40 protein-coding genes and 16 pseudogenes (2 of these 56 only partly in view) are annotated in these 57,671 nt (G+C 33.5%); 31 read left to right on the top strand and 25 right to left on the bottom strand.

Features of this window, described 5'->3' with window-relative positions; all coding sequences use genetic code 11:
• From AAHF52_RS01560 to AAHF52_RS01490, 15 genes are all read left to right on the top strand, one after another.
• Positions 1-489: the 3' end of a S49 family peptidase gene (locus AAHF52_RS01560; protein ID WP_342068448.1), read on the top strand. Its footprint begins 567 nt before the window's first position; only the last 489 of its 1,056 coding nucleotides appear in the window; its start codon lies off the left edge, out of view; the stop codon is at positions 487-489.
• A 45-nt stretch (positions 490-534) separates the two neighbouring features.
• On the top strand, positions 535-906 hold the full coding sequence (locus AAHF52_RS01555; protein ID WP_230609220.1) for a head decoration protein: 372 nt from the start codon (positions 535-537) through the stop codon (positions 904-906).
• A 31-nt stretch (positions 907-937) separates the two neighbouring features.
• Positions 938-1,942: a major capsid protein gene (locus AAHF52_RS01550; RefSeq protein WP_264376214.1), complete on the top strand. Its 1,005-nt coding sequence runs from the start codon at positions 938-940 to the stop codon at positions 1,940-1,942.
• Positions 1,943-2,066: 124 nt separating this feature from the next.
• The gene (locus tag AAHF52_RS01545; RefSeq protein WP_230609224.1) at positions 2,067-2,372 is read left to right on the top strand and encodes a hypothetical protein; all 306 of its coding nucleotides are present in this window, start codon (positions 2,067-2,069) and stop codon (positions 2,370-2,372) included.
• Positions 2,373-2,864: a phage tail protein gene (locus tag AAHF52_RS01540; RefSeq protein ID WP_262986235.1), complete on the top strand. Its 492-nt coding sequence runs from the start codon at positions 2,373-2,375 to the stop codon at positions 2,862-2,864.
• Positions 2,861-3,334 (top strand): hypothetical protein, encoded by a 474-nt coding sequence (locus AAHF52_RS01535; RefSeq protein WP_226079797.1) that lies wholly within the window; start codon positions 2,861-2,863, stop codon positions 3,332-3,334. Before AAHF52_RS01540 ends, AAHF52_RS01535 begins: the two co-directional genes overlap by 4 nt.
• Complete coding sequence (locus tag AAHF52_RS01530; protein WP_047759504.1) at positions 3,321-3,785, top strand: phage baseplate assembly protein V; 465 nt, start codon at positions 3,321-3,323, stop codon at positions 3,783-3,785. The genes AAHF52_RS01535 and AAHF52_RS01530 overlap by 14 nt, the downstream gene beginning before the upstream one ends.
• A complete protein-coding gene (locus AAHF52_RS01525; protein ID WP_226079796.1) occupies positions 3,782-4,036 on the top strand; it encodes a PAAR domain-containing protein in 255 nt (84 codons plus the stop codon). The genes AAHF52_RS01530 and AAHF52_RS01525 overlap by 4 nt, the downstream gene beginning before the upstream one ends.
• 2 nt (positions 4,037-4,038) lie before the next feature.
• A complete protein-coding gene (locus AAHF52_RS01520) occupies positions 4,039-4,374 on the top strand; it encodes a GPW/gp25 family protein (RefSeq protein ID WP_226079795.1) in 336 nt (111 codons plus the stop codon).
• Between the two features lie 2 nt (positions 4,375-4,376).
• On the top strand, positions 4,377-5,171 hold the full coding sequence (locus AAHF52_RS01515) for a baseplate J/gp47 family protein (RefSeq protein ID WP_226079793.1): 795 nt from the start codon (positions 4,377-4,379) through the stop codon (positions 5,169-5,171).
• Positions 5,171-6,325, top strand: a complete 1,155-nt coding sequence (locus AAHF52_RS01510) for a phage tail protein (protein WP_342068447.1) — start codon at positions 5,171-5,173, stop codon at positions 6,323-6,325. Before AAHF52_RS01515 ends, AAHF52_RS01510 begins: the two co-directional genes overlap by 1 nt.
• 167 nt (positions 6,326-6,492) lie before the next feature.
• Positions 6,493-7,206 (top strand): ankyrin repeat domain-containing protein, encoded by a 714-nt coding sequence (locus AAHF52_RS01505; protein ID WP_342068446.1) that lies wholly within the window; start codon positions 6,493-6,495, stop codon positions 7,204-7,206.
• 27 nt (positions 7,207-7,233) lie between these two features.
• The gene (locus tag AAHF52_RS01500) at positions 7,234-7,719 is read left to right on the top strand and encodes an ankyrin repeat domain-containing protein (protein WP_342068445.1); all 486 of its coding nucleotides are present in this window, start codon (positions 7,234-7,236) and stop codon (positions 7,717-7,719) included.
• 4 nt (positions 7,720-7,723) lie between these two features.
• Entirely contained in the window at positions 7,724-8,158 is a 435-nt protein-coding gene (locus tag AAHF52_RS01495; protein ID WP_342068444.1) for a DUF2924 domain-containing protein, read from the top strand.
• Positions 8,152-9,639, top strand: a complete 1,488-nt coding sequence (locus AAHF52_RS01490) for a recombinase family protein (protein ID WP_342068443.1) — start codon at positions 8,152-8,154, stop codon at positions 9,637-9,639. The genes AAHF52_RS01495 and AAHF52_RS01490 overlap by 7 nt, the downstream gene beginning before the upstream one ends.
• Before the next feature lie 270 nt (positions 9,640-9,909).
• Here AAHF52_RS01490 and AAHF52_RS01485 read toward each other — a convergent pair whose 3' ends face one another.
• Positions 9,910-11,802 (bottom strand): ankyrin repeat domain-containing protein, encoded by a 1,893-nt coding sequence (locus tag AAHF52_RS01485; protein WP_342068442.1) that lies wholly within the window; start codon positions 11,800-11,802, stop codon positions 9,910-9,912.
• A 191-nt stretch (positions 11,803-11,993) separates the two neighbouring features.
• Positions 11,994-13,040, bottom strand: coding sequence for an RDD family protein (locus AAHF52_RS01480; RefSeq protein WP_342068441.1), 1,047 nt, complete (start codon positions 13,038-13,040; stop codon positions 11,994-11,996).
• 542 nt (positions 13,041-13,582) lie between these two features.
• Between AAHF52_RS01480 and tnpA (AAHF52_RS01475) the strand changes: the two are divergent.
• Positions 13,583-14,001 (top strand): annotated as a pseudogene (gene tnpA / locus AAHF52_RS01475) (IS200/IS605 family transposase).
• Here the strand turns inward: tnpA (AAHF52_RS01475) and AAHF52_RS01470 are convergent.
• The gene (locus AAHF52_RS01470) at positions 13,998-14,282 is read right to left on the bottom strand and encodes a hypothetical protein (RefSeq protein ID WP_096097260.1); all 285 of its coding nucleotides are present in this window, start codon (positions 14,280-14,282) and stop codon (positions 13,998-14,000) included. The pseudogene tnpA (AAHF52_RS01475) and the gene AAHF52_RS01470 overlap by 4 nt on opposite strands.
• A 154-nt stretch (positions 14,283-14,436) precedes the next feature.
• Between AAHF52_RS01470 and ligA the strand changes: the two genes are divergently transcribed.
• Positions 14,437-16,392 carry an NAD-dependent DNA ligase LigA gene (ligA, locus tag AAHF52_RS01465; protein ID WP_007301909.1) on the top strand — a complete coding sequence of 652 codons (1,956 nt, stop codon included), beginning with the start codon at positions 14,437-14,439 and terminating at the stop codon, positions 16,390-16,392.
• A 104-nt stretch (positions 16,393-16,496) separates the two neighbouring features.
• Here ligA and AAHF52_RS01460 read toward each other — a convergent pair whose 3' ends face one another.
• Positions 16,497-17,090, bottom strand: coding sequence for a hypothetical protein (locus AAHF52_RS01460; RefSeq protein ID WP_230609086.1), 594 nt, complete (start codon positions 17,088-17,090; stop codon positions 16,497-16,499).
• A gap of 127 nt (positions 17,091-17,217) precedes the next feature.
• Here AAHF52_RS01460 and tnpA (AAHF52_RS01455) point away from each other — a divergent pair.
• Together tnpA (AAHF52_RS01455) and AAHF52_RS01450 are read left to right on the top strand one after the other, a co-directional pair.
• Positions 17,218-17,636, top strand: a pseudogene (tnpA, locus tag AAHF52_RS01455) (IS200/IS605 family transposase).
• Between the two features lie 744 nt (positions 17,637-18,380).
• On the top strand, positions 18,381-21,809 hold the full coding sequence (locus AAHF52_RS01450; RefSeq protein WP_264376880.1) for an ankyrin repeat domain-containing protein: 3,429 nt from the start codon (positions 18,381-18,383) through the stop codon (positions 21,807-21,809).
• 133 nt (positions 21,810-21,942) lie between these two features.
• On the opposite strand, the gene AAHF52_RS01445 is transcribed toward AAHF52_RS01450, so the two are convergent.
• Positions 21,943-22,701, bottom strand: coding sequence for a cell division protein FtsQ/DivIB (locus AAHF52_RS01445; RefSeq protein WP_007302888.1), 759 nt, complete (start codon positions 22,699-22,701; stop codon positions 21,943-21,945).
• On the bottom strand, positions 22,682-23,635 hold the full coding sequence (locus AAHF52_RS01440; protein WP_012481821.1) for a D-alanine--D-alanine ligase: 954 nt from the start codon (positions 23,633-23,635) through the stop codon (positions 22,682-22,684). Before AAHF52_RS01440 ends, AAHF52_RS01445 begins: the two co-directional genes overlap by 20 nt.
• 564 nt (positions 23,636-24,199) lie before the next feature.
• Between AAHF52_RS01440 and AAHF52_RS01435 the strand changes: the two genes are divergently transcribed.
• Positions 24,200-24,466: a hypothetical protein gene (locus AAHF52_RS01435; RefSeq protein WP_007302779.1), complete on the top strand. Its 267-nt coding sequence runs from the start codon at positions 24,200-24,202 to the stop codon at positions 24,464-24,466.
• A 29-nt stretch (positions 24,467-24,495) separates the two neighbouring features.
• Here the strand turns inward: AAHF52_RS01435 and AAHF52_RS01430 are convergent, their stop codons facing one another.
• Entirely contained in the window at positions 24,496-24,873 is a 378-nt protein-coding gene (locus AAHF52_RS01430) for a ferredoxin family protein (RefSeq protein ID WP_254229739.1), read from the bottom strand.
• 61 nt (positions 24,874-24,934) lie between these two features.
• Here AAHF52_RS01430 and dprA point away from each other — a divergent pair, with 61 nt between their 5' ends.
• The 3 genes from dprA to AAHF52_RS07195 all read left to right on the top strand — a co-directional run bounded on the left by dprA (position 24,935) and on the right by AAHF52_RS07195 (position 26,982).
• On the top strand, positions 24,935-26,020 hold the full coding sequence (gene dprA, locus AAHF52_RS01425; protein ID WP_007302781.1) for a DNA-processing protein DprA: 1,086 nt from the start codon (positions 24,935-24,937) through the stop codon (positions 26,018-26,020).
• A 265-nt stretch (positions 26,021-26,285) separates the two neighbouring features.
• Entirely contained in the window at positions 26,286-26,426 is a 141-nt protein-coding gene (locus AAHF52_RS01420) for a hypothetical protein (RefSeq protein ID WP_019078789.1), read from the top strand.
• Positions 26,427-26,718: 292 nt separating this feature from the next.
• Positions 26,719-26,982: a hypothetical protein gene (locus AAHF52_RS07195; protein WP_052264846.1), complete on the top strand. Its 264-nt coding sequence runs from the start codon at positions 26,719-26,721 to the stop codon at positions 26,980-26,982.
• Between the two features lie 228 nt (positions 26,983-27,210).
• On the opposite strand, the pseudogene AAHF52_RS01410 reads toward AAHF52_RS07195, so the two are convergent.
• Both AAHF52_RS01410 and AAHF52_RS01405 read right to left on the bottom strand, forming a co-directional pair.
• A pseudogene (locus AAHF52_RS01410) lies at positions 27,211-28,223 on the bottom strand (IS110 family transposase).
• 454 nt (positions 28,224-28,677) lie between these two features.
• Positions 28,678-29,122 (bottom strand): annotated as a pseudogene (locus tag AAHF52_RS01405) (transposase); the annotation flags it as partial.
• Between the two features lie 70 nt (positions 29,123-29,192).
• Between AAHF52_RS01405 and AAHF52_RS01400 the strand changes: the two are divergent.
• Positions 29,193-29,573, top strand: a pseudogene (locus AAHF52_RS01400) (transposase); the annotation flags it as partial.
• A gap of 8 nt (positions 29,574-29,581) precedes the next feature.
• Here AAHF52_RS01400 and AAHF52_RS01395 read toward each other — a convergent pair.
• From AAHF52_RS01395 to AAHF52_RS01385, 3 pseudogenes are all read right to left on the bottom strand, one after another.
• A pseudogene (locus tag AAHF52_RS01395) lies at positions 29,582-30,202 on the bottom strand (IS4 family transposase); the annotation flags it as partial.
• A 29-nt stretch (positions 30,203-30,231) separates the two neighbouring features.
• A pseudogene (locus AAHF52_RS01390) lies at positions 30,232-31,060 on the bottom strand (IS630 family transposase).
• 62 nt (positions 31,061-31,122) lie between these two features.
• Positions 31,123-31,926: pseudogene (locus AAHF52_RS01385) on the bottom strand (IS4 family transposase); the annotation flags it as partial.
• A gap of 80 nt (positions 31,927-32,006) precedes the next feature.
• Between AAHF52_RS01385 and AAHF52_RS01380 the strand changes: the two are divergent.
• A pseudogene (locus AAHF52_RS01380) lies at positions 32,007-32,865 on the top strand (IS256 family transposase); the annotation flags it as partial.
• Positions 32,866-32,968: 103 nt separating this feature from the next.
• Here AAHF52_RS01380 and AAHF52_RS01375 read toward each other — a convergent pair.
• Positions 32,969-33,062 (bottom strand): annotated as a pseudogene (locus tag AAHF52_RS01375) (IS200/IS605 family transposase); the annotation flags it as partial.
• 49 nt (positions 33,063-33,111) lie between these two features.
• Complete coding sequence (locus AAHF52_RS01370; RefSeq protein WP_052265027.1) at positions 33,112-33,660, bottom strand: hypothetical protein; 549 nt, start codon at positions 33,658-33,660, stop codon at positions 33,112-33,114.
• A 196-nt stretch (positions 33,661-33,856) separates the two neighbouring features.
• Between AAHF52_RS01370 and recO the strand changes: the two genes are divergently transcribed.
• Entirely contained in the window at positions 33,857-34,585 is a 729-nt protein-coding gene (gene recO / locus AAHF52_RS01365) for a DNA repair protein RecO (RefSeq protein WP_007302913.1), read from the top strand.
• Between the two features lie 22 nt (positions 34,586-34,607).
• Here the strand turns inward: recO and AAHF52_RS01360 are convergent, their stop codons facing one another.
• From AAHF52_RS01360 to AAHF52_RS01340, 5 genes and pseudogenes are all read right to left on the bottom strand, one after another.
• Positions 34,608-35,984 (bottom strand): PleD family two-component system response regulator, encoded by a 1,377-nt coding sequence (locus AAHF52_RS01360; RefSeq protein ID WP_007302914.1) that lies wholly within the window; start codon positions 35,982-35,984, stop codon positions 34,608-34,610.
• Positions 35,956-36,246: a twin-arginine translocase TatA/TatE family subunit gene (locus AAHF52_RS01355; RefSeq protein WP_007302915.1), complete on the bottom strand. Its 291-nt coding sequence runs from the start codon at positions 36,244-36,246 to the stop codon at positions 35,956-35,958. Before AAHF52_RS01355 ends, AAHF52_RS01360 begins: the two co-directional genes overlap by 29 nt.
• A gap of 5 nt (positions 36,247-36,251) precedes the next feature.
• A complete protein-coding gene (locus AAHF52_RS01350) occupies positions 36,252-40,922 on the bottom strand; it encodes an NAD-glutamate dehydrogenase (protein ID WP_342068440.1) in 4,671 nt (1,556 codons plus the stop codon).
• 27 nt (positions 40,923-40,949) lie between these two features.
• Positions 40,950-43,511 (bottom strand): ATP-dependent chaperone ClpB, encoded by a 2,562-nt coding sequence (gene clpB / locus AAHF52_RS01345; RefSeq protein ID WP_052264804.1) that lies wholly within the window; start codon positions 43,509-43,511, stop codon positions 40,950-40,952.
• A 90-nt stretch (positions 43,512-43,601) separates the two neighbouring features.
• Positions 43,602-44,097: pseudogene (locus AAHF52_RS01340) on the bottom strand (ankyrin repeat domain-containing protein).
• Positions 44,098-44,569: 472 nt separating this feature from the next.
• Between AAHF52_RS01340 and AAHF52_RS01335 the strand changes: the two are divergent.
• The 3 genes from AAHF52_RS01335 to AAHF52_RS01325 all read left to right on the top strand — a co-directional run bounded on the left by AAHF52_RS01335 (position 44,570) and on the right by AAHF52_RS01325 (position 45,709).
• Positions 44,570-44,806, top strand: coding sequence for a hypothetical protein (locus tag AAHF52_RS01335; RefSeq protein ID WP_213863745.1), 237 nt, complete (start codon positions 44,570-44,572; stop codon positions 44,804-44,806).
• Positions 44,793-45,032, top strand: coding sequence for a transposase (locus tag AAHF52_RS01330; protein ID WP_019236516.1), 240 nt, complete (start codon positions 44,793-44,795; stop codon positions 45,030-45,032). Before AAHF52_RS01335 ends, AAHF52_RS01330 begins: the two co-directional genes overlap by 14 nt.
• A 407-nt stretch (positions 45,033-45,439) precedes the next feature.
• Positions 45,440-45,709: a hypothetical protein gene (locus tag AAHF52_RS01325; protein WP_019236515.1), complete on the top strand. Its 270-nt coding sequence runs from the start codon at positions 45,440-45,442 to the stop codon at positions 45,707-45,709.
• Between the two features lie 510 nt (positions 45,710-46,219).
• Here AAHF52_RS01325 and AAHF52_RS01320 read toward each other — a convergent pair.
• Positions 46,220-46,393 (bottom strand): annotated as a pseudogene (locus AAHF52_RS01320) (transposase); the annotation flags it as partial.
• Positions 46,394-46,490: 97 nt separating this feature from the next.
• On the opposite strand from AAHF52_RS01320, the pseudogene AAHF52_RS01315 reads away from it, so the two are divergent.
• A pseudogene (locus AAHF52_RS01315) lies at positions 46,491-47,300 on the top strand (IS982 family transposase).
• Here the strand turns inward: AAHF52_RS01315 and AAHF52_RS01310 are convergent.
• From AAHF52_RS01310 to AAHF52_RS01290, 5 genes and pseudogenes are all read right to left on the bottom strand, one after another.
• Entirely contained in the window at positions 47,294-47,860 is a 567-nt protein-coding gene (locus AAHF52_RS01310) for a latrotoxin-related protein (protein WP_342068439.1), read from the bottom strand. The pseudogene AAHF52_RS01315 and the gene AAHF52_RS01310 overlap by 7 nt on opposite strands.
• A gap of 36 nt (positions 47,861-47,896) precedes the next feature.
• Entirely contained in the window at positions 47,897-55,078 is a 7,182-nt protein-coding gene (locus tag AAHF52_RS01305) for a tetratricopeptide repeat protein (RefSeq protein ID WP_342068438.1), read from the bottom strand.
• A 263-nt stretch (positions 55,079-55,341) separates the two neighbouring features.
• The gene (locus tag AAHF52_RS01300; protein ID WP_264336142.1) at positions 55,342-56,424 is read right to left on the bottom strand and encodes an ankyrin repeat domain-containing protein; all 1,083 of its coding nucleotides are present in this window, start codon (positions 56,422-56,424) and stop codon (positions 55,342-55,344) included.
• A gap of 120 nt (positions 56,425-56,544) precedes the next feature.
• A pseudogene (gene tnpA, locus AAHF52_RS01295) lies at positions 56,545-56,963 on the bottom strand (IS200/IS605 family transposase).
• Between the two features lie 81 nt (positions 56,964-57,044).
• Positions 57,045-57,500 (bottom strand): annotated as a pseudogene (locus AAHF52_RS01290) (ankyrin repeat domain-containing protein); the annotation flags it as partial.
• A gap of 62 nt (positions 57,501-57,562) precedes the next feature.
• On the opposite strand from AAHF52_RS01290, the pseudogene AAHF52_RS01285 reads away from it, so the two are divergent.
• Positions 57,563-57,671, top strand: a pseudogene (locus tag AAHF52_RS01285) (IS630 family transposase); it runs 720 nt beyond the window's last position.

Below are 57,671 nucleotides of genomic sequence, written 5' to 3'. Positions count from 1 at the left end.
GAGCCAATGACGTCTGAAAGTCTGGAAAGCTTACAAAAAGAAGTAGACCGACTATATGAAATGTTTGTGCAGCTAATAGCACGAAATCGAAACCTTTCTATAGAAGCAATCAAATCAACGGAAGCAGGGCTATATTTTGGGGAGAAAGCAGTAGAAATAGGTCTTGCAGATGGAGTTACAACATTTTTTGAATTTATCAATAATCATAGGAGTGTTAGTATGACAACTAATGAGTTAACTGAGGAAGGCTACGAGAACTGTCGTAGAGAAATTTTAGAGATAATAAGATTATGTAATGTATCAAAGATGCCAGAAAAGATAGGAGAATTTATTGAGCAAGGCGTAAGTGTTGAGCAAGCCAGGGAAGTTTTAATGGAATTACTTGCAGAGAGAACGAAAAAGACAGAGATACTGAGTGCAATACCACAGAATTCGCAGGAAGATTTGATGATGCAAGTAGCAAGAAGTCGTGCGCAATCAGGTATTTAAAATATTCGCAGTATAATAAAAGTAGAAAGTAAAGGAGAAAATTTTATGAATTGTATAACTGAAACAAATAATTTAGGAGATCTTCTAAAATATGAAGCATCAAATTTATATTCACGAGATCAAATAATTGTTGCCAAAGGACAGAATCTCAAGCTTGGTGCAGTAGTTGCTAAAAAGACTGAAGATGGTTTTATTAGGGTCTTGAATCCAACAGCAACCGATGGCACACAAACCGCAATAGGTGTTATTGCAAGTGATGTAAACGCAAAGGAAAATGCTAAAGGAGTAATTATTGCTCGCGGTGCAATGCTAGCAGATCATGCAGTTGTATGGCCAGCAAATATAACTGAAGAGCAGAAAACTGCAGCAATAAAGCAACTTGAAGGACGAGGGATCATTATCCGCAAGGGAGCTTAAAAAAACTATTAAAAACACAAAAGGGGGAAAAATGCAAAATCCATTTACAAATACAGCATTTAGCATGACGGCACTAACAAATGCGATAAATATATTGCCGATAAATTATGGACGAGTTGAAAATTTAAATTTATTTCCAAGTAGGTCAGTAAGATTTAGACATATTACCATAGAAGAGCGAAACGGAGTATTAAGTTTACTACCAACACAAGTTCCAGGAGCACCAGCAACAGTAGGAAAACGCGGCAAAAGAAAGGTAAGAACATTTACGGTTCCGCATATTCCACATGATGATGTAGTGTTACCAGAGGAAGTACAGGGAATAAGGGCATTTGGATCAGAAAGTGAACTGAAAGCGCTGGCAGACGTAATAACTGACCATTTACAGCTAATGAGAAACAAACACGCAATAACATTAGAGCATTTGCGAATGGGAGCGCTAAAAGGAATAATTTTAGATGCTGACGGGTCAGAATTACTAAATCTGTACAACGAATTTGAAATAACACCAAAAATAGTAAATTTTGCCCTTGGAACAGCAACAACAGATGTCAAGCGTAAGTGTCTGGAAGTACTCCGGCATATAGAAGATAATCTAAGTGGTGAATATATGACCGGAATTCATGCCTTGGTAAGTCCTGAGTTTTTTGATGCACTAACTTCTCATGCTAAAGTAAAAGAAGCATATGAGAGATGGCAAGAAGGAGCAGCGCTAAGGAACGATATGAGGTCAGGATTTACGTTTTGTGGAATTACATTTGAGGAATATAGAGGGCAAGCAACTGATCCTGAAGGAACCGTAAGAAGATTTATAGAAAGAGATACGGGACACTGTTTTCCACTAGGAACAGCAAGCACATTTACAACATATTTTGCACCAGCAGATTTTAATGAGACAGTAAATACTCTTGGACAGCCACTATATGCAAAACAAGAACCAAGGAGATTTGATAGAGGAACTGATTTACATACGCAGTCGAATCCATTGCCAATGTGCCACCGTCCGTCCGTTTTGGTAAAAATAGTAACAACATAGTAGAGCCCTCACGTAGAAAACTCTACTTATGGTTTTAATATGTGTTGAGTATGCTAAAAAAATATAAGGATGCAATATATTTTTAGAAGCCTTTAGAAGTGAATTTGAATGAATAGAAAATGGTATGCAGGAAAATGTAAAGAGGTTATTGAAAGATTGTCTTATCCATTTAGGGGAGCTAGCTTTATATGAGTCAAAGGATAAGTCCTATATGGTACAAGTATTAAAGCAACAGCCAGATAAATTATACGAGATTGGTGAAGGACAATTTGTGGAAGAAACTTTAGCGTTAGAAGTAAGTGCGTTTGATGTGTTAAGGCCAATAGTAGGAGATGTTTTTGTTATAGGTGACCGTAAATATAAAGTATATTCTCCACCGCTGCAAGATAATTCAGGAATGATATGGAAAATTCGAGCGTCAGGAGTATAAATGCGTACCGGTAGTATTATACAAAGTATAGATGCTAAAAGAAAAAAAATAGAATTAGCAATAGTGAGAGCGTTAAACAGAACAGCACTATGGCTAAAATCAAAAGCAGCTAAGGAAATTAGTGAGGAAAAGAAGATAAAATTGACGTTAATGAGAAGAAGGCTAAGAATTTTTAAGGCGAAAACTAGCAGATTAGAAGTGTTAATTAGAGCAAATCTCTATGACATTAGAGCATCGACAATTGGTAAAATACAAAAAACAAGAAGAGGATCGAAAGTAGGAAAGCATGAGTTTATAGGAGGATTTGCAGCAGTTATGCCAAAAGGAAATAGCGGTATTTTTAAGCGTGAAGGAAGAACAGCATTACCAATAAAGGAAATTAAGTTGCTACTAGAACCAGAGGCTTCAAGGATAATAGGTAATCTTGTTAATTATGAAGTTGAAGAAGTCTTTACAAAGTTTTTTGAACGTCAATTGAGCTATAAAGGATGAATTTGAAAGATTTACATGATAAAATTTGTACCACGCTGAAGAGAGAAATACCAGCAATACAGACGTGCGAAATTTATCCAACAATAAGGAAAGAATTAATAGCACCGGCAGTATTTGTGGAACTTAGTGGCTTTGAAAAAGGACATGATCCAGGAACAGAAGAATTAGCGTTGAGAGCAAAATTTGAAGCACGAATTGTAGTTGATGGAACAGTCGAGGATTCCTCGGTAGTTGTAAGGTCATTAGCAGCAGAAGTAGCAAGAGTAGTAAACAAAAATACATGGAATATAAAAAATGTTTCACCAGGAGAATTTATCTCTGCAGAAATTGACGGATTTAGACCCGAATTAGATGCATATTTGGTGTGGATGGTTGATTGGAGTCATCAGCTTCATTTAGGTAAATCGATATGGACAGAAAATAAGATTAAGCCACATACGATTATAATAGAAGAAAATGTTAGAGAGTAATTTTGCTATTTCAGAGCTGCAAAGAAAGTTAGCAAACATTGTACGAATAGGAGTTGTAAAAGAAGTAGATTATGAGAAAGCAAAAGTAAGAGTGAAGATAGGAGAACTTTTAACAGATTTTCTTCCATGGATAACTTCTAGAGCAGGAGAGGAAAGAAGCTGGCTACCACCAAGCATAAATGAACAGGTAGTAATATTGTCACCATTGGGAGAGTTATCATTAGGAGTAGTACTAGCTGGAATATATCAGCAAAATTATTCTGCTCCAGAGAATAGTGAAATGATTAACAGTTTAGTATTTCAAGATGGAACAAAGTTATTGTATGACAAAGAGAGCAAGAATCTTGAAATTTCTGTAGTGGATAAATTAAATTTTAAAGTAGGAAAATCAGAGATAGAAATGACAAAAAGTGGAATAAAACTGAAAGCAGAAAGGATCGACTTAAATTGAACAAAGGAATAGTGAGGTTAGGAGACTACTGTGGAGAAGCTATACCACATTTCTGCATTAGCGGCAGTAATAATGTTTTTGTAAATGGTAAGCCAGTTTGCCGGCAAGGAGATAGTTTTAGTGAAGGAAAAATATTAATAGAAGGATCAAAAACAGTGTTTGCAAATGGTCTTGGTATAGGAAGAGTAGGAGATATAGTTTCATGTGGGTTTAAAGTAATAAAAGGCAGTGAAACCGTGTTTGCAGGCTAAAAATGAAAGGAACGGATTCTAAAACAGGCAAAGCGTTAGAAGGAATAGAGCACTTAAAGCAATCGATAATTGATATACTGACCACTCCTATTAACAGTAGAATTATGAGGAGAAGTTATGGTTCAAGGCTATTTGAATTAGTAGATAAGCCAATAAATAAAGATTTAACACTTGAGATATATGCGGCAACTGCAGAAGCTTTGGAAAAATGGGAAAAGAGGTTTAAGTTAGAAAAAGTAAAAATGACAGAGGTGAAAGAAGGAAAAGTAACGCTTGACCTAGAAGGATTATACGTACCAAGTGGGAAAAACATTCGCTTTGATGGAATGGTTATATAAGTATGCAGTTGCCAAATATTGTAGAAAAGCTAAGTTTCGAGGAAATATTTTCCAGAATGAAGGAGGAGTTAGTGTGTAGAGATGAAACCTTTTCAGCGTTAGTAGAATCCGATCCAGCAATAAAGATTCTGGAGGTAGCAGCATGGCGAGAACTTTTACTCAGACAAAGGATGAACGAAGCAGTAAAGAGCAATTTACTAAAATTTGCAACGGGAGAAGATCTTGATAATTTAGCTGAGTTTTATGGAGTGGAGAGGCAGAAAGAAGAAGAGGACGAACGATTTAGAAAAAGAATTAAAGCAAAGATAGCAGGTTGGTCAACAGGAGGAAGTAAGGAATATTATAAATATCATGCACTGTCAGCAGATAGTAGAGTAAAAGATGCACTAGTGGAATCAACTATACCAGGGAAAGTACAAATTTCAATCTTATCAACACAATTATCCACAACTGGCATAGTGTCAGAAGAGCTACTAGAAATTGTAAAAAAGCAGGTTACTAGAGATGATATAAGGGTTTTAACCGATACAGTAACAGTGATAGGTTGCAATATTACGGAAATAGATATTCACAGCAGAATGAGCATAAGTCCTATAATATCAGAGGAAGAAATCAAGAAGCAGTTCATCAAGAAGTTTGAAGCAAGTAGAAGGTTGGGATGGAATGTTACAAAATCATGGATAATAGCGAATCTATTTGTAGATGGTGTAGAAAATGTGGAATTAATAGAGCCAAAAGAGGACGTTGTAGTACTAGGAAATGAGTGCGCTGCATTAAGAAAGTTAAAGGTTGAGTAATGTTATTGCCACCAAATGCAACAAAGCAGGAAAGAGCGCTAGTAGATGCGATAGATTATAAAGTAGATATCCAAAGAGGGTTTAAATTTAGATTAGAAGAAAGAATATTACCTTGGCTAATTGAGGAATATGAATTGGGGGAAATATTACGCTGGGTAAAAGATAGAAGAAAAGCCATAGTAGAAGGAGTAAAATTTCAGCGTTTAAGAGGAACCCCAGCATCACTCAAAATAGCACTAAAATGGGCAAATATAGAAGATATTACAATTATCGAAGAACCACCTGGTAAACATTTTTTTGAACTGCAGATAGGGATAAGGGATGTTCCAAATGATTTCTTTGTTGATGCAGTAGTAGAGCTGGCAAAACTATCATTGCCTGCAAGATCCAGATTGATGAGAATTTTTAACGATTATTATAATGCGCAGAGATTTATATTAGATGAGAGTTTATTTGGAGATCTTCTTTCTGACTATTCAGGGGTAAAAATAGAAAAAGATGGACCAGTATTATCGTTTGGAAGAGTAAATTTTTTCAGGTCTAGTGGTCCAGTTATTAGGATTATAGAAAATTATCTACGCGATCATTATGAACGAGCTTTAAGCAATGATATATATCGCCTAGATGTAGCAATCCTTGGAGAAACCGAGCCTCACACAAGGGATTATAAAGGCATCTATGAAAGAGATCATTTGTGGTACAACTTAAAAGCACTATATCCATTACCACAGAGTTTATTACCATCAATTAAATTTGCAAAAGCGCAGATAGTATTATCAGGCAGTTGGGATTTAGGAGACATAAATACGTGCTTTCCAGTTAGTAGCGTAGAAGAAAGAGGAAATAAATTTGTATTGGGAAGCGATAAACTTTCAGGGCAATATTGGAATTTAAAACACAAGCCAATTTTAGAAAGGTTTAACGTTACTCACCACTACAAAGTAGAAAATTATACAGATCAGAAGGTCAGAAAATATGTTTTAGCAGAACACAATGTTTACTATAAAAATGATTTGGATTCAGAGCAAAAAGACTCAATACACGAATTAGAAAAGCACATTTTAGTATTTTATCCAGGAGTACTGAAGTGGCATGAACATCGACATTTGCACAGAAGTTGGAAAGATAGTCGAATAATATCTCTAATAAGTTAAGTACTTATATTTAGATTCTCATATATTATATTAATAATAGGTAAAAATGTATGAAATAAAAAGAAAAAGACTTGCTTTCTCATGCTAAAAAGGACATGACTTGAATAGCAGCAGGTAAATATAAGAAATTTGTCTGGCGCTGGAAAAGCTAATTTTGTGAGGTAAGTATGAAGTTTAGCAAAGAAAAGAGAGAATCTTTTAGTAAGTTTTTTAAAGAAGTATCAAGTAACGATATTAATAAAAGAAATGAAGAAGGAGAGACGATCTTGCATCAAGCAGTAGAAATCTCCGATTACAAAACAGTGAGGTTCTTAATAAAGAAAGGAGCAGAGGTAAATGCAAGAGATAAAAATGGTTATACGCCACTACACTGTGCAGTATTTGCAAAAAGCTTAGAAAATGTAAAAGTGCTGCTAAGGTCTGGAGCAGAAGTAAATGCCACTCAATATGTCACTGGATGTACGCCACTCCACTCTGCGTGCAAAGGAGCAGGAGTTGAAATAATAAAAGAGCTAGTAAAAGCAGGAGCTGAGGTTAATCAACTGAATAAATATGGTGCAACACCAATGTATTACATCTGGGAAAGTGAAAAGTATCGTCTATGTGATAGCAAAGGGAGTGAAAAGGCAAGTAAATTTTTGAGAGAAAAAGGAGGAGTAACAAAAAGTAGAGAACTGACATGCTATGAAATAGAGAGGCTAGTGGGAGAAATAGCAGACATGTTGAATGGGAGTTATTTACCGGAGCTAAAAATAATAGAGATAGGAGAAATAAGGAAGAGAGACAAATCACTAATAAAGGAAGAATGTGAAAATTTAGCAAGCAAAATAATAAGCCAAGTAAGTGAAATGATAGATGAGGTGGTGAAAAGGAGGGCTTAAAATTCAAAAAAAAAGGTGAGGTAGGTTATGAGTAAAAAAGGAAAAGAGGAGTCACTATTAGAGAACTCGTTTAAAAATATTTATGCAAGAGATGAGAATGGAAGAACAGCTCTGCATTATGCAATAAACGCAAAAACAGTGAGGGTATTAGTTGAAAAAGGAGTGAATGTAAATGCAGCAGATGTAGGAGGATATACAGCACTGCACCTAGCGGTAACGGAGAAACGTCTAGAAATCGTGAGAGAATTGATAAAATCAGGAGCAGAAGTAAATGCTGAGGAATATGGAAATAAATGCATACCTCTACACCTTGCGTGCATGGTAGGTGAAAAAGAAATAGTGGAGGAGCTGGTAAAAGCTGGAGGAGAAATAGAACAAGAGGATACGTTTGGAATGACAGCAATGGATTATGCGAAAAATAGCAAAGAGATAACCGAGGTATTAAAGAAAGAAACAGACAGAATTGAAAAGTTATTTGAACAGCAAAGTGGGAAATCTTCTATGAGAGGCTGAAAATATGGAAAGAGAAACAGAAAAGAAGGTAATGAATTTAGAGAAAAAAGCGTTGGTAGAGTTGAGAAGAATATGGAAGAAGGTATTTGGGGAAGAAGCGCCTAGATACTCAAAGAAATATCTGATACCGAGATTAGCTTATAGAATGCAGGAAAAAGCGTATGGAGAAATGTCAAGAAAGGGAACAAAAAGACTAGAGTATCTGGCAGATCGGCTAGAAAAGGGAAAAAGAATAAGTAGCGATAAACTACCAGTAGAAGGGACAGAATTAATACTAGAGAGAGGAGAAGAGACGCATGCGGTAATGGTAACAGATAAGGGTTTAATCTACAGAGAAGAATTTTTCACGTCATTGTCAGCAGTAGCAGGAAAAATAATGGGAATGAGCTACAATGGGCCGCTTCTATTTGGAATGAGAGATAAGGAGAAAGAATGCTGAAAGAGGTAAGATGTGCGATATATACTAGGAAGTCAAATGAAGATGGTCTAGAACAAAAGTTTAATAGTCTTGATGCGCAACGAGTAGCATGTGAAAAATACATAAAGAGCAGAGAAGGCTGGGTAGCATTGGCCAAAAAGTACGATGATGGTGGCTATTCAGGGAAAAATTTAGAAAGACCAGCAATAAAGGAATTATTTGAAGATGTTAAAGGAGGAGAAGTAGATTGTGTAATAGTATATACATTAGACAGACTATCAAGGGAAACAAAAGACAGCATCGAAGTAACGTCATTTTTTAGAAGGCATCGAGTAAATTTTATAGCAGTAACACAAATATTTGATAATAATACGCCAATGGGAAAGTTTGTGCAAACAGTGTTATCAGGAGCAGCACAACTAGAAAGAGAAATGATAGTGGAGAGAGTAAAAAATAAAATAGCAACATCAAAAGAACAAGGATTATGGATGGGTGGAACTTTGCCACTTGGGTATGATGTAAAAGATAAAGAATTAATAATAAATGAGAAAGAAGCAAAAACAGTAAAGCATATATTTGAAAGGTATGTAGAGCTGAAGTCAATGGCAGAGTTGGCAAGGGAGTTAAATAGCCAAGGTTACAGAACAAAATCAGATATCTTTAAAAAGGCAACGGTGAGAAGAATAATAATAAATCCAATATATATGGGAAAGATAAGACATTATGAGAAAGAGTATGAGGGAAAGCACAATGCAATAATAGAAAAAGAAAAATGGCAAAAAGCACAGGAATTGATAAGAAATCAACCATATAGAAAAGCAAAATATGAGGAAGCGCTACTTAGGGGAATAATTAAGTGCAAGAGCTGTAATGTAAATATGACACTAACGTACTCAAAAAAAGAAAATAAAAGGTATAGATATTACGTATGCAACAATCACTTAAGGGGAAAGAATTGTGAATCAATAAATCGAACAATAGTAGCAGGAGAAGTAGAAAAAGAAGTAATGAAGGGAGTAGAGCAGCTATATAAAAATGGGAAAGAAAAGACCGAAGAAAAATGGAAAAATTTAAGTTTTGGAAAGCAAAAAGAAGTAGTGAAAAAGTTAATAAAGGGAGTAACGGTGAGAGAGGATGGAATACGGGTGAGTTCTGAATCAGAGGAAAAATTTATACCAATGAAGAAGAAAGGAAACAAATGTACAGTAGTAGAGCCAGAAGGAAAAACAAATAATGCGCTACTGAAAGCAGTGGTAAGAGCCCATTCCTGGAAACGTCAACTAGAAGAAGGAAAATATAGAAGTGTGAAAGAGCTGAGTGCCAAAATTAATATAGGTACAAGACGTATACAACAAATTTTAAGGTTGAATTATTTAGCTCCGAAGATTAAAGAAGACATAGTAAATGGGAAACAGCCAAGAGATTTGAAATTAGTTGATTTGAGAGAAATACCGATGTTGTGGAGTGAGCAATTGAAGAAATTCTACGGTCTTAATTTATAAAAGCGACAGTATGCGCCAGAAAACTGATACTTTAAAATTTGGATAAATTAGTTGAAAACTTAACTATATACTGAAAATAGTGATAATCGTCACTTACATGTGAAACAACTCCAGAACTTCAAAATTATTCCTTTAATATGGTAAGTGATTAGTTGTATTAGCACACTGAGCTATATAATACGCTAAGACCAAGTACAAAGATCGAAAAAATAGACTAGCCTGTAGTTTTCTTTTAGCTCAACACAATCTTGAAAAAGAATAAATATTAAGCTAGAAAAATCCCCTCCATATTCCAGTTTTATTACCACTAATTTTCACTTCATCCATTTCAGTTTTAGGATCCCCAAACTTTTCTTCACCCTTTTGTATGGCCCTTATGATCATTTTCTCATCCACATTATTTAACCTCATCGATTGCTCTCTTGGTGATAAAAGACTTTCATGCATTGGTTGCCTATACTGCGTTTTGTTAAACAGACCAGCAGCTAGAATACCTAATAATAGTGTGTTATTTACTACAGTAGTGTTTATTTCCGGTATAGCTGTAGCAGTGGTACTACTATGCTCTCTAGAAGTAAGTAAATCTGGGGATTTTGTAGATGGTAAGAAACCCTTGACCCAATTGACAATACTATCGTTCATCCATGAGTTGCTTGATACTATATCACGACGATTACGACTCTCATGCTGATAAGATGACAGAAATTCAACAATTTGTGAATAGCCTCTGCTTCTTGCAATATCTAATGGTATTTGACCGTTATTATTTTTAACATTAACATCAGCACCTTTCTCTATGAGCTTTTTTACTACAGCCAAGTGACCATTTAGAGCAGCAGAGTGCAGAGGAGTATAACCATACTTATCCTTAGCATTAATATTAGCATTTTTTTCTATGAGCTCTTCTGCTACAGTTAAGTGGCCATATTGAGCAGCTTCGTGCAAAGGAGTAGAAGAATCATAATTATTCTTAGCATTAACATCAGCACCTTTCTCTATAAGGCACTTAACTATGTCTAAGTAACCTTTGTGAGCAGCAAAGTGTAGAGGAACCCAGCCCTTTGCATTCCAGCTGCTATCCTTTAAATCTACACTAGCTCCCTTTTCTACAAGGTACCTTACTACATCTAAGTGACCATTCGAAACTGCGAGCTTCAAAGGTGTTCCACCATACCAATTATTAGCATTAATATCAGCACCTTTTTCTACAAAATATTTCACTGCGTTTAAATTACCTTGCTCAGCAGCAAAGTGTAAAGATATATTGCTATAATCTTCTGTAATTTGCGGCACTTCTGTTACAACTTGTTGTCTCTCTGTGATTTGTGGCACTTTTCCCTTGAGGTATTCAACTATATCTGAATGACTTTTCTGAGTAGCCCTTTGCAGAGGAGTTTTGCCACCACCATCAGTAGCTTCTGGGTTAGCACCCTTCTCTATAAGGTATTTTACTATATCTAAATGACCTTTCTGAGCAGCCAAGTGAAGCGCAGTGCTATAACTCCATCCACCTTGATAAACATCAACATCAGCACCTTTTTCTATAAGATATTTTACTATATCTAAGTGACCTTTTGCAGCAGCTAAATGCAAAGGTGCTCGACCAAATTTATTTTCTTGAGCATCAATATCAGCTCCTTTATCCAATAAAAACTTTGCTATATCTAAAAGACCTCTCTTAGCAGCTATATGCAAAGGTGTCTTACCATGATTATCTTTAGTACTTATATCTGCTCCTTTATTAATGTACTCTTTAACCTTGTTAAGATTAGATTGTTTTACAGAGTTAATTAGCTCTAAATTAAGCTGTTCTAGAGACATCGCTGTTTTGCTACCTAGAGTAATAGCCCCTTGTGACGTTCTGTTGTAAATAAGTTGGTCTTCATAACCATTAAAATAGTCTACAGCCTCACCTACTATTTCCCGAGCTTTCTCTCTATTCTTCTTATTCCACTTATTTCGCACATGCTGTGTACTTGAACCTTTCTTACCTTTCTTGCTTCGCTTTGAACGACTAAGTTTTACTGTATCATCTATTAGCCTACTTACCTCTACATCACTAACTTTATCGCTAAGATTTTTTTGCTTTAAAACACTAGACTGTAGTGGCTGAATAACTCTATTAATTGTACTATTACTTGATTGTTGTTGACCAATCCGCATTTCACCCCCTTAAATATAACTAAAAATTATCCTCACCAAATCAAATGATCGTAAACACTTTATGTAAATACCAAACACAGCTTACTTGTAACACAGACATTTTTAGTGTCAATAGTTTCTTTAATAAATTTTATAGAGATTAGAAATTGAGTAGAGAAAAAGTAAGCGTAAACCCATAACTGAAAAAGAAATCAGCTTGAAGATTTACAATAATTTACAGCTACTGTCTTTGCAATTTTATCATGAAAAAACTGTTTACGTTGATCAGATATTGCACACATAAAAATTAGCATTATGATCATAAGGATTAAATCTGGTAAAGGATCAAACCACCATTCATAAGCAAACATAACAGAAAATCTCCTCATAATGAATATGGATGAGCAAATCACTTCAAACGAAACGCACCGGATTATTGCTTGTGTTAGAGTGACATTTTCAATTGTATCTGCATCTTTTATACGAATACGGCACAGCAATTGTCCTGGAGTGCCACCAAATCTTTTCACCATTAATACTTCTAAAAGAATTGATAGCAAAATACGTAAACACATGATCAATACTTTAAATTTAAAGGGTAAAAAAGTCATTTCTGCAAGAAAAAAAACAAAGACTAAAAGAGTCCCCTTAATAATGAAATGATCAATAATATATGCTATAGCGCGTCTAGTTATTCCCACATATACATAGTTCAATCTTGGATAGTATTCTTCAGATCTATAATCCATTACTACTGTTTTTGCAATTTTATCGTAGAAAAACTGCTTACGTTGATCAAATATTACAGGCACAAGTATTAGGATCAATATTGGTAAAATTAAAAACCACTCATAAGTATCAAAAAATACAAACAAAAACGTCTTGAAAGTGCTTCTTATTACTACTTGCATAAAAGCAATATTTTTCAGTGTGGTTGCATCTTTTATGTATATACCAAATAGCAATTTTCCTGGAGTCCAACCAAGTCTTATTATCATTAATACTTCTAATGCTATATATACTAAACTTGCTAGTAATGTACCTGAGTCTTCTAATATTTCATATCGTTTTGATATGAGTTCTGTATCAATGTCAGTATCAGGAAAGATATAATTAAAAAAGTTAGTAAAAGATTCTTCTGGTAATATAAATGAAATTAATAAAAAAAAGAAAGAACAGCAGACTAGGAATATTGCTTGGTCAACTAAATACGCTGCAATACGTTTAGTAACTTTTGCATAGTTCATTCTAACACCCATTTGTGTACCCAACACCATTATCTAATGTTATTATGTTAGTGCTTAAATAATAGTAAAATTGTTGCTGGTTGAGAGCATGAGAGATATTTACGTTTATATAGAAAACATGGGTTCCTTTAGCATCATAAAAATCTTGAATGTTTACTTTTTTAAAAAACATAAAAACATCGTATATTTGTGAGAACAAGCCGCGTAAAAATAAGGTTATAAAAATAGAAGATTTAAATTATTTCTACAAGCTTGAGCAAATTAGTTCGTATGTAGATATGGATGAAATGGGCTAATATGGCTAGTTTTAGTGTATAGCAAAGTCAGAATATAAAAAAGTTCGTATGTGTTGTATGGTAGTCCAACGCATCCCAAAACAAACTCTTCTCTCACTAGCTAGTTTTGGGTTCTGGAAATGACTATACTATTTAATTTATTAATAGTATATAATATTAAGTTAATGTAATTTATTGTCCCAAATTTGGGAGAAAAACCCTGGACTTGAAGTCCATCCTTTTAAGAATATAATTTTAAGGTGAAAAATCTGAAAGAATGTGGAATATTATAGAAAAAGCAGTCACTCTGTATATATATCACATAGTGTGGATAACAAAATATCGATATCCAGTACTAGTTGGAGATATTGGAAAGAAAGCTAAAGAAGTTGTACAAGAAGTATGTGCAAATAATCAAGTAGAAATTATCAGAGGTAGAGTTGCATCAAGTCATGTACACGTATACGTTTCTGTACCCCCATACTTAAGTATTAGTAAGTTAGTGCAGTTAATAAAAGGAAAAAGTTCCAGAAAAATCCAGCAAAACTTTCCAGAGCTAAAAAAGAGATACTGGGTTGTGGGCAGTAGGCTACTTTGTCAGGACTAGCGGAAATGTAACTGACGAAATGATAAAAAATTATATTGAAAATCACTCTAAAAAAGAAGATAAATTTGGTGACTTTCAAGTCGAAAGTTAGCATTCTATGCTCTCTCTCAATCTTTGGATTTTAATCCATAGTGGTTGAATAGCTTTCTCTTCAGCTAAAGTTAGCATTTTTCCTTCTATTTTTTTTACTTCATCTTGAGCTGCTTTTCTAGCTTCTAGTTTTAAATCGTTACCCATTTTAGATATTACTTGATTCGCAGCTTCTTTTGCTGTTTTGCTTATACCAAGAATTTTATCAAACATTCCTGCACGATACACTTGAGAGCCGAAGTTTGATTCGTCAGCCAAATTTTTGTAATTGTATTCTTTCATAATGTACTCCTTAATTTAAAAACTATACTAACATTAATATACAAGTACAAAAATTATATTAATATTAGTATTGCTTTTCAGGGCAGTAGTATAAATTTATAGTACCTTTTGAAAAAATTCATGACTTGACGGCAAAGAGCATTATATTGGTATCATGACTGACTTGGAAAAGATGAGAGAAAAACTGCAAAATCAAATTAATTATCATAATATCTTATATTATCAAAAAAGTAAGCCAGAGATAAGTGATGCTGAATATGATGAACTGAAAAAAAAGTTAGCTGCAATAGAGCCAGAAGCTTATGCAACACAAGATAGTGTTGGTGCTCCGCCTGATGAGAGATTTTCTAAGGTGGAACATCAAGAACCTATGCTTTCTCTTGAGAATGCTTATGATGAACAAGGTGTAGAAAAATTTTTGTCTAAAATAAAGAGATTTTTAATTGCAGATGAAATAGAGATATTATGTGAGCCAAAAATTGATGGATTGTCATTTTCTGCAATTTATGAAGATGGGAAATTTGTTAAAGCTGCAACTCGAGGTGACGGTTTTGTAGGAGAGGATGTAACTCACAATGTTGCAACAATAAAAGGCTTTCCTAAGTTTTTACAAGATGTGCAAGGAAGACTAGAAGTAAGGGGTGAAATATATATCAGTAACAGCGACTTTTTAAAGTTAAATGAAAATAATGAATTCGCTAATCCTCGAAATGCAGCTGCTGGTTCTTTAAAGCAATTGAATGCGAACATTACAGCAAAAAGGCCTCTTAGATATTTTGCTTATTCTTTAATTGGTGGAATAGAGAAAAGTCAAAGTGAAGTACTAGAAAAACTTGAGAAACTTGGTTTTTGCGTAAATGAGCATCGTTCCTTAACAAGTAGTTTGAATGGAATGCTAAAGTTCTATAACGAGATCTATGATTGTCGTTATAACTTGGATTATGATATCGATGGGATAGTCTATAAAGTGAATGATTTGGTGCTACAAAGTCGTCTGGGAAGTACACACAAAGCGCCACGCTCAGCGCTTGCATATAAGTTTTCTGCGATTTATGCGAAGACAAAGTTAAATAAAATATTTATACAGGTGGGTAGAACGGGGGTTTTAACTCCAGTTGCAGATTTGGTACCAGTTAATATTGGCGGAGTGCTAGTTAGCAGAGCAAGTCTACATAACCAAGATGAGATAAAACGTAAAGATATAAGAGAAGGAGATGTTGTAACAATTAAAAGAGCTGGAGATGTAATTCCTCAAATTGTCAAAGTAGATGAAGGTTCTCGTCATACAAATATGCCTGAATTTGTTTTTCCTGACATATGTCCTGAATGTGGTAGTAAAGTGCAGATTGAAGGAGTGGCAGTAAGATGTCCTGAAGAATTTAATTGCAAGGCTCAAATAGTAGAAAAACTAAAACATTTTGTGTCAAAAGATGCATTTGACATTGTTGGCCTTGGTGAAAAACAAATAAAGTTTTTTTATGATCTGGAACTAATAAGACAAATTCCAGACATTTTTATTTTAGAGGAAAGATTAAAAGAGTTTTCCTTAAAAGAGCATCATGGTTGGGGCGAGAAGTCAATAGCTAATCTATTAAGTGCTATACAAAGCAGAAGAGTAATCTCTCTAGATAGGTTCATATTTTCTTTGGGTATCAGATTTATCGGCCAAGTTGTAGCAGAATTGCTCGCAAATTATTATGTATCTTATGATAACTGGTATAATTCGATGTCATCAAATGATGTTGAGTTGGTAGGTATAGATGGTATAGGAGAAAAAGTAGCTGAATCTTTAAAATCGTTTTTTTCTCAGGAACGTAACATTAAAATGTTAAATGATCTTACTGCATATCTGCAAATTCTTCCCGTGAGCTCCAACTCTAGCGATTCTTTTTTGAATAACAAAATTATAGTGTTTACTGGTAAGCTACGTGCTATGAGTAGAGGGGAGGCAAAAGTAAGAGCTAAAGTTTTAGGGGCAAAGATCAGTTCAAGCCTTTCTACTAAAACTGACTATTTAATTGCAGGAGAAGATCCAGGTTCAAAATATAAAAAAGCAATGGAATTGGGTGTGGAAATTTTAGATGAAGAACAGTGGAACAGATTGTGCTAAACACAACTTAATCTGACGGGAATGAATTAACTGATAGAAGAATTGAAAACTAATATCAGACTCTTATTTAATACAATTGAACACTCCTTGCTCTTTATAAACAGTTATGCAACAAAGCAAGTTAAATAGCTAAGCACCCCTCTAATATATGATTTCTCTTTAACTTTTTCTAAATATGGACTAGGTAATTCTTCCTTATCTACAGATTCGAAATCATCTTTCTCAAGAAACAACTCATGTATTATTTGTGCTAGTATCATAAAGTCTTTCTTTTTAGGGGACCGAACAAAGCCTGGATATTGCTCATCATGTGCAGTTTTTTCATAAACAGATTGAATGAAAGTAGATATTCTTTTTTCTAATTTTCTCAAATTTTCTACCAATTGCTTTTCCCCTGGTAAAGGTATTTGAAGCTTTTTTTGCTTTAACACCTCCTTTTCTGATATGTGACCAGAATCGTTAATAAACTTACGTGTTATTTGCTCTAACCTTTCCAAGTCTATTTCTGTATTATAATAAGAAAGAGCTGGATAATTTTCATCTTGGCACAGCTTATTCTGATAATCAGAAGCTTCAATAAACTTATTTACTATTTCTTTTAATTTTTGTAAATCATTTAGCTCTTGATTGGAATATTGAATAATTCTTTCTTCTGGATAATGCTTGTTCAGCTTTGCAAGATATTTTTTCAGCTCCACCCACCACTTATATTTAGCAGATTTTTCTTGTTTTTCTATTTTATTGTCCCAAATTTGGGAGAAAAACCCTGGACTTGAAGTCCATCCTTTTAAGAATATAATTTTAAGGTGAAAAATCTGAAAGAATGTGGAATATTATAGAAAAAGCAGTCACTCTGTATATATATCACATAGTGTGGATAACAAAATATCGATATCCAGTACTAGTTGGAGATATTGGAAAGAAAGCTAAAGAAGTTGTACAAGAAGTATGTGCAAATAATCAAGTAGAAATTATCAGAGGTAGAGTTGCGTCAAGTCATGTACACGTATACGTTTCTGTACCCCCATACTTAAGTATTAGTAAGTTAGTGCAGTTAATAAAAGGAAAAAGTTCCAGAAAAATCCAGCAAAACTTTCCAGAGCTAAAAAAGAGATACTGGGTTGTGGGCAGTAGGCTACTTTGTCAGGACTAGCGGAAATGTAACTGACGAAATGATAAAAAATTATATTGAAAATCACTCTAAAAAAGAAGATAAATTTGGTGACTTTCAAGTCGAAAGTTAGCATTCTATGCTCTCTCTCAATCTTTGGATTTTAATCCATAGTGGTTGAATAAAATAATATAGCTTAATTATTAACTATATCTATGAGAAAATCAAGAATTATGTATTTTTTTATATTTTATATAGGATTATTAATATTCACTTTAGTTTCAGAAACATACTGCAAATTAGAATCATAAAAATCTTTAATGTTCATTTTTCCAAAAACGCAAAAAAAGTACCTACCTTTATGAAAACAAGCCTATAAAAATATGGTTGTAAAAATGGAAGCCTAAAATCATTGCAACAAAGTTAGGCAAATTGGTTCATATGTAAATTTAGTGAAAGTAAACCAATATAGCTGATTTCATGGTATAGCAAAATCACTATATTGAAAAGTTTATATGGTACACCAATTGATTCTAAAAAAAATGTTTTCACACTAACTGGTTTTGGGTGCTGGAAGTGACCAAATTACTTAAGTTGTTTAATACTGAATGAGTATAAATTTATTTTCTTCTACTAATCGTACATGGCCCAGAGTGGACAAATGGGAAGATTATACTATTAAAGATCTATAATATTAGAGCTCTGCCTAAAAAGTAAATTCATTAACTTTTATTCCACAACTTTGCAGTATTACTTATTTAATGATGAGATAAGAATTACGTATTAATAAATAATATAGGTTAATATAATAATAGAAATATTGACATATTAATAATATTATTATACTCTTAATATAATTAAGTAATTAAGAGAAGTTATGAGTATTGTATTGTTTTATGAGAAGTTTAATGATGAGGCTTTAGATAATGGTAAAACTCCTTTAAGGGGAAAGTTTAATGAAATAATTAAAGATTTAGAGGAAAATAACAGTACAAGCCAAGGGAATATAAAGTTAATAAAAGGTGATGGGAATATTGAATATTTTCGAGCTAAATTAAGTGATAGTGACAGATTACTCTTTACAGGTATAAAGATTGATAACAAAGATGCTTTTGTTATTTTAGAAGTAATTCTGAATCATGATTATCATAAGTCTAAATTTTTAACAAATAGAGAAAAAATAAAAAACATAGAAATAGTAGATAAAAACAATGAAGAAATTTCTGATAATGTAAGTACATTGGAGATTGAAGATGCTCCACAAGTTAGTTATCTCGGTAAATTTATTACTTTTAGTGCAAAGCAAGAAGATATAGTTGAAAGGGTTAAATTACCTTTAGTTATCAATGGAGCTGCTGGAAGTGGAAAGACATCAGTGGCTTTAGAGAGCCTAAAAAGGATAAAAGAGAAGTTTGAGGGAGGAAAAATTCTATATATTACCAAATCCGAAAATCTTGTAAAAGAATCGAAAAAGTTACTTGAATACGAATACTACGATGATGAGTTCAAGATTGCTGCTCCAGAAGAAATTGATTTCTTATCTCTTCATGAGTTTCTTGAAAAGCAAGCAGAAGATATAAAAAGAAAGAAGCCAATCAATAGAAGTAAGTTTTTTTTATGGTTCAACGAAATATGCAAAAAAGATAAATTTAAAAAGTATAAAAAAGACGGAGATAAAATATTCGAAGAATTTACAGCTGTGATAGGTGGAAGAAGCTTATTAGGAGAAGATGGAAAAGATAGGTATGCTAAATTAGGAGACAGACAATCTATGTTTTCTGTAGACGAAAGGAACAGTGTTTATGATTTTTTTAAAGAGTACAGGAAGTTTATAGAAAAAGATTCAGAGTATTATGATCCTAATCTTGTTACTAATAAGTGCATTACAGAAGGAATGTATGATGCGATTGTTGTAGATGAAGTTCAGGATTTAACTGAGAGCACATTAGATCTGGTGTTAAAGAGTTTAAAAGATGAGAATAAGAGTAACTTTTTACTATGTGGTGATGTTAATCAAGTAATACATCCTAGTTTTTTCTCTTTATCCAAGTTAAAATCTTTTCTTTGTCAAAATAGATATATAGTTGACCAAGGGTCAGAAGTTTTTTATACCCTTGAGAAAAATTATCGTAATAGCGAGCAAGTTATTGAATTTGCCAATCGTATACTACATCTTAAGAATTATTGTTTTGCTTCAGAAGATAAAATAACAGTAGACAACGCTTTTCTCATGAAGAGTGAGACTAAGAACAAAGGGAACGTTGGCTTTATTATTGATGATAAAAAAGAAGAAATAGCAAAAAAAGTAAATGAATCTATAAATTGTGCTGTTTTAGCTCTGGATGATGAAAGTAAAAAAAGTGCACGTCAGTTATTTGATACTCCACTTGTGTTTAATATACATGAAGCCAAAGGCTTGGAATTTGAAAATGTGATTCTTTACAAGTTTACATCATGTAAAGCTTATAATGAAATATGGAATATAGCATGTCCAAATAAAAGTGAGGGGGAGATAGATAATACTATTAATAGAATTCGTGATTCATATAACGAAAGGGAAGTTAACACTTCAAGAAATAAGGATAAGAAAGATAAGTCTTTGGAGAAATATAAATTTTATATGAACGCTCTGTATGTTGGAGTTACTCGTGCTGTTGATAGTGTATATATTATAGATGATGAGAGTAATTTATTGAAAATAATAGAGCCAAGGGAAGAAGGTAATGTAAATATTGAGCAAGAAGAATCTAGTCCTGAAGAATGGAGAAATAAGGCACTAGAGTTAATAGAGAAAGGAAACATAGAGCAAGCAGAACTTATAGCAAGAAAATTGCAAAACGAAGGAAAAAAAGAGTATGCTGAAGAGATTATGAATGTATTGAGAGCTAAGGGGTATCATGAAGAGAATCAGATCTTAGATAAGAACAAGTATACAAATTCAGTGTTAGAGAGTGATATAAGTTCTAGGTCTTCACAAAGCTCAGAACATGAAGGAAAAGATGATGATATTATCAAGCTTCAGAATGAAAATAATCAAAATAAAAAGAAGAAAGCTAAAAAATATCATCAAGTTCAAGGGGTAAAACCACAGCTTTCTTTAGAAGATAGTACTAATAGAAAACACAATAGCAAAAAGCCTCATAATGAAAAGCGTGAACAGAACCAAGGTAATGATCAGGAGAAGGAACCATTAAAGAAAAATAAGGAGTTAATGAGTGTAATATGTAGAGACAATATAAACCAATTTAAAAAAATGGATATATCCCAATATAGTGAACTAGAAATATTCATTTTAGCTTTAGAAAAAGCTAGTTTTAAAATAGTTGAATATTTAGTTAAGGAAAAAAAATCTATTATTGATGCTAGGAATAAGAAAGGTTTTACTTTTTTACATATTAAAGTAAGCATGGGTCATTTGGATATAGTTAAATTTCTTGTGAAGGATTGTGAATTTGATGTTAATGCTAAGTCTAAGGAAGATGTGACTCCTTTACATTTTGCAGCACGCATGGGTCATTTGGATATAGTTAAATTTCTTGTGAAGGATTGTGAAGCTGATGTTAATGCTAGGACCAAGAAAGGTTTTGCTCCTTTACATTTTGTAGCAGGAGAAGGTAAAAATAATGTAGTTAAATTTCTTGTGAAGGATTGTGAAGCTGATGTTAATGCTAGGGGTAAGGAAGGTTTTGCTCCTTTACATTTTGCAGCAAAAAATGGTCACGTAGATATAGTTAAACTTCTTCTCAAGAACAAGGCTGATGTTAATGTTAAAACTAAGGAAGGTAGTACTCCTTTGTTATTCGCACTAGATTGTAGACATTTCGAAGTGGCTGACCTTCTGCTTGCTGATCCAAATATTAATGTTGGTTCTATAAAAGCTGCATCTATTAACAAGGAAAATAAAGAAGGCAAAGAAAAATTTTCTCAAAAATTGCGACAGGATTATAATTTGTTTCAAAAGGTAAAAGAAGCATCAAATGAAAAGGATAAGGGTAAGCTAGATGAATTGCTTGTAGAGATAGAAGAATTACTGGAATCAAAAAATAAACATGGTTTCAAACCAAGCTTAAACTACTCTCCAGATGGTAATAATGAAAATACGACTATTGAAATTGCTATTCAAGCTGGTGGAAAGTTATTAGATCTTTTATATGCTTATGCTAAGAAGAATATAGGTACAGACACTGAAATATTTAAACGACTCAAACATGCTAAAGAAAACTCTCAGTCTAAGAGAGATCTTTGTGATGTTTCTGTTTTAAAACATTCTACTCCAGATCAAGGCTTTTTGTTTAGTAATGGTTAATGCTTCCTTCTATAATGCAAAACCCATACTCACCCAACCCAATCAATTACTTGCAATCTGGATTCCAGTTTTAAGCTACTCGGATGACAGAGAAAGGGCTACTTGCATGAAATGAAAAGGAGCACCGAGCAGATCACTTCTTCACAAAGATCTTATCAGCAACACGCATATCAATTATGCTCCAATTGCTAAAAGTAAAGTCGGTTGTATTTTGCAAGTGGCTTAAATAATCCCATGCGCTATAAGGATTATCTTCAGGCAATTTTACTGTGGAACTGTCATCGAGTATGATATTCCATCTTCTATTTCCTACATAAATACAAGAAGAAATATGATCACTTAATTGAGTTTTTCTCTCTAGTATATCTTTAATGAATTTTAGATTTGATAACGAATTTTGTCCTTTAATTACAACGAGGTTATCTATCGGGTAGTCATTTACGATCACTTTACCTTCAGAATCAATTACTGAAGTTCTGTTATCATCTTTCCAAAGAGCGAAAGGTGTATGTTCATCTACATCAATGTGTAAGGTATTAGGTAAAATTCTATAAATTTTTACATATTTTATCCATTTGCTTACAGATTGTATATTATCTGTTAGTTTTGAGAGTGATACATACATGATAGGTTGCGTTCTATCTACTAAACTTAGAATGTCCTTTTCATTTGTAAATTTGTTTCCAGTAACGGTTACTTTGTCGATTAAAAATCCATTGCTAAGTAATAAGCTCGATAAGCGATTGTTACACCAAGTAAAGTAGTAATTGAATCGATTTGTTATTTTATCAAGTGAACTATAAAGTACTAATGTGAGAAAAAGTGCAGTGATAATAACAAGAGCGCACTTGCGCAAAAAACTTCTTTGGCTTCTAGTAACATTGTTCAACATCGGCTTGATCTCTAATATTCCTGTGGTGTAAACTGTCTTCGACAATAATTTTGACTAATTCATTAAAATCAATTCCTCTTGTCAATTTTGCAATTTCTGGTACTAACGACAATTCAGTAAAGCCAGGATGTGTATTAACCTCAAGCATTTTTAAAGTGTTATTTTGGGGATTATAACGGAAGTCTGAGCGGGAAACAGTTTTACATCCTAAAAATTGATGAACTTTTAACGCGTGTTCCAAGGTTATTCTATATATGTTGTTAGGAATTTCAGCAGGAAATATATGTTCTGCAAATCCATCTGTATACTTTGCTTCATAATCATAGAATTTATTTTTCGGTCGTATTTCCATAGTGCCAATTGCTTCATTCAGTAATACAGCAGTATGTAACTCTATACCCGGTATGTATTCTTCTATGATCATCTTTTCCATTATAGTAGAACTATTATTTTTCAGCTCTAAGTAATCCTCATGTGAGAAAATCATGTGTACTCCAATGCTTGAGCCTTCGTTAATCGGTTTTAAGACGTACGGATAATCAACTTTAATATTATTTTTTAGCACATCTTCTCGACTAATTACATAGCCTCTTGGAGTGTCGATATTAAGAGAATGGAATATATGCTTTGACATCACTTTATTCATAGCAACAGCCGAAGCCATAACTTCTGAGTGTGTATATTTTATACCTAAAATCTCCAGTAAACCTTGAATACAGCCATCTTCACCATAAGGTCCATGTAGAGCAATAAAAGCAAGAGCGGGATTAGTTTTTTTAAGCTTTTGAGCAATGTTGCTATCAACATCTATTTCTATTGCATTATATGAAAGGCTATCAAGCGCCTTCTTTACTGCTTTTCCGCTCATAAGCGATATTTCTCTTTCGCAAGAAAATCCACCACTTAAAATTGCTATATTTGGAACCATAAGCACCCTAATATTTTGCTATATATCATATATAAAAGATACTTTTATCTTCAATAGAAAAAACGCTTTGAAAAATTCCACAGCTGTACAGATATTGAAACTTGCAGATGGTGTCATGCAAACTGGTTCCTTTATGATCAGACACCAGATTGCAAGTAAAACTGGAAGATCTTTTTCAGTAATATTCTTTAAAAATTTAATTTTGTAATCCACTTGATTTCCACTTTACATCTTTGTAATCAACTGTTTCTACACCTTCAATGTCATATTGATCAGCAACTACAGATAGTTCCATTTCATGATCTATTAAATAGTCTTTCTGCTAATTCTTGAGTGGGCTGCTTAGTAAACTCAACTAGCTTAGCAAAATGCTGTAAGGTTTTTTTACTGAAAGATACATTAGCGTTTGCCGTAAGTTTTACCAAAGTTCATGAGTAATTGTACAATATTTTCCTGAAATTTTCAATAAAGTAAACTTATCTGGAAAGTAATTATGCTGATATAAATATTACAATTTTATTAACACATAAATGCTACCGTGGCGTTAGTTTTTTAATTTAGGAGTATATTATGGTTATACCTACACAAAACTCGAATTCATTAACGTTTCAGGCACGTAACCTATCTCATATTTGCCACAAAAACTGTGAAGAGGCGTTCAATGAAACAGACAAACCTCTATGCAAGGCTAGATGTGACGTTTTCTTTCCAGTGCCTGAACCTCGTTCACAAATTAGTGAGAAATTAATAGATATTGCAAACAATCTCCGTTTTGAGAGTGCACAATTATCGTCTATGGCAGATGAAATAGACGCTTACAATTCAATGTCTATTTAATCAAAAAAATGTAAGTCTATTTTTGTACTCTATGACCCTAAATTTTCATCAAAATAAGCTGTCTTATCCTTTTTTTCTTTATACTCTTCTGCTGTATCTAGGGGTTGCTTTTTAGCTGTAATGTTTGGCCATTTTTGCGAATATTCTACGTTTATATTGTAAAATGATTTAAAGATTTTTTGTTCATTATTCAGTAAGCCTTCATCTAGCTCTAGAATATCTTTTATGGAATCATCAGTTACAATTGCATCTACTGGACATTCAGGTATACACACTCCACAATCAATACACTCATCTGGGTTAATCACGAGCATATTTTTACCTTCATAAAAGCAGTCAACGGGACATACTTCCACACAGTCTGTATATTTACATTTTATGCATTTATCTGTAACAAAATGCGTCATAAAACACTGTATATTTACATTATCTTGGGTACACTAAATTGATAAGAAATTCAAGCCTTTTATGAAGATAAATAAATTAAATAACGAAGAATTAGAAATATGGCTAAGCTTGGCTAGAACTGTGGGACCAGTAAAGTTCTTTAGTATACTTAGAGCATGTGGGTCGCTATATGAAGTGCTTAAATATCTTAATAAGTTGACTAACAAGGATTATGGAATTCAAAATGCACGAGAAGAAATTAAGAATGCAGAAAAAATTGGAGCTAAAATAACACCAGCATGTGATCCAGATTACCCTGACATTTTAAGGAATATCTCTGGTTTTCCTCCTGTAATAACTACACTTGGTGATGTATCATTATTAAGTCGTGAGATAATTGCAATAATCGGTGGACGTAATTCTTCAATGAATGGAAGAAATTTTGCCAATAAGTTGGCACTCGATTTAAGCCAAGCTGGTTTCATCATAATTTCTGGGCTTGCAAGAGGGATTGATACTGCAGCAAACAGTGTAATATACAAAAATTACCCCACTATTGCTGTTACAGCAAGCGGAATTGACGTAGTATACCCAAGAGAAAATTTTGATCTATACAAAAAAATTACTGAAAATGGCGGATTAGTAATGACTGAGCTTCCATTTGCTACTAAACCAAAACCTCAGTATTTTCCTCAAAGGAATCGAATTATATCTGGTCTATCGCTGGGTGTTGTAGTGATTGAAGCATCGAAACGTTCTGGCTCTCTAATAACAGCAGATTTTGCTTTAAATCAAGGGAGAGAGGTATTTGCAGTTTCTGGTTTCCCTCTAGATTCACGCTGTAGTGGTAGTAATTATTTAATTAAAAACGGTGCTAAGCTTATCGAATCCGCTGATGACATAATAGAGAGTATTAGGTTTAGTTTACCTCCGCAGCAAAAAAACCTATTTAATGTTGAGCACTATGCTGTTAACCAAAAACAAGAAAAATTGCAACAGGCAAAATATGTTATAGTTGATCATATTAACTCTGTACCTGTTGATATAGATGAACTTATATTAGCAAGCGGACTTTCTGCCAACATAGCTCTAATGGCTCTTTTAGAACTAGAGTTGGAAAACAAAATAGAGCGTTCTCCGGGGAATAAAATATCATTAATTTTCTAGATTGCTTTAGTTATAAGTCCACAACCGTACAAACATTATGGTTTGAGTCCACCAAGAAAGATGTCATTCCAGCGTGTGACGCTGGCTTTCCGTAATCTCACTAAAAACGTTGTATTTTTACATAACTTTTATACTTACTAACTTAATATATAATCAGAATTCCTAGATTCCAGACTCATGCATCAATAGACCTGCTGCAAAAGGTAATGATAAAATGATGGGAGAGAGGTAGAAGAGGAATAAGCAGATAGAGTAAGGTAAAAAAATGAGCTTTAGTTACTACAATATAAAGAAACACCCAAGAAATTTTCGTAATATAACAGGCTTAACTGTAGAAGAATTTGAAAAGTTGATAGAAAAAGTGGGGAACGTTCAAAAAAGTGTGTCAAGCCGAAAAGAAAAGTAATAAATTGATATAAAAAATGAAGGTTTGAAATGAGTCAAGCAAATAGAACTACCGGATTAGTAGACTATAAAGAACTAGAATCAAATATTTTATCATCTATAGCTAACCCAAGAAAGGTTTAGCTATATGGCAAAATTGGTTATAATGGTATAATAAGTAATGAGAAAGAAGAAGATGCCAAGTCCATATAGTGAGGATCTGAAAGAACGTGTTTTCAAAGTAGTCGATAAAAAAACAATGACGATAAAAAAATCAGTCAAATATTCAAAGTGAGCATAAAAACAATATATTTGTGGAGGAAAAGGAAAGAAGAAACAGAAACCATCTTCAGGCTATCACAAAGGATATGGCCATAAGATTAAAGATATGGATAGATTTATCAAATTTCTGGATGGATATTAGAATTGAAAAGATAATTGAAGAATTTGGTAATATGTGTAGAAGCACAGTATATAACTACCTTAGCAAAGTAAACTATACATATAAAAAAACTTTTCTTTATCGAGAAAGAGAAACGCAAAGAGTTCATAAAAAAAGTAGAAGAAAGAAAACTTGATATACATAGATGAGTCTGGAATAGAGGACAATGAATTTTATGAATATGGGTAGTCTCAAAGAGTCAAGAGGTTATTTGCCCAGGGTTTAAAAGAAAGATACTGTCTTGCTAGTCAACAAAAAAATTACTCAAGCTGTATCATAAAATCAAAAAATACTTCTGATTGTGTAACAGTACACAGATTACAGTTAGTGAATATGTTGAATGGATTGGAAGCATTTTTTGATTTTAAACTACAGTCAACATCCTAGTTCTGTAATTCTTGATATGATTTGGATCAAAAGCACTTTTGGATGTCAGGATACCGAAAATGATATGGAGTAGCTTACGCATTGCAGCTCCCACAATTGCCATATTATGCTTACCCTTCTTCTTTAGTCTTTGGCAAAAACTCACAATGATAGGATTGTGATTCTTGGCTACTATGGCAGGAAAGAAAAGGGCCTTACGTAATGTTTGTGAACCTGATTTACTTAATCTTGGTTTAGAATGTACAGATGAACCTGATGTTATATTTTTCGGTATAACTCCTGTATATGCTGCCAATTGCCTGGCATCTCTAAAAGCTTTTATGTCAGGGATTTCAGCTAAAATAGCTACTGCTGATTCCTCTCCTATGCCTGGAATAGTCAGTAGAAGTTGAAAATTTTCCAACAACTCTTTGTGTTGCTTTAATAGTTCACGTACGGAGTTTTTTATTGTTTCTATTTTTTGAGCTATATTCATTGCAAGGTCTTCCCAAGCATTTGCAACTTCTTTAGGCAGTCTCTCTTTTTTTCTAGGTGGTTATTTACTAATGCTAATTCATCTTTTAACGCAACTGAGCAACGATAAAGATGTTTTAATTTTTTCATTTCAGAAGAAGGTGGTGTCCAACGAGTTGGTTCCTGTCTTTGGCAATAATCAGCAATAATTTCTGCATCAGTCTGATCATTCTTTTGTCTTACGAGTTTACTCCTTGTATAAGATTTAATACAATAAGGATTTACAACACTAACAAAATGTCCAGCATTGTGCAGAAATTCAGCCAAAGCTTCGCTATAACAACCAGTAGCCTCCATGCATGACTTTACTTCTTCCACATTATGCTTTTGTAGAAAACTCAGCAGACCTTGAAACCCAAGATCATCGTTCTTAAAGCTTCTTTTCCTAGTTTCACGCTTTTCTTTTTTACTTATGAATGAAAGAAAAACATCAAAGCGATCTTTTGATACATCAATTCCAAGAAAGTTGTTGATCATATATAACCCCATACGTTACCATTTAAAACGAAAAGTAAGGCTAACCTTGTGGATACAGAATTAGAGCCATTTAGGTCTTTCTACGATACCGTCCAGCCTATACTTTTGAGGAGGGAACTCTTATCTTTCTTACAGATTTTATATCTAAGAGGGGAAACAGAGTTCTTCCCTCCTCCACCTAATGCTTAAGCTTAAAACATTAGATGCTTTTTACAAGATACAAGAGGGTAAGCATGATTGGAGCACTGAATGAAGGAAAAGTTAAAGCACCATGGATAATTGATGGCTACTGCAACAGCGAGATTTTTGATGCTTATGTAGATAAATGTACTTGTTCCTGTATTTAAACCTGGACAGACTATTGTTCTCGACAATGCGAGCTTTTATAAATCTGCAAGGACGAAAAATTTGATAGAAAAAGGGAATGTTCAAAAAAGTGTGTCAAACCGAATTTTTAGTTCAACTCAATTTTTAATCTACTAGGGAAAAAAATATAGAGTTGAGATATAGATAATGCCCAATCATGTACAGGCATCGTCCATTTTTCCTCCACCTTTCTTATAGCACAATATACCAGCTTGTACAAGGCATTTATGCTGGTGAATGCGCCCTTGTTCTTGGTAAATTTCCTAATTTGCCTGTGTAGCCCCTCGATGGGATTAGTGGTATAAATTAGCCTTCTAACAGGACCTGAATACTTGAAGTAACCGGATAAACTTTCCCAATTGTTCTGCCAAGATTTCACAACTAATGGATACTTTTCGCTCCATTTTTCCTCTAGCTCAAGCAAATAATTTTCTGCAATTTCTTTACTTGTAGCACGGTATATTTTTTTCAAATCATTCATGAAAACTTTTGCTCGATACGTATTTCAGAGAGTTCCTTATTTGATGCACTAGGTAATGTTCAAAAAAGTGTGTCAAATCGAAAAAAAGTAATAAATTGATATAAAAAAATGGAGGTTTGAAAATGAGTCAGAAAATAGTAAACAGAACTAACGGATTGGTAGATTATAAAGAGTTGGAAACAAATATCCTGTCGTCTATACGAGAAGGAAGACCGTTGACAGGAAAGGAGGGAGCATTAACGCCATTTATAAAAAGGCTGCTTGAAGCTAGTCTAGAGGGTGAAATAGAACATCATTTATCTGCTGGAAGTGAAGAAAACAATCGTAGAAACGGGAGGAATGGCAAGACTTTGAAGACAAGCGCAGGTTCATTTGAACTATTGACACCAAAAGACAGAGAAGGAAGTTTTGAACCACAAATAGTGAAAAAAAGGCAAACAAGCTTACATCCGGAACTTGAAGCAAAGGTTTTAAGCACATACGCTAGTGGCATGGGGTATAGGGCTTACTATTACCCACAAATATAAAGTTCAGTAGCAAGTCTCCATCCTTCTGCTAAATCAAAAAGACGTCTCCACCCTTTCCAAAGAGTAATGGGACCTGGTTCTGGATCATTTTTCCTGGCTAAATGACCTCCAAGTTGGGCGATCCATGAAACAGCTTCTTTTATAGTAGGGGTTATATTTGGGTATGACTTTACTTTATGTATTTTGACGTATAAAACTTTCCATTCTTCTTCAGCTAATAATGTAGTACATGGTAGTGTTGAATCAGTTCTTGCAATTGTTGTAATAAAGAAAATTCTCCAAGCAATAATACTCATGACTGTTAGATATCGCATTAATCTTTCTGCTGTTACCAGTCTACATTCTTCAACTTTAAGGCCAGATTTTAAAATTTTATGTAAGACTTCTATTTTCCACCTAAGACAATACCAATTAACTTTTTCAATAGCTTCATCAAAAGTATTAACTGAAAGATTCGTTAAAAGCATCCACTCTAGTGGTGTTGATTCAGGAGGAGGATTTTTCTCAATAACTTGAACTACATAGAGCGGTAGGTCAGGTAGCTCTTCTTTATGTCTTAATCTTATATTGCCTCTATCTGGGTTCATAGTAAATTTTCCAAATCTATAGCATTTCTCATAATAGTCCGAACAGGTCATAGGAAGGCAGAATCAACAGCACGACGAAAGGATTCGAATAGAGGAATGTTTTTCCTGGCTCTGTTTTTTATAGCAAACCAATAATGCTCAATTTTGTTGAAATCTGGAGAATATGGAGGAAGATATAAAATTTCTGCACCAACTCCTTTAGCAAATCTTATTAGACTTATGAAAAGTAGCATTATCAAGGATAACAGTTTGTCCAGGTTCCAAAATCGGTGTCAGAAACTGCTCAAACCATTTATTAAAGATATCCATATTGCAGTGGCCTTTAAAGGTTAACGGAGCAATTATTTTTCTTCCACTTAAGGCTGCAACCATGCTAATTCGTTGAGTTTTCTTTCCAGATTTTAGGGCATAAAACCGCTGTCCTTTCTGGCAATACCCATAGGTTCAGTGTTATCAATGCCAGACTCATCTATATACACTAATTCTTTAGGTTCTTTTGTTGCTATAACCTTTGAAAATTGAGCTCGCTTTTCTTCATTTCTTTCTTTATATCCGTAGGTCTTTTTTTTCTTGTGAATCCTATATTTTTAAGTGCTCGATGAATTGTTTGTCTACTAATATTGCCCCAGCATCTCTGACTGAGTTTTGCCACCTTGCTCATTTGCAAATTCGGCAAATGCATTCCAGTCGGTAATTTTATGCCACGCTTCCAAGCTTTTTTGATTGAAAATCTCCCGTTTTCTCACGTCTTTTCTTCCACTCATATAAAGTTGTTTTTCCAATCTTAAATCTCTTGGCAACAGTTTCTCCACTCTCTCCTTCATCCAATGCTTCCATTACCTTTTTCCTTAAGTCATAACTATATGCTGCTGGCATGCTTACCATCACTACTATAAATCCATATCTTACCTTTTTTGGACTATTATGAGAAGTGCTATAACTTCTAAAGATGCTATCCTTTTTGGCTTGTTATCTCTAGCCGGAATTTCAACTTCTACTTTTCCAGTACAAGGAACCCTTTCTATAAATTGCCATAATTTTTCTTCTCGAGAATACCTAGATGTTTTATTTACGTTTCGGTTTCTACAAGCTCTTATCAAAACCGCTGAATTAAGACGGTAAGCAAGCTCAAAAAAATCATAAATATCTGCTTCTCTATCACATACCGTTATAGTTTCTGTTTGAGTTGAATCTATAATTTCATTTGTTTTCTTTAAACTTTCTAGCCACTTTATGCTTTCTTTATCTTCAATACTAACGTTTCTACAACGTCTTCTTTTTTCTAGCTCTTGGTCTTCTTTAGATATAGATGGTCTCGAGTAAAGCTTTTGGTCTAGTATTCCTAATGTCAAGCCTTCTGTACTAATCGCAAAAGCTGTGTGCATCATAATACCTTTACTTTGTTTTTTTGAAACAACTGCCAATCCTCTTATTTTTTCATGTCCCATATATGAAATGCAACTTGTATCCTGAATCACAAGAATCCTTTTATGAGTTTTTGTTCTTTCAACAGTTTTTGCAATATGCGATGTTAAGATATCACTTCCTTTTACATTCTCATTTTGAAAAAAACGATAAGCTGCTTTTGCTTCTGACCAACTTCCACATGCTTGATTGATTGAACTTTCAGGTAAACTTATTAAACTATCAGCAATATTTACTAATCGATCTGTCAGTCTTTTATCTCCAAGTGCAGCATCCCCCAATTCATTTCTAGCCCATTCATTACCCTTGTTTGCCATTTTTATACCCTCAATATTCACAAACTTTAATATTCTAATCCTTTATTTATAAGTCCATTTACATTTGTGGGTAATAGTAAGGGTATAGGGACATAGCATCGCATGTAGAGGAGATGTATGACCACAAAATATCTGCAGCAGAAATATCCAATATCACCGACAAATTACTGCCGTTAATCAATGAATGGCGCAGTCGTCCACTGCAATCTGTATATCCAATAGTATTCATGGATGGCATGTTTTTCAAAGTCAAGGAGGACGGGCATTGCGTAAGTAAATGCATGTATAATATATTAGGCATAGATCAAAATGGCAGAAAAGAAGTACTAGGCTTTTATTTAGCCGAAAGTGAAGTTCTGGTTAGGAGTGTTAAATGACCTAAAAGAGAGAGGGGTAGAGGATATTCTGATTGCATGTGTTGATGGTCTAAAAAGTTTTCCTGCGGCTATAAATAGTGTATTTCCCAAAGCAGAAGTACAAATATGTATAGTGCATCAGATAAGAAATTCATTGAAATATGTATCCAGCAAAGATGTGAAAATTTTCATGAATGATTTGAAAAAAATATATCGTGCTTCAAGTAAAGAAATCGCTGAAAATTATTTGCTTGAGCTGGAAGAAAAATGGGGTGAAAAATATCCTTTGGTCATAAAATCGTGGCAAAACAATTGGGAAAATTTGTCTGGTTATTTTAAGTATTCTGGCCCTGTTAGAAGGCTAATTTATACCACCAATCCAATTGAGGGGTTGCATAGATGAATCAGGAAATTCATTAAAACCAAGGGCTCATTTACCAGTACAAATGCCTTGTATAAGTTGGTATATTGTGCTATAAAAAAAGTGGAGCAAAAGTGGATTATGGCTCTCCCTAATTGGGCTTTAACTATGTCTCAACTTGACATCTTCTTTCCCAACAGATTGAAAATTGAGTTGAACTAAAAATGCGGCTTGACACACTTTTTTGAACATTCCCGCCTATTCGAATTTGCCTCGTAAATCCCTTACATCACACCTTCTCATTGGTAGCCATGCAACAAAGCCATCCAATATCTCCAACTAATACTGGATATCGATATTTTGTTATCCACACTATGTGATATATATACAGAGTGACTGCTTTTTCTATAATATTCCACATTCTTTGAGATTTTTCACCTTAAAATTATATTCTTAAAAGGATGGACTTTAAGTCCAGTGTTTTTCTCCTAAATTTGGGACAATAAAATCTAACGTGACTTCGCGCCAAATGTGATGCTGCTCAGCAGGTAAGCCAATTAACGGGCTACATTTATATACTGCACGCATTGCATTATCTGCTGCTGATCTAAAAAGAGGATTATTTTGATAAGAACTACTATCTGCTACGTTGGCTACAACGATCTCGCCTTTACTGGATAATAATAAGTTAATTTTTATACTAAAATTTTCTTTATAAACTATGCTCTCAGGAATGCTCCAACACTCTGTCAGTTTATCCCTTATAGAATTAATAATTTCTGTTACAGCCAATTCATCATCTTTGTTCTCAATATTTTTCTTATCTCTTATTTCATTTTTCACCTCTTTGATGTCTTCTCTTAGTTTTCTTTCTACACCCTTTTTTCTTTTGGGAATTGGAATACCCTCATCAATTTCCTGTATTTCAATAATTTGCCTCGGTTGTACTAACTCAACTAATTCTTTTTTTCTTTGTGGTATAGGAATAACTGACGAATCATCCGTTTGGGCTTTCATTGAAAAAAGCAAAAAACAACATAGAAACAAAAGAAGAGTATAATTAAAATAGAGAGGGCGCATATGTTAAGCAGCTTGTTTTACTGGTTTAAAGCTAATATTGCACATAAAGTCAATATATTTCAGTTGACTTAAACTCAAATTTGCTACACTAATTTTATTATCTCTATAATATCATATGGTCAATATACTCTGAATGAGATGGAAAGATGAAGGTGTTATTATAGCTGTTAAAAAATACGGTGATAAAAATTTAATTCTTTCTCTATTTACAAAAAATCATGGAAAGTGCAGAGGATTAACTAGGTTAACAAACAATAGCAATTATAAGTTTCAAATAAGTAATCTATTACATGCAGAATGGAGTGCTAAGCTACCTGAAAATCTAGGTTTTTTAAAGTGCGAATTGATTGAATCTCCATTTCATCATTTCTTTCAAGATAGGTTAAAAAGCATTGCTATTGTTTCTTTCTCGTCTATATTAGAAAAAGTGCTTCCAGAAAGTGAATCCTGCATCAAGTTATATGATAATTTTAGACACTTCATCGATGTAATAAAACATAATAGCCAGTTTTGGCAAAGTCATTACCTTAACTTAGAGCTTCTGCTTCTTACGCAACTTGGATTTAAGTTAGACCTATCAAAATGTGCTGTAACAGGTGTGAAAGAAAATCTACAATTTATTTCTCCAAAAACTGGTAGAGCAGTGTCAAAAAAAGTAGGTGACTGTTATGCAGATAAATTACTACCTTTTCCACAGATGTTGCATGATGTATACAATAACAACCTACAAAATAGCTACTCATATCAAGAATTCAGACTAGGGTTAAAAATTACAGGGTATTTTTTAAATAAATATCTATTTCTGCAGTTAAATGCGAAATTTCCGGAGTTGAGAAATTTTATGCTATCATTTGAATCTTAGTTACTACTTATTTGAAAGAACTTCAACCAGTAACCACTCTATTTCTACCACTGTTTTTTGCTTTATATAAATATTTGTCAGCACGTACTATAAATTTTTTAACATCATCAAGGTCAGATCTTTGCATTGCTGAAATTCCAATGCTCACAGTTACATTATGGGTTGTATTTTTACCCACAAGTATAAAAGGTTCTTTGGCAATAATTTTCCTTATTCTCTCTGCAATAGTATACGCATCTGATACATTGGTATCTGGCATTACAACAACAAATTCCTCACCACCAAACCTAGCTAATAAATCTGTCACTCTGATATTTTCAGAAATTCTTTTCTGTATTTCCTTTAAAAGTTCATCTCCAGCATTATGCCCAAAGTTATCATTCACCATCTTAAAATAATCTATATCAAGTATCATAAGAGATAAACTTCTATCTTTTTCCACAGAATCCTTAACAATATTTCTTAAGTGTGCATCAAAATATCTTCTATTATAACAGTTAGTTAATGGATCCTTTATAGACATTTCTACATTATTAAATAAATTCATTCTCAAGGCATCTTGATACCTTTTGCGTTTCACTTGCAAATTAACCCTAGCTATTAATTCACTCTCATCTAAAGGTACTGTTAAATAATCATTAGCACCTACATCAAGTGCCTTTACTAAATTGCTTTTATCATAATCTTCAGAAAGGATCAGAATTGGTGTATAACGTGTTTCTACTTTACTACGAAACTTAGAACACAACCGTAGGCCGTCAGTTTTTGAAAACTGCATGTCAGAAATAATCAGGTCGTAATTATCCTTAATACCAACCTTTAATGCTTCTTTTGGATCGTGCAGTATTTTAATTGATCTGAAGCGTTGCTTTAGAACATTGTGTATCTGCTCTGCTTGAAAGGTGTCCTCATCTACAACAAGTATGTTAGCATCAAAAATCTGATTAGAATAATCCATAATACTGCTTTCTGCTACTCCACCAATCTCAGCATTAGTTTCTCCTCTCAAGCACAACTCATCTATTATCATCTTTAAGCGCACAAGAGACTTAATTCTTGCAGATAAAGCAGTTTCATCTATCGGCTTAGTTAGAAAGTCATCCGCACCAGCATTAATTCCTTCCACTCTATCATGAGTGTCATGCAGCGCAGTTACCATAATGATTGGAATATAAGTCGTTAAGGGATCATTCTTTAGCTTCTTACAAACCTCAAAACCACTCATTTTTGGCATCATGACATCAAGTAAGATAATATCTGGCTGCTGTTCCGCTACTAAATCTATCGCCTCCTCGCCATCATAAGCTACAATAACTGTATAGTACTCTGCTTTTAGCTGAGCCTCCAAAAGCTTAACATTAGATGGTATATCATCTACTACTAGGATTTTTGCTGTCATTTTTTGTACTATCTACATTGTAAGTAGGATAAAGCTTGCCATCTTCACCAATTATGTAATTGACTTTTTCAACGTTATGCCCTTCATATAATTCTTTAATTCCGGTATCCTTCAACAATTTCCTAACTCTTGATTTTACAACCCAGAAATACCTATATATATTTTTAATAAGATTAAGAAATACAGGTACTTTACTTTTATCAAAAACAATTATACTCACTAAAGCTACAACTAAAATTTCTGAAAGACCTATATTAAACATTTTTCCTATGAAGCAAGTACTTTAATTCTCCTGATTATGAGTATTAATTTACTTAAATCAAGTTTAGAAGCAACCATCTCATCTAAAAAGCTATTGTAACGCTCTATATAATCCTTATCATTAAGAGCCCAAGTTTGAACCTTATCTATATGATTATCAGTAGCTTTTATAACTTTAACAGCTAGCTTATGATGATAATTGCTTAAATCATCTAATAAATCATTAATTAAGCTGCGATCCCAATAAGAAGAATGGCTTTTAATCTTGACAGCAATTGTTCTAATCATATCAAACCTTAGCAGCGACTTTAATTTAAAGTATATTCTACCAGCTTCAAAGATTGATAAAGATGTCTGTTCATCAATAGATATAACGTCCAGCGCATAAATAAGAATACGTAAATCAGCAACCTTTTTTGCTAGATCTTTATTTATGTTAAGCTCTACCAAAGAGGTTAATCCATGATTATAGATCTTTAACAGGCGATCATCTAAAATATCATGGCCTAAAGTTTCAATTGCACCCCTAAATTTTGTAACACCATCTAGTTCTACAAGATTAAGCTTACCAAGATTTTTTACTAACCAAAATGATACCCTACCAATAAATTTTTGCACACTTCTCACTACTTGCAAATATGAATCAACATCAATTTTTCCATCCAATTCATCAATTTTCTGCCAAAGGCTACTTAAATTATATAGGTGATTAACAACGATATATATGTTAACTGCTTCATGTACTTTAATTCCAGTACTCTCAACCAAATTATTAATAAATATACAGCCCATCCTATTTACTACATCGTTTGTAATGCAAGTAGAAATAATTTCCCTACAAAGTTGGTGTTTCAATATGGAATCCTTGAACTCTGTTACCATCCTTTGTGGAAAGTAATTTAGTAAGTAATCACGGCACAAAAAATCTTTTTCAGGTAGCTCAGAGTGTATAACTTCATTTTTTATTGCTGTTCTTGCATAAGACATCAGAACAGAAAGCTGAGGAGAACAGAAACCTTCTCCATCAGTTAACATTCTTGCTACCTCTTCTTCAGCTGGAAGAAATTCTACATCTCGGTTTAGCAGCCCAAATTTCTCTAAACTGAGTAATAATTTATGGTGCTGCTCCAACTTTTCTTTAGCTTGCAAGCACTCAAGAAGCAATGCTTTTGTTTCAATCCTGTTATGGTTTTCAAGTACCTTAGATGCAACTTCATCTATCATGCTAGCCAGTATTTCATTCCTTTTTTCCAAGGAAATTCCCCCTTCTTTCATAATTGCAACAAAAGCAATCTTGATGTTAACTTCAAGATCAGAACATATTACTCCTGCTGAATTATCAATAAAATCTGCATTGATATACCCACCTATTTTAGCGTATTCTACCCTTCCAAGCTGCGTGCAACCAAGGTTGCCACCCTCTATAAACATAGAAGCTCTAATATCATGACCGTTTACTCTTAATTCATCATTTGCTTTATCGCCAACCATGCCATGGCTTTCACTTTTTGCCTTAACAAAGGTGCCAATTCCTCCATTCCATATGAAATCCACTTTTGCCTTGAGCAAATATCGAATAAAATCATTTGGAGATAATGTATCTTCCGTTATATCAAAGCACTTTTTCATTTCTTGAGAAATTTCTACTTGTTTGCTACTACGTTCAAATACCCCGCCACCATGAGAAATCAAATCTCTATTGTAATCCATCCAAGTGGAAAACGGTAATTCAAAGAGCCGTTTACGCTCCACGAAACTCTTTTCCGCATCAGGATTTGGATCAACAAAAATATGCATATGATTAAATGCTCCAATTAAACTCATATTTCTTGAAAGCAGCATGCCGTTCCCAAATAGATCGCCAGCCATATCTCCAATTCCAATAACAGTTGTATCCTGGTAAATATCCTTATTCATTCTCCAAAAATGGCGTTGTGCTGCAATCCATGCACCTCTTGCTGTAATACCCATCTTTTTGTGGTCATAACCTGCTGATCCACCAGATGCAAATGCATCTTCGAGCCAAAAGTTACATTCAGAGGATATTTCGTTTGCATAATCAGAAAATGAAGCAGTGCCTTTATCTGCTGCAACTACCAAATATGGATCATCTTCGTCATACCTAATCACATTTTCTGGTGGAGTTATTTTGCCATCAACTACATTATCAGTAATATCAAGCATTCCTCTGATGAAATTCTTATAGCATTCAACACCTTTCTCCCTTAAAATGTTTTTGTCTTTATAAACTTGCTTTATTACAAACCCACCCTTTGCGCCAACAGGTACAATGACCGCATTTTTTGTCATCTGGGCTTTCATGAGTCCCAAAACTTCAGTGCGAAAATCTTCCGTTCTATCCGACCATCTCAAACCACCACGAGCCAACTTCCCTCCTCTTAGATGTATTCCCTCAAAAAGGTTTGAATAAACATACAATTCACGGTATGGGCGCGGGTCAGGTAAACCATTTATTTTACTTGAATCAAATTTGATAGATAAGTATGGCTTATCATCTTGATAATAACTGGTTCTCAAAATTGCCATTATCAAGTTAAATATCGAACGCAAAACGTAATCATGTGAAACGTTGCTGATCTCTTTTAGTAGTTCTTCAATTTTTTCTATCAAAATGCTAGTAGTTTCTGCCCTATCAATATCTATTTTAGTATCAAATCTTGAATGAAATAATTCTACTAAATACCTTACTACTTTTGGATACTCTGATACTACTTTCTGGATATATTCTGGGTTATAGCTAAATGATGTCTGCTTTAGGTAGGCGCTTAGCGCTCTAATCAGAAGCACTTCCTTCCACTCGAGCCCAGCAATAATGATCAAGCTGTTAAAATAGTCATTTTTTATTTCCTTGCTGAACACTTTTACAAGTGTTACCTCAAACTGCTCTTTTAAAGTAATGTTGTCTATTAATTCATCAACTCTTGACAACACAAAATGATGTATCCATATTCCACCGTTGATTTCTATATAATAACCATTATGAGATAGAATCTTAGCCCCTAAATTCTTAGTAACCTTTAATATCTTTGACAATTCAAGGCCTCCGTTGCTTGGAGTGTAAACCTTCAATTGATAGTTGAGATTGTCACGAGTAAGCCTCAAATCAACTTCGCTGACTTTTTTCTTTCTCACTATCTCCAATTTTTTCATATCATAATACGCATCATGAGGTTCAAAATTCTCTTGATAACTTATCGGAAATGCCTTGCAATAGCGGATAAATATATCCTCAACAGTGCTAAAAGTATTATATAAATTGTCTATAAAACGATCTTCCCACTTTTCTGTAATGTTTCTTAACTTGTTTTCGATACGCAAAACTTCATCATCAAAAATGCTAGCGCTTTTGGTTCTTAGCACCACGTGTAATTTCATCAAATCATATTCATTGATAATGTGATTGTTATAAATATCTGAACTTTCTGCATTCGTTTCATCTTTCAATATATCGCGTATCTTAAACATTAGTCTTGCACTAGCATAACGCATCGGTATCAATACTATGCAACTAATAAAGTTCCCTACCTTTCTCAAAAATAATTTGACTCTTGGTCTAATCGCAAGAGACATGATCGAGGTGCAAATTTCAAATAACTCGTCTTCATTTGATTGGAATAATTCGTCACAAGAAAATGCCTGTAAAATGGAAATTAAAGCTTTATTGTTATGGCCACCAGGAACAAATCCTGCCTTTTTTTCTATTGTTGTAACCTTATCCTTTATTACCGGAATAGTTCGAATATCTTGCACTTCTGCTATAGAAGTAAATAGCCCAAAAAAATGCTGTTCCCTTATTACATCACCCTGATCATTAAATTCTTTCACTCCTATACAATTCATATAGGTACGCCGATGAACTATTGAGATTAGGTCTGATCTTAGTATGTATAAAGAATTCAAGCTTTCAGAAAAAATTGATGAATTTTGGTACTCTTCACTTGCTCTCATTAACCCGAGGCTCTCCTTACCACTTAGAGCAAGCTTCCCTTCTTTATTAGTAATGTATTCTTGATAACCTAAAAATACAAAATTGTTATTTTTCAACCAAGCTAGAAAATCTCTGCCTCCAGCATCCAATGCCGGATGCTCAAGAAGCTTCTTGAGCATCAATTGCCAGTCCTTTACAACGCAGTTAACTGCTTTTAGCGTCTTTCGTAGAGATTCTTCTAGTGTATCAACAAAGCTACCGCTTATGCCTTTAATAATTACATATATTACTGACTCTTTGATTCCATTACTTTCTTCTAAAAGATGAATTTTATCTATTAGGCTATTTTTTCTTTGAACATTAATTATGCTGTTACTATAATAGCATATAGTTAAACCGTTTGACTTAATAGTGGAAATGACAGAATCCACTAAAAAGGGCATGTCATAATTTGTGATTTTAATTATAGTGAAATTGCCTTCTATTCCTGAAATATCATTTACATTACTTACTGCCAATTTACTTTCTTCTTTTTCTTTTTTAAGAATGAAGTTGTATGCATCTTCTGCAATGTATAAAAGAAATTTATCGTTGACTTTTAGGTCACTATTATAAACAAAATTATAAAAGTACTGTATAAACTCTTTAATTTTTTCTTTCTCTTTTTTATTCCCTTGATCAACTAGCTTAAATAAAGACTCAACATTAACATTATGATTTATACACATTTTTCAAAACAAAAATACACAGCGAATCTAGATCTTTTTAACTAAGATTTCGTTACCAGAAGTATACACTATTAGCTCATCTCCTTCTACTATTTCCCCAGATAAAACTAACTTAGCTAGATTATTTTGAATGCATTCTTGTATTACCCTTTTCAGAGGCCGCGCTCCATATTCAGGGTCATATCCAGTTTGTGCTATTAGTTCTTTAGCTTCTTGCGATAAACTAATACTCAGTTTACGCTTAGCAAGCATCTTTTGTAAATAAGAGAATTGAACATCTATAATTTTATCAATGTCATCTTTGGTTAAGCTGTGGAATATAATAATTTCATCCAGTCTATTTAAAAATTCTGGACGAAACGCTGACTTAACTATTTTCATCACCTCATCTTTCACAGATTCGGTAGCTCCTCTTAGCATCATCTCAGCTCCAAGGTTAGAAGTTAAAATTAGTATGGTATTACGAAAATCAATTAATTTGCCATGGCTATCGGTTAGTCTACCTTCATCCAAAATCTGCAGTAGTATATTAAATATATCTGGATTTGCCTTTTCTATCTCATCAAACAAAATTACCTGATATGGTCTTCTCCTTACTGCTTCGGTTAATCTGCCACCTTGTTCATAACCAACATATCCTGGAGGCGCACCAATTAACTTTGAAACGGAGTGTTTTTCCATATACTCTGACATATCAAAGCGTAGAAGTGCTGATTGATCATCAAACAAAAATTCGGCAAGAGATTTTGCTAACTCTGTTTTTCCAACTCCGGTTGGACCTAAGAATAAAAATGAACCAAAAGGTCGATTAGTATCCTGAACACCAGAACGGGAGCGCCTTACTGCATTACTTATCGCTTCAATTGCATCTCTCTGCCCTATTACTCTTTTTCCTATTTCATTTTCCATGTTAAGGAGCTTTTCCTTTTCACTATGCATCATGTTATCAACTGGAATGCCTGTCCATTTTGAAACAATATTTGCAATATCACTCTCAGTAACTTCTTTCTTTAGGAAACTATCAGTAACTTTTTCCTGATTTTTTAACTCATTTTCAAGTTGAGGAATCACACCATACATCAATTCCCCTGCCCTTCCTAAATTTCCATTCCGCTGAGCCAATTCTAGCTCTTTCCTCGCATTATCCAATTTTTCAGCAGTTTCTTGTATTTTAGCTATTTTATTCTTTTCCATCTGCCATTTACTGCTTAAGTCAGCAAATTTACTGTTTAGACTCTCAATTTCCTCATTTATCTTTTTTAAACGTTGCTTAGAGTTTTCATCACTTTCTTTTTTCAAAGCCTCTGACTCAATTTTCAGCTGTATAATCTTTCTTTCAAGCTCATCAACAACCTCAGGCTTGCTGTCCATTTCAATTCTAACCCTACTTGCTGCTTCATCAATTAAATCGATCGCTTTATCAGGTAAAAACCTATCTGTTATATATCTATTAGAAAGCGTTGCAGCAGCGATTATTGCACCATCTGTGATTCTAATACCATGGTGCACCTCATACCTCTCCTTCAAACCCCTCAGTATTGAAATAGTATCAGTCTCAGTCGGTTGAGAAATAAACACAGGCTGAAAACGCCTTGCAAGCGCAGGGTCTTTCTCTATATGTTGACGATACTCATCCAAAGTTGTAGCCCCTATACAGCGAATTTCTCCACGCGCAAGAGCAGGCTTGAGCAAATTTGAAGCATCCATCGCACCACTTGTCGCTCCTGCTCCCACTAAAGTATGAAGCTCATCTATAAACAAAATAACTTTGCCCTCTGCTTTTAAAATCTCATTAATCACTGCTTTTAGTCTCTCTTCAAACTCCCCTCTAAATTTTGTTCCAGCAATTAATGCACCAAGATCCAAAGCTAAAACTTTTGCATCACGCAAACCAAGTGGTACATCATTTGCAACAATTCTGTTTGCTAAACCTTCAACTATTGCAGTTTTTCCAACACCAGGTTCACCTATCAGTACTGGATTATTTTTTGTTCGCCTCAACGATACCTGCATAGTTCTTCTGATTTCCTCATCACGACCAATTACAGGATCAAGCTTACCTTGCATAGCAAGCTCTGTAATATCTTTTGTATACCTCTTTGCCGCATTTAATTTTTCCTCGCTATTTGGAGAGTCTGCACTGCCACCTTTTCTCATTTCTGCAATAACTGAATTTAATTTTTGCGGTGTTACACCACCTTCTGCTAAAATTTTACCTACAATTTCATCTTTTTGTGCAGCAAGGCCCTGCAACAACCGCTCAACAGTAACAAATGTGTCTTTATTTCTCCTCGCAATACCAATTGAATCATCAAAAACTTTTGCTACCTCTCTTGAAAGCTGAAGTCCAACACTACCTGGTCCTCCAACCACTGGAAACTTTTTAATTGTACTACTCACAGCATCAGAAATATTCTGAACATTTCCATCACAGGTGCCTATCAAATCCTGAACTAAACCTGACTCATCTTCAAGCATTACTTTAAGTAAATGTTCAGGCATAAAAATCTGATGCCCAGCTCCCAATGCTTTCATTTGAGCGCTCTGGATTAGGCTTTTTGCTTTTTCGGTAAATTTATTCAAGTCCATAATACAAATTTAACTCATACTTGCTGATATATATAACAACTACTTTCTCAATTTTAAACTTAAAGTCATTCAGCATTCAACCACTATGGATTAAAATCCATAGTGGTTGAATATTTGATCGTAGGGCTTATCTTTGTTATGCCTTGACCTTAACACAGCTACATTTCTAGGTTTTTCCATCATCGTTTATAATGTTAGGATTAGCGCCTTTTTCTAGCAAAAATTTGATAATCCTTAAATCACCATAATATGCAACATTATGTAGTGCTGTGCTTACATACTTGTTAATAATGTTTACGTTAACTCCCTCATCTATTAAAAACCTAACTATCTCTAAATATCCCCTTCTGCAGCATAATGTAACGCAGTTAACTTAGGCATGTGTGTATCAGTATCTAATAAATTTTTTACTGAGAATTTTACAGTTTCTAAGTTACAATTTTGAGAAGCAATGCGTAATATCGTTTTATAATTATCTGCAGCTTTTGACTTCATGTAGTAATAGGTAGCAATAATACATACTATTAATGTTATAAGCCACCAAAAATGCAGCTTTTTTTTTTGTATCTTGACTCAATTTATCCATATTCAACATCTTTTTAATATTAAATAGATCATTTACTCATTTTTTATTAACATTACTTACTCAAAGATGATGACAACATAGTAAGGTAACCTGAGTTGGCTTTGTTGCATAGCGAGTAGAGATGGGAGAAAAAAGGGAGAAAATCTAAAGAAAGTGGTTACTTTATTAAGAAATGAACATTGTGTAGAGTATATGCCAAAGAAGATGAAGGTCAGTAATCATTAAAGAGTATAATCAATTTTTAGAAAAAAGAGGAAATGTCTTTCATTTTATCGATGAAGCTATAGAAAACTGGTACGAAAGTTCAGAAAAAATTCCTGGAGATTTATAGCGATAAGGTTGTTATTGCAGTACGTATAGTCGTTAATCTATTTGGAATAGGCTTAAGGCAAGCAGTTGGATTTATAAAAGGATATTTACAAAGTATAGTGAAGAATCTCCAAGTATTCACAAGCTTCTCGTCAAACTTAATTTGAAACTATGTGACCACAGAACAGATAAAAATGACATAGAGAATATTGAAATTGCTATAGATAGTACTGTAATGCATATTTATAGTAACAGTACTCAACATAACAAAGATAACGCCAAGATAAGGAAGTATAATGGTACAGATCAAATAAGAAAGCTATATGTTGCTTTGGACGTAAACAGCAAAAAGGCAATAGCAGTTCGATATACTAATTTTCTTTCACATGATAGCATCTAAAATACTAAAGGAAATGGGTGATATCTATAAGATTAAGTCTCTGCGTGCAGATGGAACTTATGATACAGATAATTTATATAAGTTGTGCAATCAATACAATTTGAAACCCATCATAAAGCCAAGAAAAAATGCAAAAATCTGCAGCAATATAGATTATCTATCAGAAAGAAACAACAACATTAGTATAAGGAAAACTTACCCACTGGAAAAAGAAGACAAGGTATGAAATACGTTCACGTATCGAGAGTTTTTTCCTGAGGCTCAAAAAAACATTTGGATTTAGTTTTAAGAATAAATCTGAGGTAAATCGCTCTCAAGAGGTGCTTTTAAAATGCTATTTTATTAATAACTTTACTGATATAGGTATGCCTATTTTCAAATTTGCCTCGTAAATTCCTTTCATTACTCCTCCTTATTCCTTGCCATTCAACAAAACCTGGGAAGGGCTATACTTGGCAGTGGCTACACTTCTTACGGCAGAGCGATAAATGATTGCTGGTTAACCAAATGCTAGGAGAGGGTATGGGTAGTTTGATTTTTTATGTTGTTCTGAAAAGAAGATGTACTATATTTAGTATAAAATTCATAATTACATGTTAATATTATACTAGTTTTTTAATTAAGGAGAATATTATGAAAAGTAATACAAAAAGTGCTGCTGCGTATAATACTAGAGAAGAAGCGTATGAACAATATTACCATTGCATACGCGCATGTCCTAAAAGTCATCAGGATAATAACGAACTACGTAGTGCATGCATTAGTAAATGTAGGGAAAGTGATTGGAGCTTTGAACAGGATGTAAAATTTAGTGATCAATTAAATTCTATTACGTCTCAGCTCCAGGAAGGGCTGAACGATTTATCTGAGTTGTCATCAGATCTAAATCTAATGAAACTATAAAAAAGAAGATACTTAGTATCTTCTTTGCTATGCAAGCTACTCTTATAGTTGAGTGTCACTAATTAGAGAAGTTTAAGCAGCGCATAACCTTGCTTATATTTTGCATAATATACATTTACGTATATTATAATAGGTATATAGATATTTTTTATTAAAAAGGAAGGGGAGGTGCCTTCGTGTGTTGACATCCTCCCCGCCCTAAAGGGCAAGGATTCCTACCACGTTCAGACCGAAGTCTGAATCATCTCGGTGGGTTCCTGCTTCATCGGGAGGCTAAATGCACTATCCCCTCCACAGGCACAACACGGCATGCCCTGCCGCTAAATCTATTATGCTTTTGTGCATATTCGGTGTCAACACCCGCTTCCGCCTTATATCCCCGCCCTGAAGGATGGGGTTTTACGGTGTTTTTTTGATAAGAAAAAGTCTTTTTCGGTGGTTACACCTATATTCTTTATTTCAGCTTTAAAACTGTTAAAATATAGCCCTTCCCATAATAGTCCAAAAAAATCATAAGAAGTAAGAATCGACAGCATGACGAAAAGATGTGAATAGAGGAATGTTTTTCCTAATTCTATTTTCTATAGCAAACCAATTATGCTCAATTTTGTTAAAATCTGGAGAATAAGGAGGTAGATATAAAATTTCTGCACCAACTCCTTTAGCAAGTTCAGTAATCTTATTAACCCCAGTTATGGATTAGAAAGTAGAATTAATAAAGAGAGGAATAGGGTAAACTCAGGTATTTTAGCAAAAATTAAGAGGTTATCCATGAAGAAAGATATTTTACTGTTTTATAGAAGATTTTTGTCACATTGCTGATGAAAAACTTTCAGAAAAGCTTCTATCAAGTGGCAAAAAAACAAAAAGAATACCTGAAATTACCGTGCCAGAAATACTTACTATAATCTTACTTTACCACAATCGCTGTGCAAAAATTTCAAGTTTTTTTACTTGAGTTATCTTAAATTATTGTACAGTTCTGAGTTTTCAAAACTCCCTTCGTATCATAGATTTGTTGCTCTAAAACTCAGGGTTTTATGGTATTTGGCAATGCTTTTGCAGTGGTTCTGCGAGCAAGCAAAAATCACTCTATATTGATACAACTGCAATCGCTGTTTGCCACACAAAAAGGATCGCAAAAAATAAAGTTTTCAAAGAGTTGGCAAATATAGGAAAGACTACCTATGTTCGGTTTTAAATTGCATCTGGTAATCAATGAAATAGTCGAAGTTCAAGTTATTACGCTAACTAAAGGCAGCGTTGACGACAGAAAACCTACACCAAATTTGACTAAAAAATTGACAGGACTTTTGTTCAGAGATAAAGAAGAAGGACCTCTTTGAGAAACTCTTCGATAGAGGTCTAAAACTCGTCACTCAAGTGAAAAAAGGCATGAAAAACGCACTGATTTCTTTAAAAGAGAAGATTCTATTGAGAAAAATTGATTATTGAGACAGTTTTTGGTTGTTTGAAAAATAAATTTGAGCTTCGGCACAGATCCCCCATAAATTTTTTGGTACATACTTTTTCAACATTAGTTTCGTATTCCATGCAGTCGAAAAAGTCCTCTATTTCTAAGCTTTATTGACTCGGATAATCCATAACTGGGGTTTGTAGCTTTTTGTCCACTGTTGTGTTATTAAAATAGCTTCTAGGTTTATTATCAGCAATGTCATTAGGTTGATATCCACCATTAACTATCTGCTGCTTATCAAACATCTTTTCAATATTGCCTTTTAAAATACTCAAAAACTTCTCATTTTCCGGATAGGCTTCTTCTGCGGCTGAATATAATGTACTTGGTATTTTAGAATATCTTTCGTTCCTTACATGACCTGCTATATCTGAATACACTTTAAAAAAGTCAAAACCTTTCACTGATACACCAGATTGTTTAGCTGTTTTTTTAAGTGTCTTTTTAAATTCTTCCATTATATTAAGTGTATCAGCCAGCACTTCTTCATGAGTAGCAGAACAAAACTTAGGAAGAGGATATTTTTTATCTAGGAAACTTTGTAATAAGAAGAATCCTAAACCAAAATTGTTACTGATACAAACTTCACTACTAAATTGGCTAGTACCAGATGTATTAGAATAATTTGCTGAAGTTTCAGGTAGAGCAGCTCTCGAATCTAATAACCCACTCACAGAGCTTTTTACCCAACCAAATAAATGATTTATCCACTAAGATGGTTTTGCACTGCTACTCACCATTCTACGGTTTCTAATGTGCTGCCTATGTCTATGAGGTTGATCAGATAACATGACTTCTGTAAACACATCATCGTACACTTGATCCTTATATTCTTTTTTCACAACATTAACGTCTCTTGCTGTACTTATTTCTTTCTCATAATCTTTTAACACTATCTCTTTATCAGTAAATTTTATTGATAACGTTTTCATCTTAGGTGTTTTATAGAATTTACTAAGTGTAATACTGCAAAAATCATCTTTAGTAATAGTCGAATCAAAAGCATTAGTTATTATTAGATCATGACCATTACTACGAACAAACGTATTGTTTCCTCCTTTTCTAGGCGTGATAAGCTCAGCATCTTTCTCCACATCTTGACCCGTTACCACAATAATTTCTTTATCCTTTTCAAAGATCAAAGGTAGTGGCTTTAATTCTAATTCAGAACTTATTTTCATAGGCGCACTATCTGAGATAATATGAAGATTTTCATACCAATCCAAACCGTCTTTTAATCTTACTGTTAGCACTTCTAATAAAAAACTTTGTCCCATTTCTGCTTCTAACCTAACTAGCAAATCATTTCCATCTTGAAAAATTCTTGGCAGATTAATATGTATTTTCAAATCATCTTGTATTATTTTTATCACGTTACGTAAATCTAACGTATCTATAGAACTTGCTTGATCAGGATTGTAGATGTTTATTTGTGGCATAGAAAAAATATTATGTTCATATCTTTGCTCACCTGAGGCTATAGTAATTACGTATATGTTTTTACCACCATTTCCAATTAAGTGACTGTTATAGATTGGATTATTGTAAATTACCTCACACTTCCCATAGCCAACAAGTATAGATTCATCACCATCTTGAACAGCGATAGTCATATTGAGTTTATTTGCTATAGCTGGGTAACTTTCTATAATTTCATCAATAGTTTTATTAGTATTCTGTATTGCATACAAGTTTCTTTCCTTACCTACTTTTATTTCAGCACTGTCTTTTAATTGATAGATTATATTGTTCATTATGTTATATGAGATAGATATACTAAAGTTACTATTTGCAACTTTTGAGGAAAAATCGAACTTTATACTATTGTGATCTTTAATATCAATACTCTGAATATCAGCAAGCAAGTAGTCGAATATAAACCTATGGTTATTTTCGAAATTAGCAAGTAATTTAACAGATGCACTACCTTTTTGAAATGGTACAATATAGTTAAAGTTACCTTTGAGTGCTAGATTATTTACTTCAGTGTAATTTCTAACTATTACTTGTATATCATAGACACAGTTATTATCTTTTATTTCCAAATAATCAAGTTGATCTTCCTTACCACCATTACCATCCAAGAATTTAGTTTCACATGCACTAAATATATGATCTGCCTTAGCTTTTCTACCAAGCACTCTTTCTACTGAATTAATTTGAAATCCAGAATAACCATATCTGTTGTACACAATAGTGCCAATATTTGTATTTAAATACACATTCACACTCACAGCTTCTTGAGCAAATCCAGTCAGATCTAAGGTATCAATTCCATCTTCTCCGTACAAGGACCCTTCTATCAGATCTCCCTGTAAAACAAAGATATCATTCTTATTTCCCCCATAATATTCTTTAGACCCATCATTCACTACAAATACGTTCGGACTATCCTTAAATCCCCTGGCATAATCTTCACCTTCTCCTAAATTAATTAGATTATATCCTTCTATCTTGTTATTAGATAAACCAATCGCATTTTCGCATAAATATGACCCATAATTTGGAGCAGGTTCGTCATTTCCCTGCGAGAAACAAAACAATTTTCCACCACTTGGATTATTCGGCCTTGCTCTGCTCCATTTTATATCATTTCTTTTTCTGTCAAGCAGTACTGTACTGTCTAAATCTATCTCAAATTTAGTTGTGCATTCTTCAGTATAAAGTGTAACGTTAATCCTTCTCATGCATAGCTCTCCAAATCCGGCACCACCACACTGCCTTACTTGGTGTGGCACTGTACGACAAGAATTCACAACTGATTTACCAGTAGGGAATACATAGCTTTGAATATCACTATACTCCTTTAAATACTCAAATCCTTGCTTAACTAATTGGTTATAAAGTTGTTTTTCTTCCATTAACTCTTCTATATATTGTTCAGGTTGCATACCTATAAATACACGTAAACCTTCAATAAATTTTTCTTCTCTAGTTAAGTGAATAATTTCATCAGTTTTATCAACTCTCTTTACTGCCATATAAATATCAGTGTAAATAAATACTGCAGTGCCGACTCCTGCTCCAATAGGTCCAGTAATAGATGAAACTCCTTCTAATACTTCAAAACCTTCAGCAACTTCAATCCCAATCTCTGCAGCGTCAACTCCCAGGTAAATGCTATCTCCTACTACGCCAACCAATGCTCCTTCTGTACCATTTTTAAATGCTTTTACCTGATTTACTAAATCATAAATAATAAAGGCAGAAGTACCTCGAGCAAGAAAAGGTGATGCAACTCTTAAAGACCTACCAAGTAATACCTTTTCTTCTGAGAGCAAATTTAATCCTTTACGAGATGCAACTTCAGCAACTTTAGCAAACCCTTGACCACCGGCAATAAAGCCAACATTAATCGCTACACCTTGATAATCTCTGTTTAAAAAGTCAGCTAAAATATTTTTAGCTATCATTCCATGCATAGTTATGCTAGAGATTTTCTTTACTCTATTTAAATGATTCATGACCTTCTGATTACTGGTAAGCCTATTGACCAAATTGCTAAACCTACCCTTAACTTGCACTTTATCTGCTAGCTCAATTAGCTGAGAACGTTTTTCTTCTGGTATATCTTTTATATAGTCAATAAACTTTTTACTATCTATTTTAATTTTACTAAAATCTCTTTTCTCATCTTTTTCTGTATTGAATTCATCTACGTCTTCCCAAGACAGTTCACATTTCCCAATTTTTGCTTCTCTTCTGTTCCTTAATGAACTCGTACTCGGCAAACATTCTTCAACTTTACTCCTTTGATATATTGCAGAAGCCCTTTCTAGTAAATCTTTTGCTCTCTGAACATTACCTAAAGCTCCATCGGCAATAGCTAAATCTTCTAAGGTTATAGCTACTTCAAAATGATTTTCTCCATAATGCTTCTCTAAAATAGGTAAAGCCCTTTCTAGCAACTTTTTTACTCCCTGAGTATCACCTAAACCTCTATAGGCGATACTCAAATTTACTAATATTTTACTTACTTCAACATGATCTCTTTCATGATATTTCTCTAAAATAGATAAAGCTCTTTCTAGCACCTCTTTTGCTTCCTGATTATCACCTAAGGCTATATAATCAGTGCCTAAACTTTCCAGAATCATACCTATTTCAAAATGCTCTTCCCCATAGTGCTTCTCTAAAATAGGTAAAGCTCTCTCTAGCAACTCTTTTGCTCCTTGATAATTATCAAAGTATCTATAGATGGTACTTAAATTTACTAATATTTTAGCTACTTCAACATGATTTTCTCCATAATGCTTCTCTAAAATAGGCAAAGCTCTTTCTAGCAACTCTTCTGCTCTTCCATAATCATCTAAAGCTATATAAGTGATACCTTGATTTGTTTTAGCTATAGCTACCTGAAAATGATCTTCTCCATAATAATTTTCTAAAATAGGTAGTGCCCTTTCTAGTAACTCTTTTGCTGTCTGATAATCACCAAAACCTCTACAAGCAATACTAAGATTTACTAACATTTTAGCTGACTCAAAGTGCTCTTCTTCATAATTGTCACCTAAAATAGAGAATACTCTTTCTATTGACTTTTTCGCTCTTTCATAATCACCTAAAGATCCATAAGCAATACTCAGGTTTATTAGTACTTGAGCTAATGAAGAATGATCCTCCCGATAATGATTCTCTAAAATGGGAAAGGCCCTTTCTAGTAACTCTTTCGCTGTCTGATAATCATCTAAAGCTCGATAGCTGATACTCAGATTTACCAGTGTTCTAACTAATTGAAAACGCTCTTCTTCATAATCTTGCTTTTCAATTTTTAAAGCTCTTTCTAGCAAATCTTTTGCTCTTTGGTAATCACCTAAAACTAGATAACTGTTGCTTAGATTTACTAGTCTTTTAAATACTTCAAAATGATCTTCTCCGTAATGCTTTTCTAAAATAGGCAAAACCCTTTCTAGCAACTCCTTTTCTCTTTTGGGATTACCCAAATTAAAATACCCATCACTCATCCATGTCAACAAATTTTCAAGATAATCCTTTTCTATTTTTTCTTTATCTTGAGGGTTCTTTTTTAACCAACTATCTATACGTGATAAAAATGCCTCTAAGTGCGGTAATAATTCTCGTTTTTTTAAATAGTCTTCTAGTTTATCACTACCATAAGGGAAACTTGCTCTGAGTAGCTCGAAAGTCTCTTTCATAACTTCTTCGCTTTTACCCTCTTCTTCTAACGCTATTTTTGTCACTTCTTGAACTAATTTATGAATACTCAACACACCTTGCTCTTGTTCACCATTAACCATAGAATATTTTATAAGTAAACGAACAGCAGACCTTAATTCCTCTTCATTATTTCCTGTCAAATCTAAAAAGAATTCTCTACTAATATTGTCAGGTGCAAGATAAGACATAACATCAAGAATCCTTAAAGCTAATTTTCCATACTTTTCATTGCTTGCTATCTTATCGGTTGTAATCTTCCAAGCTGTGAAAGTTGTTTTTGCATAGTTATTATCAATTCCTCTAAATCCTTCATAATTAAGCAAATCTTTCGCTTTTTTCTCATATTCCTTTAGGTAATCATCTATATCAAATTTTCTAGTAACTCTTTGATCTTCAATATATGATATTGCTTGCTGTATAGCTAAAGGAAAGTGTTGTAATTTCTCTACCAAAGCTTTTATCTTTTCATTTTGAGATTCATCTTCTATAATCAAGCCCTTTTTTACAAATTCTATCGCTTCTTCTGACTTTAATTCGTTCAGATTAATAACTTCTATCCCCCTTTCCCACTCTCGATTACGAGAAGTAATTAAAATATAAGGTCCATTACCACCCGGTAATGAATCATGAATTGGTAAAAACTTATTCAAATAATTACTTTTCTCGGCATCATCAAAAATAAACAAGCTTTTACTATTACTAAAAAAATTGTAAACTTCTTCTACGATAGATCTTATATCCTTTTCTTTTCCATTTGCATCTTTTGTATCAATTTTTAGCTTATCCTTCGCTAATCGAGTAAATGATTCAACAAGAGCTATCTCACTTTCAGCATTGATCCATATAACGTTGTCATAACAATCTTTACTATATTCTTGAACATATTGTCTAGCTAACTCAGTTTTTCCTATTCCTCCTAAACCGCTAATTGAGGTTATTTGTGATATTACTGTTACTTTTTCTGAATTAAGTTGTATCTTATTATGTAGGTCAATTAACTCTTCCCTTCTTCCAGCAAACAAAATTACTGGCTTTTTCACATTAAACCAAATAGGCTTTCTTACTTGCTCTCTTGCTACAACTGCATCATATATCTTATCAAGCTTTTTATCTATTTTCTCGAAACTTTTTTCACTTTCTTTCCTTCCTTCTACAATAGAATCTGCTATCTTGTGACGTTGCCTACTGGCTTCCTGATATTGACTCATTAATTCATCAAAGACTCCCTTAATCTCATTTTGATTACTTTCTATGTAACCTGATAACTCATTAAAATTCTTACCTATATAATCCTCTAATTCATTGAAGTTTTTTTCAGCTTCCTGTTCCATTTCTCCTTTGAATTTGCTTAGTAACCTCTCTTCGACTAACTTCGGATCTTGCTTATTAATCTCATTCAATAATTCATCTTCCCATTCTTCATTTGTTTTCCCATCTGACTTTAAAACATACCTATACTCTTCTCTGGGAGGATTTTCTTCACTGTATTCTTTCATGAATTTTTTTATTCTATTTTCCAACTCCCACTTCAAAAGAAGACGATAGCCATATTTGCTAGTATCACTCTTTCCGTCTATTCTCCTATAGTATTTATCAGCACGACCATCGCTCTTTATCGTTACTAATCCCGCTTTATCAAATATTTCTGCAGTATTCCATGAATTTTTACTTTCTAAAGTATGTCCTAGCTTAATATGAGGAACACCAGTGTAGGTTTGTTTATATCTTTTTGATTTTCCAAAAATAATACCCTCAGTAATTGAGGAAGCACAAAGCTCTTTTTCAGTATTTTTTCTATAGTAATCAACCACTCTATTCACAGCATCTTCTGCTAATTTTGTCATTGCTCTCCGCCAACTTCCTTCTGCTGTTACTTGTATAAATTGGCTCTCAAAACTTTGAAAGATTTCAATACCAGATTTTACTAACTCTTCCCTGACTTTGATTGGATCCTTTTTAAATATATACAATTGATCTATCAGCTTTTTAAGCTCTGCTCTATTATAACTACTACCAATGCTGGATATTGTTGCTCGAAGAATGTTAATTCCAATAAGAGGAATTACTTTTGATTCCGCTTCTCCTTGTTCTGTTCCACCTTTTCCTATATATATTATCATATTAACAAAATCAGCCCATTTACCTTGCTTTCCTCTTTGATTTTCTAGTCTCTTATAGTACTCTGATAAAGAGCGTTCATAAATAAAAACAAAATCTTCAACAAACTTTCTTAGCTTTTCATGTACTTCCTCCTCCTGTGCAGAAAGTCCTTTTACTTGATCAGAAAATTTTTTTAAATGTTCTTCTAGAGTCCTAATAATCTCTCCCTTATTTTGTTGCTTAGCAATATCTAGTGGAGTTTTACCTTGATTATTTTTAATATTTGGGTCTATACCAGACACATTCAAAAGAAGTTCAACAATGTCTTGATGATTTTTGCTTACAGCAACATGTAGTGGTGTATTACCACCATCATTGAGATCAATATCATTAATATTTTCTACTTGAGTAAGTAACCCTTCAATTTCACTAATCTTATTTAGCTGAGGATTATCCGTTCTATGCTCACGTATCGCAAGAAACAACTTGGCAATATTAATATCATTAGGGTTATATTGACGTCTTATTCTATTTTTAAATTGAAAAGATTTTTCTTCCCTATCTAACTTAACTGCTTGTGAATCTGTCCTGAGATAATCTATTACCTTCACCATAAAGTTAATTACTTATTTTATATTTAAATTTAAGATCATATTAGATTTTATTATATATTAGTAAATGAAATCGATAATACAAGTAACTTTTATAGATATTGTATCTTTAGGCTATTTTATTGTCCCAAGTTTGGGACAATAAAATAACCATTTCCAGCGCTCAAAATCAAGAGACGTGAGAAGTGTTTTTCTTGGAATGTGTTGATCTAGCGCCATTCTGTTAAATGAAGGTACGGATACCTTATCACTTATGCTCCTTCATTTTATTGCATGCACCAGTACCTATTGTCAACTAACTGCTGTGAGTCACTATTTTCCAATTGACTATTAACTTTTTCCTCTAACTTATTACAAATGTCACCTTGCATTCTATGATCAAGATCTTCAAATTGCATTGATGTGTCTGATACGTTATCTTGAAGCAGTTGTATATTCGGCGTATTTTCCTTAGATATTGCACTTGTATTTTCTAATCTTCTTTTCTTAGACTTACCTAAATGTATAGTTGTCTTCTGTTGTTTTCTATGTGATTGCACTTTTAAGTCTGAAGAACAAGGGCCTGAGGACATAATTGATTGCGCTTTAACATTTTGGTCATGAATAGCAATACAATAACGCAAAAGATCTTTGTATTCTAGATTCATAGTAGCCCCTTGCTCTAAAAGGTATTCAATAATATCTAAGCGACCAGCGATAACAGCGTATTGTAGAGGACTAACACCATTTCTATCCTGTAGATTTACATTAGCTCCTTTTTCTACAAAGTATTTAACAATATTTAGGTGACCAGCAATAACAGCATAGTGCAGAACCCCCCTACCACGCTTATCTTGTAGATTTATGCAAGCTCCTCGCTCTAAAAGGCTAGGAATAATATTTAAGAGACTACTGAATTTTAGATTCATATTAGCCCATTTATCTGTAAGGTATTCAATAATATCTGAGCTAGCAGTGACAACATAGTGTAAAAAGCTTATACTGTTTCTACAATATAGATTTACACTATCTTCATATAAAGTATTACCAACAGCAAAATCAATTACTTTGGATTGTGGAAGAAATGATTTTTTCTCTATTTCCTTTTCTAAACATTTTTTTCTTTCACTTTCAGTAGACATTTTTTGTGTAGTACCAAGATGATTTAACCCTATTCTTCTCTCCTGTAACTCTTGCATGTTTTTAAGTTCTTGTGATGCCCCTTTTTTTCCAAGATAGGCATACCCAACAGATAATTGTATAAGATTTTTATAAAAACCTATATGATTGCTTTCATACAACTCACCTGAGCTAATCAAGTTGTTGAACTCCGTTAACACTTCATCTAATAGATTTCTTTTATCTTTCATACTTATCATTTTTTCAATAAAAGGACTTCTAAGTATGAAAGGACTTTGCTTTTGGTATTTTAGAATATCAATTCAACCACTATGGATTAAAATCCAAAGATTGAGAGAGAGCATAGAATGCTAACTTTCGACTTGAAAGTCACCAAATTTATCTTCTTTTTTAGAGTGATTTTCAATATAATTTTTTATCATTTCGTCAGTTACATTTCCGCTAGTCCTGACAAAGTAGCCTACTGCCCACAACCCAGTATCTCTTTTTTAGCTCTGGAAAGTTTTGCTGGATTTTTCTGGAACTTTTTCCTTTTATTAACTGCACTAACTTACTAATACTTAAGTATGGGGGTACAGAAACGTATACGTGTACATGACTTGACGCAACTCTACCTCTGATAATTTCTACTTGATTATTTGCACATACTTCTTGTACAACTTCTTTAGCTTTCTTTCCAATATCTCCAACTAGTACTGGATATCGATATTTTGTTATCCACACTATGTGATATATATACAGAGTGACTGCTTTTTCTATAATATTCCACATTCTTTCAGATTTTTCACCTTAAAATTATATTCTTAAAAGGATGGACTTCAAGTCCAGGGTTTTTCTCCCAAATTTGGGACAATAAAACTATATTTTCTTTGCTTAATAACTTTATCAGTTTTACGTTATTTGTTGTTATTGCGTACTGAAAAACATCTGTAGCATCTGCTCTTTTCTTTAGCAGTAATTTTACTATATTAAAATGTCTATTTATTGCTGCAAGATATATCGCTGATTCTCCTTTATTGTTTAAAATATCTACTTCAACTCCCTCTTCTAAAATCTCTTCTAGGAACTCCTCATATCCTTTTTTTGCAGCTAAATGAAGTAAACTGTTTTTATCTTCTCCATATTTACTACTCATTAAAATTTCCACTATATCTTGTTTATTCCTTTCTCTTGCATAACAAAATGGTGTTTTGCCTTTATCATCTCTAATCAAAGGATCTATATCTTCTCGCGTTAGTAAAACCTCTATTGTTTTAAGTCTTTCAGCATAATGTAATGGTGTTTTATTTTCATAATCTTGTAAGTTATAGCACTTCTCATAATAGTCCAAAAAAGGTAAGATATGGATTTATAGTAGTGATGGTAAGCATGCCAGCAGCATATAGTTATGACTTAAGGAAAAAGGTAATGGAAGCATTGGATGAAGGAGAGAGTGGAGAAACTGTTGCCAAGAGATTTAAGATTGGAAAAACAACTT

The organism is Wolbachia endosymbiont (group B) of Melanargia galathea, from assembly GCF_964030625.1.
Classification (GTDB): Bacteria; Pseudomonadota; Alphaproteobacteria; order Rickettsiales; family Anaplasmataceae; genus Wolbachia.
This window is presented reverse-complemented; position numbering and strand designations above follow the sequence as displayed.

Excerpts from the sequence above, each read along its gene's own strand:
- AAHF52_RS01555 (WP_230609220.1), top strand. The coding sequence starts at position 535 with ATGAATTGTATAACTGAAACAAATAATTTAGGAGATCTTCTAAAATAT.
- AAHF52_RS01550 (WP_264376214.1), top strand. The coding sequence starts at position 938 with ATGCAAAATCCATTTACAAATACAGCATTTAGCATGACGGCACTAACA.
- AAHF52_RS01545 (WP_230609224.1), top strand. The coding sequence starts at position 2,067 with ATGCAGGAAAATGTAAAGAGGTTATTGAAAGATTGTCTTATCCATTTA.
- AAHF52_RS01540 (WP_262986235.1), top strand. The coding sequence starts at position 2,373 with ATGCGTACCGGTAGTATTATACAAAGTATAGATGCTAAAAGAAAAAAA.
- AAHF52_RS01535 (WP_226079797.1), top strand. The coding sequence starts at position 2,861 with ATGAATTTGAAAGATTTACATGATAAAATTTGTACCACGCTGAAGAGA.
- AAHF52_RS01530 (WP_047759504.1), top strand. The coding sequence starts at position 3,321 with ATGTTAGAGAGTAATTTTGCTATTTCAGAGCTGCAAAGAAAGTTAGCA.
- AAHF52_RS01520 (WP_226079795.1), top strand. The coding sequence starts at position 4,039 with ATGAAAGGAACGGATTCTAAAACAGGCAAAGCGTTAGAAGGAATAGAG.
- AAHF52_RS01515 (WP_226079793.1), top strand. The coding sequence starts at position 4,377 with ATGCAGTTGCCAAATATTGTAGAAAAGCTAAGTTTCGAGGAAATATTT.
- AAHF52_RS01510 (WP_342068447.1), top strand. The coding sequence starts at position 5,171 with ATGTTATTGCCACCAAATGCAACAAAGCAGGAAAGAGCGCTAGTAGAT.
- AAHF52_RS01505 (WP_342068446.1), top strand. The coding sequence starts at position 6,493 with ATGAAGTTTAGCAAAGAAAAGAGAGAATCTTTTAGTAAGTTTTTTAAA.
- AAHF52_RS01500 (WP_342068445.1), top strand. The coding sequence starts at position 7,234 with ATGAGTAAAAAAGGAAAAGAGGAGTCACTATTAGAGAACTCGTTTAAA.
- AAHF52_RS01495 (WP_342068444.1), top strand. The coding sequence starts at position 7,724 with ATGGAAAGAGAAACAGAAAAGAAGGTAATGAATTTAGAGAAAAAAGCG.
- AAHF52_RS01490 (WP_342068443.1), top strand. The coding sequence starts at position 8,152 with ATGCTGAAAGAGGTAAGATGTGCGATATATACTAGGAAGTCAAATGAA.
- AAHF52_RS01485 (WP_342068442.1), bottom strand. The coding sequence starts at position 11,802 with ATGCGGATTGGTCAACAACAATCAAGTAATAGTACAATTAATAGAGTT.
- AAHF52_RS01480 (WP_342068441.1), bottom strand. The coding sequence starts at position 13,040 with ATGGGTGTTAGAATGAACTATGCAAAAGTTACTAAACGTATTGCAGCG.
- AAHF52_RS01470 (WP_096097260.1), bottom strand. The coding sequence starts at position 14,282 with ATGAAAGAATACAATTACAAAAATTTGGCTGACGAATCAAACTTCGGC.
- ligA (WP_007301909.1), top strand. The coding sequence starts at position 14,437 with ATGACTGACTTGGAAAAGATGAGAGAAAAACTGCAAAATCAAATTAAT.
- AAHF52_RS01450 (WP_264376880.1), top strand. The coding sequence starts at position 18,381 with ATGAGTATTGTATTGTTTTATGAGAAGTTTAATGATGAGGCTTTAGAT.
- AAHF52_RS01445 (WP_007302888.1), bottom strand. The coding sequence starts at position 22,701 with ATGTTGAACAATGTTACTAGAAGCCAAAGAAGTTTTTTGCGCAAGTGC.
- AAHF52_RS01435 (WP_007302779.1), top strand. The coding sequence starts at position 24,200 with ATGGTTATACCTACACAAAACTCGAATTCATTAACGTTTCAGGCACGT.
- AAHF52_RS01430 (WP_254229739.1), bottom strand. The coding sequence starts at position 24,873 with ATGACGCATTTTGTTACAGATAAATGCATAAAATGTAAATATACAGAC.
- dprA (WP_007302781.1), top strand. The coding sequence starts at position 24,935 with ATGAAGATAAATAAATTAAATAACGAAGAATTAGAAATATGGCTAAGC.
- AAHF52_RS01420 (WP_019078789.1), top strand. The coding sequence starts at position 26,286 with ATGAGCTTTAGTTACTACAATATAAAGAAACACCCAAGAAATTTTCGT.
- AAHF52_RS01370 (WP_052265027.1), bottom strand. The coding sequence starts at position 33,660 with ATGAAAGCCCAAACGGATGATTCGTCAGTTATTCCTATACCACAAAGA.
- recO (WP_007302913.1), top strand. The coding sequence starts at position 33,857 with ATGAGATGGAAAGATGAAGGTGTTATTATAGCTGTTAAAAAATACGGT.
- AAHF52_RS01360 (WP_007302914.1), bottom strand. The coding sequence starts at position 35,984 with ATGACAGCAAAAATCCTAGTAGTAGATGATATACCATCTAATGTTAAG.
- AAHF52_RS01355 (WP_007302915.1), bottom strand. The coding sequence starts at position 36,246 with ATGTTTAATATAGGTCTTTCAGAAATTTTAGTTGTAGCTTTAGTGAGT.
- AAHF52_RS01350 (WP_342068440.1), bottom strand. The coding sequence starts at position 40,922 with ATGTGTATAAATCATAATGTTAATGTTGAGTCTTTATTTAAGCTAGTT.
- clpB (WP_052264804.1), bottom strand. The coding sequence starts at position 43,511 with ATGGACTTGAATAAATTTACCGAAAAAGCAAAAAGCCTAATCCAGAGC.
- AAHF52_RS01330 (WP_019236516.1), top strand. The coding sequence starts at position 44,793 with ATGATAGCATCTAAAATACTAAAGGAAATGGGTGATATCTATAAGATT.
- AAHF52_RS01325 (WP_019236515.1), top strand. The coding sequence starts at position 45,440 with ATGAAAAGTAATACAAAAAGTGCTGCTGCGTATAATACTAGAGAAGAA.
- AAHF52_RS01305 (WP_342068438.1), bottom strand. The coding sequence starts at position 55,078 with ATGGTGAAGGTAATAGATTATCTCAGGACAGATTCACAAGCAGTTAAG.
- AAHF52_RS01300 (WP_264336142.1), bottom strand. The coding sequence starts at position 56,424 with ATGAAAGATAAAAGAAATCTATTAGATGAAGTGTTAACGGAGTTCAAC.